The organism is Pantoea sp. SGAir0418 (assembly GCF_043529865.1).
In genome coordinates, this window is the sequence record NZ_CP027912.1 from 624666 (window position 1) to 682336 (window position 57671).

At 56.3% G+C, this 57671-nt stretch carries 52 protein-coding genes and 1 pseudogene (2 of these 53 cut by a window edge); 31 read left to right on the forward strand and 22 right to left on the reverse strand.

Features of this window, described 5'->3' with window-relative positions:
- From C1N84_RS22015 to C1N84_RS22035, 5 genes are all read right to left on the reverse strand, one after another.
- A protein-coding gene (locus tag C1N84_RS22015) for an ABC transporter substrate-binding protein (RefSeq protein WP_394541880.1) crosses the window boundary here: on the reverse strand, positions 1 to 440 show its 5' end (the start). It extends 832 nt beyond the left edge of the window; only the first 440 of its 1272 coding nucleotides appear in the window; it begins with the start codon at positions 438 to 440; the stop codon falls past the left edge of the window.
- Between the two features lie 21 nt (positions 441 to 461).
- Positions 462 to 1628 (reverse strand): PLP-dependent transferase, encoded by a 1167-nt coding sequence (locus tag C1N84_RS22020; protein ID WP_394541881.1) that lies wholly within the window; start codon positions 1626 to 1628, stop codon positions 462 to 464.
- A complete protein-coding gene (locus C1N84_RS22025; RefSeq protein WP_021509083.1) occupies positions 1615 to 2325 on the reverse strand; it encodes a FadR/GntR family transcriptional regulator in 711 nt (236 codons plus the stop codon). The genes C1N84_RS22020 and C1N84_RS22025 overlap by 14 nt, the downstream gene beginning before the upstream one ends.
- A gap of 334 nt (positions 2326 to 2659) precedes the next feature.
- Complete coding sequence (locus C1N84_RS22030) at positions 2660 to 3445, reverse strand: SDR family oxidoreductase (protein ID WP_264443934.1); 786 nt, start codon at positions 3443 to 3445, stop codon at positions 2660 to 2662.
- A gap of 52 nt (positions 3446 to 3497) precedes the next feature.
- The gene (locus C1N84_RS22035; protein WP_264443931.1) at positions 3498 to 4394 is read right to left on the reverse strand and encodes a GntR family transcriptional regulator; all 897 of its coding nucleotides are present in this window, start codon (positions 4392 to 4394) and stop codon (positions 3498 to 3500) included.
- A 250-nt stretch (positions 4395 to 4644) separates the two neighbouring features.
- Between C1N84_RS22035 and C1N84_RS22040 the strand changes: the two genes are divergently transcribed.
- Genes C1N84_RS22040 through C1N84_RS22070 form a run of 7 tightly spaced genes read left to right on the forward strand, consistent with a single transcriptional unit; the run spans position 4645 to position 11291 of the window.
- A complete protein-coding gene (locus C1N84_RS22040) occupies positions 4645 to 5397 on the forward strand; it encodes an ABC transporter substrate-binding protein (RefSeq protein ID WP_394541914.1) in 753 nt (250 codons plus the stop codon).
- Positions 5398 to 5417: 20 nt separating this feature from the next.
- Complete coding sequence (locus C1N84_RS22045) at positions 5418 to 6152, forward strand: amino acid ABC transporter permease (protein WP_058775911.1); 735 nt, start codon at positions 5418 to 5420, stop codon at positions 6150 to 6152.
- Positions 6149 to 6895, forward strand: a complete 747-nt coding sequence (locus C1N84_RS22050) for an amino acid ABC transporter ATP-binding protein (RefSeq protein ID WP_058775910.1) — start codon at positions 6149 to 6151, stop codon at positions 6893 to 6895. The genes C1N84_RS22045 and C1N84_RS22050 overlap by 4 nt, the downstream gene beginning before the upstream one ends.
- Positions 6896 to 6908: 13 nt before the next feature.
- Positions 6909 to 8084, forward strand: coding sequence for a M20 family metallopeptidase (locus C1N84_RS22055; RefSeq protein ID WP_264443925.1), 1176 nt, complete (start codon positions 6909 to 6911; stop codon positions 8082 to 8084).
- The gene (locus C1N84_RS22060) at positions 8081 to 9184 is read left to right on the forward strand and encodes a mandelate racemase/muconate lactonizing enzyme family protein (protein ID WP_264443923.1); all 1104 of its coding nucleotides are present in this window, start codon (positions 8081 to 8083) and stop codon (positions 9182 to 9184) included. The genes C1N84_RS22055 and C1N84_RS22060 overlap by 4 nt, the downstream gene beginning before the upstream one ends.
- Positions 9168 to 10337: a M24 family metallopeptidase gene (locus C1N84_RS22065; protein WP_264443921.1), complete on the forward strand. Its 1170-nt coding sequence runs from the start codon at positions 9168 to 9170 to the stop codon at positions 10335 to 10337. Before C1N84_RS22060 ends, C1N84_RS22065 begins: the two co-directional genes overlap by 17 nt.
- Positions 10338 to 10346: 9 nt before the next feature.
- Positions 10347 to 11291, forward strand: coding sequence for a dihydrodipicolinate synthase family protein (locus C1N84_RS22070; protein WP_104093320.1), 945 nt, complete (start codon positions 10347 to 10349; stop codon positions 11289 to 11291).
- Here the strand turns inward: C1N84_RS22070 and C1N84_RS22075 are convergent.
- Positions 11254 to 12315, reverse strand: coding sequence for a glutamine amidotransferase-related protein (locus C1N84_RS22075; protein WP_211724630.1), 1062 nt, complete (start codon positions 12313 to 12315; stop codon positions 11254 to 11256). The genes C1N84_RS22070 and C1N84_RS22075 overlap by 38 nt on opposite strands.
- A gap of 68 nt (positions 12316 to 12383) precedes the next feature.
- Here C1N84_RS22075 and C1N84_RS22080 point away from each other — a divergent pair, with 68 nt between their 5' ends.
- From C1N84_RS22080 to cdiI, 4 genes are all read left to right on the forward strand, one after another.
- On the forward strand, positions 12384 to 13592 hold the full coding sequence (locus C1N84_RS22080) for a pyridoxal phosphate-dependent aminotransferase (protein WP_264443916.1): 1209 nt from the start codon (positions 12384 to 12386) through the stop codon (positions 13590 to 13592).
- 432 nt (positions 13593 to 14024) lie between these two features.
- The gene (locus tag C1N84_RS22085) at positions 14025 to 15689 is read left to right on the forward strand and encodes a ShlB/FhaC/HecB family hemolysin secretion/activation protein (RefSeq protein ID WP_264251774.1); all 1665 of its coding nucleotides are present in this window, start codon (positions 14025 to 14027) and stop codon (positions 15687 to 15689) included.
- A gap of 12 nt (positions 15690 to 15701) precedes the next feature.
- A complete protein-coding gene (locus C1N84_RS22090; protein WP_264443912.1) occupies positions 15702 to 26339 on the forward strand; it encodes a hemagglutinin repeat-containing protein in 10638 nt (3545 codons plus the stop codon).
- The gene (gene cdiI / locus C1N84_RS22095) at positions 26339 to 26770 is read left to right on the forward strand and encodes a toxin-immunity protein system imunity protein CdiI (protein WP_264443909.1); all 432 of its coding nucleotides are present in this window, start codon (positions 26339 to 26341) and stop codon (positions 26768 to 26770) included. The genes C1N84_RS22090 and cdiI overlap by 1 nt, the downstream gene beginning before the upstream one ends.
- Positions 26771 to 26813: 43 nt before the next feature.
- Here the strand turns inward: cdiI and C1N84_RS22100 are convergent, their stop codons facing one another.
- Both C1N84_RS22100 and C1N84_RS22105 read right to left on the reverse strand, forming a co-directional pair.
- Positions 26814 to 27038: a SymE family type I addiction module toxin gene (locus tag C1N84_RS22100; protein ID WP_394541882.1), complete on the reverse strand. Its 225-nt coding sequence runs from the start codon at positions 27036 to 27038 to the stop codon at positions 26814 to 26816.
- Between the two features lie 101 nt (positions 27039 to 27139).
- The gene (locus C1N84_RS22105; protein ID WP_264443906.1) at positions 27140 to 27439 is read right to left on the reverse strand and encodes a helix-turn-helix transcriptional regulator; all 300 of its coding nucleotides are present in this window, start codon (positions 27437 to 27439) and stop codon (positions 27140 to 27142) included.
- A gap of 402 nt (positions 27440 to 27841) precedes the next feature.
- Between C1N84_RS22105 and imm45 the strand changes: the two genes are divergently transcribed.
- Entirely contained in the window at positions 27842 to 28000 is a 159-nt protein-coding gene (imm45, locus tag C1N84_RS22110) for an Imm45 family immunity protein (RefSeq protein ID WP_394541883.1), read from the forward strand.
- A 39-nt stretch (positions 28001 to 28039) separates the two neighbouring features.
- On the opposite strand, the gene C1N84_RS22115 is transcribed toward imm45, so the two are convergent.
- Complete coding sequence (locus C1N84_RS22115; RefSeq protein WP_166719154.1) at positions 28040 to 28267, reverse strand: SymE family type I addiction module toxin; 228 nt, start codon at positions 28265 to 28267, stop codon at positions 28040 to 28042.
- A gap of 276 nt (positions 28268 to 28543) precedes the next feature.
- Here C1N84_RS22115 and C1N84_RS22120 point away from each other — a divergent pair, with 276 nt between their 5' ends.
- The 4 genes from C1N84_RS22120 (at position 28544) to C1N84_RS22135 (ending at position 30767) form a co-directional block, all read left to right on the forward strand.
- Entirely contained in the window at positions 28544 to 29170 is a 627-nt protein-coding gene (locus tag C1N84_RS22120; RefSeq protein ID WP_264443902.1) for a VENN motif pre-toxin domain-containing protein, read from the forward strand.
- A gap of 275 nt (positions 29171 to 29445) precedes the next feature.
- Complete coding sequence (locus C1N84_RS22125) at positions 29446 to 29697, forward strand: MafI family immunity protein (protein WP_264443900.1); 252 nt, start codon at positions 29446 to 29448, stop codon at positions 29695 to 29697.
- A gap of 276 nt (positions 29698 to 29973) precedes the next feature.
- Positions 29974 to 30264, forward strand: a complete 291-nt coding sequence (locus C1N84_RS22130; protein WP_233210703.1) for a hypothetical protein — start codon at positions 29974 to 29976, stop codon at positions 30262 to 30264.
- Positions 30265 to 30566: 302 nt separating this feature from the next.
- Positions 30567 to 30767, forward strand: a complete 201-nt coding sequence (locus C1N84_RS22135; RefSeq protein ID WP_058777973.1) for a hypothetical protein — start codon at positions 30567 to 30569, stop codon at positions 30765 to 30767.
- 39 nt (positions 30768 to 30806) lie between these two features.
- On the opposite strand, the gene C1N84_RS22140 is transcribed toward C1N84_RS22135, so the two are convergent.
- Together C1N84_RS22140 and C1N84_RS22145 are read right to left on the reverse strand one after the other, a co-directional pair.
- Complete coding sequence (locus C1N84_RS22140) at positions 30807 to 31025, reverse strand: SymE family type I addiction module toxin (protein ID WP_058776388.1); 219 nt, start codon at positions 31023 to 31025, stop codon at positions 30807 to 30809.
- 81 nt (positions 31026 to 31106) lie between these two features.
- A complete protein-coding gene (locus C1N84_RS22145; RefSeq protein ID WP_058776387.1) occupies positions 31107 to 31319 on the reverse strand; it encodes a hypothetical protein in 213 nt (70 codons plus the stop codon).
- Between C1N84_RS22145 and C1N84_RS22150 the strand changes: the two genes are divergently transcribed.
- The 3 genes from C1N84_RS22150 (at position 31314) to C1N84_RS22160 (ending at position 32831) form a co-directional block, all read left to right on the forward strand.
- Entirely contained in the window at positions 31314 to 32108 is a 795-nt protein-coding gene (locus tag C1N84_RS22150) for a VENN motif pre-toxin domain-containing protein (RefSeq protein WP_264443896.1), read from the forward strand. The two genes, C1N84_RS22145 and C1N84_RS22150, sit on opposite strands and share 6 nt — an antisense overlap.
- Before the next feature lie 80 nt (positions 32109 to 32188).
- Positions 32189 to 32413, forward strand: a complete 225-nt coding sequence (locus C1N84_RS22155) for a TNT domain-containing protein (protein WP_394541915.1) — start codon at positions 32189 to 32191, stop codon at positions 32411 to 32413.
- A gap of 1 nt (position 32414) precedes the next feature.
- Positions 32415 to 32831 carry an Imm63 family immunity protein gene (locus C1N84_RS22160; RefSeq protein WP_072208604.1) on the forward strand — a complete coding sequence of 139 codons (417 nt, stop codon included), beginning with the start codon at positions 32415 to 32417 and terminating at the stop codon, positions 32829 to 32831.
- A gap of 57 nt (positions 32832 to 32888) precedes the next feature.
- Here the strand turns inward: C1N84_RS22160 and C1N84_RS22165 are convergent, their stop codons facing one another.
- Complete coding sequence (locus C1N84_RS22165; RefSeq protein WP_058776385.1) at positions 32889 to 33122, reverse strand: SymE family type I addiction module toxin; 234 nt, start codon at positions 33120 to 33122, stop codon at positions 32889 to 32891.
- A gap of 361 nt (positions 33123 to 33483) precedes the next feature.
- Between C1N84_RS22165 and C1N84_RS22170 the strand changes: the two are divergent.
- Both C1N84_RS22170 and C1N84_RS22175 read left to right on the forward strand, forming a co-directional pair.
- Positions 33484 to 34416, forward strand: a pseudogene (locus tag C1N84_RS22170) (VENN motif pre-toxin domain-containing protein); the annotation flags it as partial.
- 4 nt (positions 34417 to 34420) lie between these two features.
- Entirely contained in the window at positions 34421 to 34660 is a 240-nt protein-coding gene (locus C1N84_RS22175) for a hypothetical protein (protein WP_264443887.1), read from the forward strand.
- A 41-nt stretch (positions 34661 to 34701) separates the two neighbouring features.
- Here the strand turns inward: C1N84_RS22175 and C1N84_RS22180 are convergent, their stop codons facing one another.
- Entirely contained in the window at positions 34702 to 34788 is an 87-nt protein-coding gene (locus C1N84_RS22180; protein ID WP_315975550.1) for a SymE family type I addiction module toxin, read from the reverse strand.
- Between the two features lie 403 nt (positions 34789 to 35191).
- Between C1N84_RS22180 and C1N84_RS22185 the strand changes: the two genes are divergently transcribed.
- The 4 genes from C1N84_RS22185 (at position 35192) to C1N84_RS22200 (ending at position 41079) form a co-directional block, all read left to right on the forward strand.
- Positions 35192 to 35344, forward strand: a complete 153-nt coding sequence (locus C1N84_RS22185; protein WP_262264988.1) for a VENN motif pre-toxin domain-containing protein — start codon at positions 35192 to 35194, stop codon at positions 35342 to 35344.
- A 796-nt stretch (positions 35345 to 36140) separates the two neighbouring features.
- The gene (locus C1N84_RS22190; RefSeq protein ID WP_166719163.1) at positions 36141 to 36485 is read left to right on the forward strand and encodes a hypothetical protein; all 345 of its coding nucleotides are present in this window, start codon (positions 36141 to 36143) and stop codon (positions 36483 to 36485) included.
- Between the two features lie 410 nt (positions 36486 to 36895).
- Complete coding sequence (locus C1N84_RS22195) at positions 36896 to 38878, forward strand: autotransporter outer membrane beta-barrel domain-containing protein (RefSeq protein WP_394541884.1); 1983 nt, start codon at positions 36896 to 36898, stop codon at positions 38876 to 38878.
- Positions 38879 to 39219: 341 nt separating this feature from the next.
- Positions 39220 to 41079, forward strand: a complete 1860-nt coding sequence (locus tag C1N84_RS22200) for a hypothetical protein (RefSeq protein ID WP_394541885.1) — start codon at positions 39220 to 39222, stop codon at positions 41077 to 41079.
- A 40-nt stretch (positions 41080 to 41119) separates the two neighbouring features.
- On the opposite strand, the gene C1N84_RS22205 is transcribed toward C1N84_RS22200, so the two are convergent.
- Complete coding sequence (locus tag C1N84_RS22205) at positions 41120 to 42412, reverse strand: glycoside hydrolase family 10 protein (RefSeq protein ID WP_125310950.1); 1293 nt, start codon at positions 42410 to 42412, stop codon at positions 41120 to 41122.
- 172 nt (positions 42413 to 42584) lie between these two features.
- Between C1N84_RS22205 and C1N84_RS22210 the strand changes: the two genes are divergently transcribed.
- A complete protein-coding gene (locus tag C1N84_RS22210; RefSeq protein ID WP_058759124.1) occupies positions 42585 to 42905 on the forward strand; it encodes a hypothetical protein in 321 nt (106 codons plus the stop codon).
- 31 nt (positions 42906 to 42936) lie between these two features.
- Here the strand turns inward: C1N84_RS22210 and gabP are convergent, their stop codons facing one another.
- Both gabP and gabT read right to left on the reverse strand, forming a co-directional pair.
- The gene (gabP, locus tag C1N84_RS22215) at positions 42937 to 44334 is read right to left on the reverse strand and encodes a GABA permease (RefSeq protein WP_394541886.1); all 1398 of its coding nucleotides are present in this window, start codon (positions 44332 to 44334) and stop codon (positions 42937 to 42939) included.
- A 104-nt stretch (positions 44335 to 44438) separates the two neighbouring features.
- The gene (gabT, locus tag C1N84_RS22220; protein WP_088517268.1) at positions 44439 to 45692 is read right to left on the reverse strand and encodes a 4-aminobutyrate--2-oxoglutarate transaminase; all 1254 of its coding nucleotides are present in this window, start codon (positions 45690 to 45692) and stop codon (positions 44439 to 44441) included.
- A gap of 109 nt (positions 45693 to 45801) precedes the next feature.
- Here gabT and C1N84_RS22225 point away from each other — a divergent pair, with 109 nt between their 5' ends.
- Positions 45802 to 47295 (forward strand): MocR-like pyridoxine biosynthesis transcription factor PdxR, encoded by a 1494-nt coding sequence (locus C1N84_RS22225; RefSeq protein ID WP_185749284.1) that lies wholly within the window; start codon positions 45802 to 45804, stop codon positions 47293 to 47295.
- Positions 47296 to 47309: 14 nt separating this feature from the next.
- Here C1N84_RS22225 and C1N84_RS22230 read toward each other — a convergent pair whose 3' ends face one another.
- Entirely contained in the window at positions 47310 to 48173 is an 864-nt protein-coding gene (locus C1N84_RS22230) for an aldo/keto reductase family oxidoreductase (RefSeq protein ID WP_264443876.1), read from the reverse strand.
- A gap of 97 nt (positions 48174 to 48270) precedes the next feature.
- Between C1N84_RS22230 and C1N84_RS22235 the strand changes: the two genes are divergently transcribed.
- Positions 48271 to 49182, forward strand: coding sequence for a LysR substrate-binding domain-containing protein (locus C1N84_RS22235; RefSeq protein ID WP_021509092.1), 912 nt, complete (start codon positions 48271 to 48273; stop codon positions 49180 to 49182).
- On the opposite strand, the gene C1N84_RS22240 is transcribed toward C1N84_RS22235, so the two are convergent.
- Positions 49163 to 49765 carry a TetR/AcrR family transcriptional regulator gene (locus C1N84_RS22240; RefSeq protein ID WP_150360293.1) on the reverse strand — a complete coding sequence of 201 codons (603 nt, stop codon included), beginning with the start codon at positions 49763 to 49765 and terminating at the stop codon, positions 49163 to 49165. The genes C1N84_RS22235 and C1N84_RS22240 overlap by 20 nt on opposite strands.
- Positions 49766 to 49894: 129 nt before the next feature.
- On the opposite strand from C1N84_RS22240, the gene C1N84_RS22245 reads away from it, so the two are divergent.
- On the forward strand, positions 49895 to 50287 hold the full coding sequence (locus C1N84_RS22245; protein ID WP_150360292.1) for a RidA family protein: 393 nt from the start codon (positions 49895 to 49897) through the stop codon (positions 50285 to 50287).
- Positions 50288 to 50370: 83 nt separating this feature from the next.
- On the opposite strand, the gene C1N84_RS22250 is transcribed toward C1N84_RS22245, so the two are convergent.
- The 4 genes from C1N84_RS22250 to C1N84_RS22265 all read right to left on the reverse strand — a co-directional run bounded on the left by C1N84_RS22250 (position 50371) and on the right by C1N84_RS22265 (position 55167).
- Complete coding sequence (locus C1N84_RS22250; RefSeq protein WP_394541887.1) at positions 50371 to 51837, reverse strand: pyridoxal phosphate-dependent decarboxylase family protein; 1467 nt, start codon at positions 51835 to 51837, stop codon at positions 50371 to 50373.
- A 12-nt stretch (positions 51838 to 51849) separates the two neighbouring features.
- A complete protein-coding gene (locus C1N84_RS22255) occupies positions 51850 to 53232 on the reverse strand; it encodes a diaminobutyrate--2-oxoglutarate transaminase (RefSeq protein ID WP_021509096.1) in 1383 nt (460 codons plus the stop codon).
- A gap of 215 nt (positions 53233 to 53447) precedes the next feature.
- Complete coding sequence (locus tag C1N84_RS22260) at positions 53448 to 54212, reverse strand: prepilin peptidase (RefSeq protein ID WP_264443869.1); 765 nt, start codon at positions 54210 to 54212, stop codon at positions 53448 to 53450.
- Between the two features lie 739 nt (positions 54213 to 54951).
- Positions 54952 to 55167, reverse strand: coding sequence for a hypothetical protein (locus C1N84_RS22265; protein ID WP_227746467.1), 216 nt, complete (start codon positions 55165 to 55167; stop codon positions 54952 to 54954).
- Positions 55168 to 55623: 456 nt separating this feature from the next.
- On the opposite strand from C1N84_RS22265, the gene arnB reads away from it, so the two are divergent.
- Positions 55624 to 56760 carry a UDP-4-amino-4-deoxy-L-arabinose aminotransferase gene (gene arnB, locus C1N84_RS22270; protein ID WP_264443865.1) on the forward strand — a complete coding sequence of 379 codons (1137 nt, stop codon included), beginning with the start codon at positions 55624 to 55626 and terminating at the stop codon, positions 56758 to 56760.
- A gap of 1 nt (position 56761) precedes the next feature.
- Positions 56762 to 57671, forward strand: the 5' portion of a protein-coding gene (gene arnC, locus C1N84_RS22275; RefSeq protein WP_394541888.1) for an undecaprenyl-phosphate 4-deoxy-4-formamido-L-arabinose transferase. The gene runs 77 nt beyond the window's last position; 910 of the gene's 987 nt are visible here — the first part of the coding sequence; its start codon is at positions 56762 to 56764; its stop codon lies beyond the right edge, outside the window.

The window sequence follows — 57671 nt, forward strand, 5'->3', positions numbered from 1 at the left end:
TTCCAGAACAGCGCCCGCAGGTAAAAACCGTACGGCACCATGGTGGCTTTACCGTTTGCGGCCCGCGCCATTGCCAGCGTTTTGGCCGTCAGCTGGGCGCTTTCAGGCCAGCTTTTCAGGCGGGGTTCAAGATCCTCCAGCATATTGTTGCTGGCGTATAAGCCTTGCCAGGTATCGGGCATCTCCACCACATCCGGTACCTGTCCGCTCTGTAACATGGTGCCCAGTTTTTCAAATGCCTGACCCCATGGCAGCGATATCAGCTCAATCTCGGTACCAGGATGCTGCGTCTTGTATTCGTCGAGCATTTTTTGCAGAAGCGCGGTACGTGGCGGGCTGGTGATGACTTCCACCACGGTGAGTTTGGCGGCGAGGCTGCAAAAGGCGTTGCCTAAACCCACGGCGAGTATCAGGGCTTTCAGGGCGAAACGTGTTGTCATGGCTGGTTCTCCGGAGCGTGATTAACGGTGAGTGGCGGCAGCAAGTGCCTGAGTCAGATCGGTCCAAAGATCGTCGGTCTCTTCGAGGCCAACAGAGATACGGATCAGGCGCGGCGAGACACCAAAATCCTGGGCTGAATTAAATTCACTGGCCTGATTAATGACCGAAATCGCCGGCATCACCAGGCTCTCGAAACCTCCCCAGCTGACGCCCATGTGGAACAGTTGCAGGGCGTTGCAGAATTGCGGTATGTCGACCTGTTCGGTCACGGTAAAGGAAAACAGCCCGCTGTAACCGCGCAGCGTGGACCATGCAGGGGGATTGAGCCCGGGGTGGCAAACCGCGCTGACCTGCGGATGATCACACAGCTTTTCCGCCAGCTGCAGGGCGCTGTGCTGATGCTGCTTCATACGCAGCGGCAGCGTACGCAGGCCACGGATCAGCAAAGAGGCTTCGTTCGCAGAGAGTTTGCCGCCAAGGAACGGACTAATGTGACGGGCAATGTTGTTGATGTGCTGGTGGCTGGCAATCACCAGGCCGGCCACCACATCGCTGTGGCCGCTGATGTACTTCGAGGCGGAGTGCACCACGATGTCGATACCATACAGCAGCGGCTGCTGGAAAATGGGCGAAGCCCAGCTGTTATCAATCAACGTGACGACGCCCGCATCGCGCGCCAGCGTGGCCAGCTGCCGCAGGTTCTGTTCACTCATCACCCAGCTGGAGGGACTTTCCAGATAGAGCAGGCTGGCGCCGGGCAGCGCGGCGGCTATCGCCGCTTCATCGTCGCCATCAACAAACTGCGTCGTGATACCGAAACGCTGACAAAAGCCGCGCAAAAAGCGGTAAGTATCGGGATAGACATGATTAACGCAGACCACTTTCGCGCCTGGCTGAACCACACTCAGAATCGCGTTGCTGATGGCGGCCATGCCGCTGGCAAAGGCGAGGCAGGCATCACCGCCTTCCAGCGCGGCAACTTTATCCTGTAGCGCTTTAACCGTCGGATTATCAACGCGGGAATAGAGCGGCTGGTCGCTCTCACCGCGAAAGCGGGCGATCATGCTGTCGTAATCGCTGAAGGTAAACAGCGAAGACTGATAAATCGGTGGCGTTACGGCGCCCTGTTCGTGGCGCTGGTCGTGGGTCAGCAGTGTTTGTTGCGCAATAGGTTTAGCGTTTGGCATGGATCACGTCCTTCATGTCGCGTTCGGTGATATCAAGAATCTGGTGGCAAAGGGCGCGCGCGGCCTGGCTGTCGCGGGCGCGGATGGCGTTAAACAGTTCACGGTGCAGGGGAAACGAGTCTGAAAACAGCGCCTGCTCCGGCGGGGACTCGAAAAAGGCGTGCAGCGTGTCGTAGACGCCGTTAAGCATCTGCAACAGCAGCGGATTACCGGCGGCGCGGTAAATGCTGGTGTGGAAAGCCCAATCCTCCGGCCCGGCGGAACCGATAGCCAGGTGCACACGCTCCATCTCTTCCAGCCGCCGTTCGATTTCCAGCAGGTCGTCGGCGCTGGCGCGCTGCGCGGCCAGCACGCAGGATTCGGACTCAATGATGCGGCGCACTTCCAGCGCATGAAGCATGTTGGCGGAGTCGTTTTTAAAGCGCAGAGAGAGAAAGCTGTCATGCAGACCGACTTCCGCCTGCAGAAAGGTGCCGCTGCCTTTTTTGCGCACAATGATGCCGAGAGCTTCCCAGCGCTTGAGCGCCTCGCGCACCGTATTACGGCTGACGCCCAGTTTCTCCGCCAGCTCGCGCTCCGGCGGCAGGCGACTGCCCGGCTGCGCGCCGGCATGCGCCATGTAGCGCGTGAGCGCATCAAGAATCAGCGTATCGCTGCGCGTGGGAATGATGGGATGGAGTTCAGCCGGGTCATGCATCGCTATGCCTTAATTGGTCCAACATCTCTACCAAAGGCTTAGCAACCCGCATGCCAGAATCATTAAGCTTTGATTCAGCAGGAGATTTGATGCCGTAATAAGTGCAGATTATGAGATCTGCTGGTGCAAAAACCGCCAGGGTGCACCGTGGTGTGGCGGTGCGGTGGTCGTTTTTTGATTAACCGGGGTGTGAATTCAGCAGATGCAGTGGCACAGCGGCAACGCTCAGCCAGCAAAACCGTTAGCGATGACGTTAAGGTAAAAGAAGAGCATTGTGACCGGTTAAATGGGCAGCAGTCATTGCATGCCCATCTCTTAAAACCGCGATCAGCGGCTAAACGGCATCGATCAGGCCGCCGTCGACGCGGATCACGCTGCCGGTAATGTAGCTGGCAGGGTCACTGGCGAGAAAAGCGGCGGTGGCGCCATATTCATGTGGCGCGCCGTAGCGGCCCATCGGTATGCTGCGCCGGCTTTGGGCTGCGACGGCAGCCGCGGTACTGTTTTCGCGCTGCGCCTTCAGCGCATCAAGCTGACTGACGCGCTCAGTATCAATGCGTCCCGGCACCAGGACGTTAACCGTTACGCCATCCGCGGCTACCTCGCTTGCCAGCGTTTTCGACCAGCCCAGCAGGCTCATGCGCAGCGCATTGGACAGCGCCAGATTGGGGATAGGCGTGACCACGCCCGACGAGGTGGACGTGATAATGCGTCCCCAGCCGCGCTGGCGCATGGCCGGCAGCACCTTGTCGCTCAGTTGAATCAGCGCGTCCACCATCACCGCAAACTGCTGTCGCCAGAGTTCACTGCCGGTACCCGCGGCTTTCGCGGGTGGCGGCCCACCTGAATTATTCACCAGAATATCCACCGCGCCCCAGCGCTGGCGAATCGCCTCCAGCACGCTGTCAAAGGTGTCGGGTGCCGCCAGATCCAGCTGGAACGCCTGCGCCTCACCGCCGTCAGCGGTAATGCGCTCCACTGTTGCCTGCAACTTACTGCTGTTGCGCCCGGTCACCGCCACGCGCACGCCCTCCTGCGCCAGCGCCAGCGCTATCGCCTGACCCAGACCGCTGCCTGCACCACATACCAGCGCCACGCGCCCTTGTATTTGCAAATCCATCACTGCCTCCTGATTGTATTTTCAGGATCGTAATGTGCAAAAACAGTGCCGGTTATGCGCCTGGTTTACGCATCTGTACCTGATCGAAGGCGAATTGCAGATGCGTTTTCATCAGTTCGGCTGCCTGTTGCGGCCGGTTTTCACGCAGCGCGTCGATAATGGCCACGTGCTCTTCGCACCACTCTTTCACCCGCCGTTTGTTTTGGTAGCTGCCAAATTCCAGCAGGCGGCGCAGGCGGTTTTGCTGTTGAATCGCCTGCAGCACAAACAGATTGCCGCTGGCTTCGGCCAGCGATTCATGAAAAGCGGCATCCGTCTCAAAAATTTCGCGCGCCGGTACTTGCGTGAGGTCCGGATGGGTAATCAATCGCAGATGCTGTGCCCGCAGGCGCTTCAGCATGGCACGGTCCGCGCGTAATTGCGGGCTGAGCAGGGCGGCTGGCTCGATCATCAGACGAAATCCATAACTGTTGCGCAGCGCGACTTCCGAGTTAAGCGTTTGCTGAAAACGCCAGCCGTGTCCCGCATTGCGCGCGATTAACCCGTCCTCCGACAGCTTGACCAGCGTGCGTGTCAGAATGCCGCGATCAACGTCATAGCGCTGGCTGATTTCCGTCTGGGTGAACGATTCGGGCAGGGCACCGGCAATACGATCGCGTACCAGTAACTCGTACAACGTCTGGTCGCTGCTCTGCGGGGGTTCAATGTCCAGCTGCTGTAACTCATCTGCCCCTTTTAGCAGAAAAAATCCCTGATTGGGCCGCGCTTCCACCGCGCCCAGTCGGGTCAGTTCTTTAAGTCCTGCCCGCACCGGCGTGCGGGAAACGCCCAGCGCGTCTGCCAGAGGTTGTTCACGTAAGTGCTGACCTGGATCGAATCTTGCTTCATAGATCAGGTCAAGTAGCTGGCGTGCAATACGACGGCTGCTGGCGGAGGAGTCAGGCTGCATAGAACGGGATTTCCTGAAATGTATTATTGTCAACTAAAGGTACAATAACATGTTGAGGTAAATGCTGCGATATAAAGCAATACATGCACGATAAGCGTGCAGAGTGCACCAGGAGAAGACGTTTTTTTATCACCATGATTGTATTTTATGAATCATAAAAACCAATTTAAACGTTTACCAGGAGACACAGATGATCAGCAATTCATTTCGCTCTACCGGTCGGTTGCTGGCGCTTGCCACGCTGGCCCTGATGCCCATCATCAGCCAGGCGGCAAGCGACCGCGTTGCCCCAGGCAAACTGACCTACGGCACCGCAGCCACCTTTATGCCGTTCGAGTTTGTGAAAGACGGCAAGCTCACCGGTTTTGATATCGAGCTGATAACCGCGCTGAGTAAGACGCTCAATCTGCAACCCGCAGCCATGCCGATGGAGTTTAAAGGGCTGATCCCGGCACTGCAGGGCAAACGTCTCGACATCATTAACTCAGCGATGTACGTCAACCCGGCGCGTGCGGCGCAGGTGGATTTTGTTCCTTACCTCAAAATCGGCAGTCGCGTCGTGGTGCGTAAAGGCAATCCGGCCGGCATCACCGGGCGCGATCTGTCTTTGTGCGGCAAAAACGTGGCGGTCACGCTTGGCGGGATCGAAGAGAGCCAGGCGCGCGTGGATAACCAGAACTGCCTCGCCGCCAAAAAAGCCGCGATCAACGTTATGACGTTCCCGGCGGCAACGGACTCGGCAGTGGCTGTTGCGCAGGGGCGCGCCGATGCGGAATTTCTTTCTACGTCCGGTACCGTTGCGTTGTTTAGCGAGAAGCCCGGCGTGTTTGAAGCGGCAGGCGCTGAGTTTGAAGCCGATACCCACATCGCTTTTGCGGTCCGTAAAGGCGACAGCGCCACCAAAGCGCAACTGGAACAGGGACTGCAAAACCTGGTGAAAGACGGCACTTACAAGCAACTGATTGAGAAATGGAACTTCCCGGACTCCGTTGCCATTTTTTAATCCGCTGACCGGAGAAAGCTATGTCGATCGATTTAATGTGGCAGTACTTCCTCTCCCGCGAATTTCTGCAGGGCGCGTGGATGACGCTGCTGATTACTCTGTGCTCGCTGTTGTGCGGCGTAGTGCTGGGACTGGTGCTGGCGCTGCTACAGGAAGCGCCATTTCGTGCCGCGAAAGGGCTGGCGTTTTTTTATCTCTGGCTGTTTCGCGGTACGCCGGTGCTGTTCCAGATCATCTTTGTCTACAACGTGTTGCCTGGTTTCGGTCTGCGCTTCTCCGCGTTTACCTGTGCCGTGCTGGCGCTGTCGCTGAATGAGGGCGCCTACATGGCGGAGATATTACGTTCCGGCTTACAGGCGGTAAAAAGCGGCCAGCGCACCGCCGGTATGGCGCTGGGAATGACCCACGCCCAGATCATGCGCAAGATTGTCTTGCCGCAGGCCGCGCGCATCGTGCTGCCACCGATGGGTAATCAGATGATCAGCATGCTGAAGTCCAGCGCACTGGTCTCCGTGATTGCGGTGCAGGAGTTGTTGCTGGTGGCGAACCAGACCGCCAGCGCCAGCTTCCGCTATTTCGAGGCGCTTTGCGCGGCGGGGCTCTATTACCTGCTGCTGACCTCGCTGTTCATGCTGTTTCAGTCGTGGCTGGAGCGCACGCTCGACCCGAAACTGCGGCGTGGAAAATGGCAAAAGGCCCGGGCGCGCCACCGTCGGTTAACCAAAGCGGCGGATACCGCAGGAGATCTGTCATGAACGAGACAAAACCACCGCTGCTGGAGTTGATTGGCATCGACAAGAGCTTTGGCCGTCAGCCGGTATTGAAGAACTGTTCGCTTAGCGTTCAGCGTGGGGAAACGGTGGTGCTGATTGGGCCTTCCGGTTCCGGCAAATCTACGCTGCTGCGCTGCGTCAATCTGTTGTCACCTGCCGATAGCGGTGATGTGTTCTTCACCCGCCAGAATATCAGCCGGGGAGAAGTGCCGCCGCACCAGTTGCGCCAGCGTATTGGCATGGTGTTTCAGAACTACGAGCTGTTTTCCCATCTGACGGCGGCGGAAAACATCATGCTGGCACCGATGACGGTACTCGGCGTCAACCGCATCACGGCACGCAAACAGGCAGAAGCGCTGCTGGCGAAGGTGCGTATTCACGACCGGGCCGATCATTTCCCCGACGAATTATCTGGCGGTCAGCAGCAGCGCGTGGCCATTGCCCGGGCGCTGGCGATGAAGCCGGAACTGATGCTGTACGACGAACCCACATCAGCGCTCGATCCGGAGATGATCCGCGAAGTGCTTGATGTGATGGCGGAACTGAGCGCCGAAGGCATGACCAGCATGGTCGTCACCCATGAAATGGGATTCGCGCGCCGTGCCGCCAGTCAGATTCTGTTCATGGAAGAAGGCGAAATTCTGGAGCGCGCCAGCGCCAGCGACTTCTTCAACCGCCAGGTTAGCGAACGTGCCCAGCGTTTTCTCGATCAAATCCTACATTAACAGCGGAGCCATAATGACTATTCACCCGGTCGACAGCGTGCGCATGAAGCGCGACCTCGCCACGCTGGTTGCCATCAATACAGAAAATCCTCCCGGTCAGGAGCGCGAAGCGGCAGAGTGCGTGGCAGGCTGGCTGCGCGAGGCCGGTTTTGACCTGTCGTTCAGTGAATATGCGGCAGGGCGCACCAACGTCATCGCGGTTCTGCACAACGGTGCCGGACCCTGCTTCGCCTTCAATACCCATCTGGACACAGTGCCTGCCGGCAGCGGCTGGCGTAGCGATCCCTTTACCCTTACCGAGCGCGAGGGACGCCTGTACGGTCGTGGTGCCTGCGATGCCAAAGGACCGCTAGTGGCGATGGTTGAAGCGCTGCGCCTGCTGGCCGCCAGTCGCCACCGCTGGTCCGGTACGCTGATGGGGGTATTCACTGCCGATGAGGAGGTCGCCAGTGAAGGCGCGAAGTTTTATGTCCGGCAGGCACCGCCGGCCATCGATTTTGCGGTGATTGGCGAACCCACCGGCAACGCCACGTTTTCTGCCCATAAAGGCAGCCTGCGACCGCGCGTCAGGGTGAAGGGCGTAACGGCGCACTCGGGCACGCCTGAGCTGGGGATAAACGCCATCTATCAGTCCGCCAGGTTACTGGGCCTGATTGAGCAGTCGCATCAGCAGCAGGTGCGCTGTCGCTGCCACGCGCTGGTGGGCAATGCCAGCCTGACGGTGACGCGCATCCACGGGGGGCACGCTGATAACGTGGTGCCGGACAGCTGCGAGCTGCTCCTCGACCGCCGCATGGTGCCCGGTGAGGACGAGCAGGCGGTGAAGGCCGAACTGCAGCAGCTGCTTGACCACGCGAAAGCCACTGCTGGCGTGGAGGCGGACATCATCGCCTGGCAGGCCACCACGGGCGGGGCCACCGAGACCGACAGTAACGAAGCGATTGTGCAGCACAGCCTCGCCGCCTGTCGTCGTCACGGGCAGGCGGAACCGGGCCCGTTTGGTTTTCAGGGGGGATGCGATTTAGTGCATTTTCGCTCACTCGGGGCGAAAGGCGTGGTGATCGGACCCGGCAGCCTGGCGGTGGCTCACAAGCCAGATGAATTCGTGCCTGTCGAAGAATTTATTGCTGCCGCAGCCATCTACCTCGACGTGGCACTGGCGATGCTGCCGCAGGAGTCCGCAACGTGAAAGCAACGCTTTGGCGCGGTCAGCTGCGCTATGACGCAGTCACGCTGCACACCGCGTCCTCGGGCGCAATCAGCGCGCTGGATACGCTGTGGCTGCGGCTGGACGATGGCACGCGCTGCGGCACTGGCGAGGTGCGGCTCAACATTCAGTATCTGCACGGCTATAGCGCCGATCGGGTGCTGGAAAACATCACCCGCGCCCTGGCGGGCTGGAACTGGGCACTGGCGCCGCAGGCGATGCTGGAGCGTGTGCATGCGGATGGGGCGGGACTGCTGGCGCCGGCGCGCATGCTGTTCGACATGGCGCTGCATGATTTACTGGCGCAGCAGACCGGCGTGAGCCTTGCGCACTGGCTCGGTGCCGCTGCGGCCAGCCCCGGCTACCCCACCAACCAGACGCTGTTCTGGGGCAGTGAAGCGCAAATGCTGACGCAGGCTGAACAGTACGTTGCACGTGGCTTTACCCAGCTCAAACTGCGTACCGGCGTGGCGGATGTGGCGACCGATCTGGCGCGGTTGCACGCCCTGCGCGCCCGCTTTGGTGAGGCCATCACGCTGGCGATTGATGTCAACGGTCAGTGGTCACTGGCGCAGGCGCACGCCGCTTTTCCGGCGCTGCAGGCGCTGAATCTCAGCTATGTCGAACAGCCGCTGGCACCGGCTAACGATGCCGCACTGGCGCAACTGAGCGGTTATGGCGTGCCGATCATGCTGGACGAGAGCCTCAATAGCCCGGCAGCCATCGATCAACTGATGGCGGCGAACGGCGCGCTGTGGGGCCATCTCAAGCTGGTGAAGCTGGGCGGCATTGCGCCGACGCTCGCGGCGGCACGGCGCCTTCAGGCGGCCAGCATCCCTTTCATGATAGGTCAGATGAACGAAGGCCATGCGGCAACAGCGGCGGCGCTGCAGGTGTGTCGCGCCGTGCAACCGCGTTTCGCAGAACTGTACGGTGCCGATGGCCTGATAAACGATGCGGTGAGCGGCCTGCATTATCAGCAGGGCACTGTCGTCATCAATGATTTACCCGGCCTGGGCGTGCATTTTGATGCCGCGCGCGCCACTTTTCTCCAGGAGTCTGGTTATGCAACAGCTGAATAATGTTATCCAGGGCAGTGAATCCGCCTTTAGCGCACAGGAGTACGCACAACGCATCCAGCGCACCCGCGAACGTCTCAATGCGGCCGGCGTTGATGTGATGATTGTGACCGGACCAGAAAATATCTTCTGGTTAACCGGTCAGCAAACACCGGGCTATTACACCTTTCAGGCGCTGGTGCTGCCAACAGAAGGGGATCCGGTGTTTGTTATCCGCCAGCTCGAATACTTTAACTTTATCGCCAACACCTTTATCTCAGATGCCGCCATCTATCAGGATGGCGATAACCCGGTTGATTTTCTCGTTGCCCTGCTGCAGCAGCGCGGCTGGCTTAGTAAGCGTGTCGGGCTGGACAAACGCGGCTGGTTTTTGCCGGTAGCCGTGTATGAGGCGTTACAAAGTCGCATCGGCAGCCTCGCCGATACCGCCGGGGTGATTGAGCCGCTGCGCGCAGTGAAGTCAACGGCGGAAGTGGAAAAGATCGCCCAGGCGGCGCGCTATGTTGACGCCGGCATGCAGGCCGGTATGGCCGCAGTGCGTGCCGGGGCGGATGAAAATGCGCTGGTCGCGGCCATGATGGGAGCCGCCATTGCGGCCGGATCCGAATATGTCGGGATGGAGCCGCTGGTTTCCAGTGGCCCACGCAGCGGTGTGCCTCACGGAACCTGGCGTCGTCGCGTGTTGCAGGATAATGAGCCGGTCTTTCTGGAGATGGCCGCCGCGCACGATCGCTATCATGCCGCGCTGATGCGCTCGGCATGGCTGGGGCGGCCCCCTGCTATTGCTATGGAAATGGAGAAAGTGTGTCAGGAGGCGCTCCAGGCGGCACTGGATGCCATTCGGCCGGGCGCAACCTGTGCCGCACCGCACATAGCCTGCCAGCAGGTGATCGACCGCGCGGGCTTCACCGACAACTTTAAAAAACGCACCGGCTACTCCATCGGTGTCTCGTTCGCGCCGGACTGGGGCGAGGGCGGCATTCTCAGCCTGTACAGTGGCGTCAACACCGAACTGCAGCCAGGCATGACCTTCCATATCCCCCCGGCGCTGCGCATTTACGGCGAGTTTACGGTTGGCGTTAGCGAAACCGTGGTGGTAACGGAAACCGGCTATCGCCAGCTCGGTTCGCTGGCTCGCCCATTAACCTGCTTATAAGGAAACCCAATGAAAGACATCAGCGAATGCCGTGAACGCCTGCGCGGTATCTTTAACATTACCGTGACGCCTTTCAGCGCCAGCGGCGACATTGACTTCGGCGCCCTGCGCGAAAATATCGAACGCGTCATCGGTCTTGGCTACGACGGCCTGTTAATTGGCGGCACTTATGGCGAGTTTCCGGTGATGTCAGTGCCAGAACGCCGTGCGCTGTTTCACGCCGTGATGGACTGCGTGCAGGATCGCGTGGCGGTGATGCTGTGCAGCGCCAGCGCAGACCCGCGTGATGCCCGCGAGCTGACGCAGCTGGCTGGGGATCTGGGCGGTTTGCCGATGGTCACCGCGCCTTTTGTCAGCGAAATTACCGATGCGCAAATTCTTGCCTATTTTGCTGAGATGGCACCGCTGTCGAAAACCGGCATTCTGGTTTACAACGCGCCGGGCATTGGTATCACCCTGTCACCGGCACTACTGGAGCAACTGGCGGCGATACCGGGCGTGGTGGGCATCAAACAGGGCGATCTGAATCCAACCGCCATCGATCAGATTGCCAACCGGCTGCGCGGCAAACTACGTCTATTTTGTGCCTCCGATCTGGCCTTTGCCGGCCCGATGATGGCCGGATTCGATGGCATCAGTACCACCAACAGCGGCGCGCTGCCGGAGCTCATCCTTGCCTGCTATCGTGCGCTGGAACAGGGCGATGCCGCCACCGCGCGCGATCTGCATCAGCTGTGGTTTGACTATCGTACGCTGGCACGCCAGCACGGCCAGCCGCAGTTGGTGAAAGCGGCAATGGCGCTGCGCGGTTTCAATGGCGGCACGGTGCGCGCACCGCTGCAGCCGATCTCGCCAGACGCGCTGGTTGCGCTGACCAGCGTGATGCAACGGCTGGCCAGCGACGGACGCAGCGGGGTTACGCTGGCGTCACCAGCGCCTGCAGAAAGGCCGTAAACAGCGGGTGCGGTGCATCCGGGCGCGACTGTAGCTCCGGATGTCCCTGTACCCCCTGCCAGAAACGGTGATCGGCCAGCGCAATGCCTTCGATGATGTCACCAGTCTGGGCGGTGACCTGCACGCCGCTTGCCAGCAGCGGCGGCAGCAGTTGCGGATTAAAGCGATAGCGATGGTTGTAATGCATCAGGTTAAACGGCTCTGCGGCCGGGTATGGCAGCAGGCCACAGCGATGGCGACCATCGGCAAAAGCAATAAAGCTGTGCACCGCGGCCTGCGGTGCCACTTCTGCCAGCATGGCCTGACTGAGCTCTGGGTGACGTTGTAACGCAGCCGTGCACATGCTCTGCATGCCGAGGCACAGGCCCAGTGTGGGAATGTTGCGCTGCCGGCTGGCGTGCGCCACGGCGATTTGACCGCGCACCGCTGCCATCGAGGCACCTCCCGGTAGCAGAATGCCATGCACGTCGTCGAGTTCGGACACCTCGTTTGTCAGTGCGGCGGGAGCGAAAAAGTGAATTTCCACATCGAGCGCCAGCGCCCGGGCTGCGGCATAAAGCGCATCGAGAGTGGCCGGATAGCTGTCACGCTGATCGTGCTCGCGCGCTATCAGGGCAATACGCAGCGCGTGGCGGCCGGGGGGCGGTGAAGTCAGGGTATGTTGCAGCAGGGTGTCGCTGCCATCCTGCAGCCGCATAGTCCTCTCACAGGAAAGCGCCTTGAGGCGCTGGCCTGGCAAATGCGCAATGCGCGCTACATCCGCCTGCGCCACGACGATTACGGCTTCGTTCGCAGGCAGCAGGGCGACATCGCTGACTTCGTGCTGCAGTGTATCGCTCCGATACAGTCCGCTGGTGACGCAGTAACCTGCCGCCGCGACATGCTGATGGCTATCGGGGAAATCGCCGGTGAAATCCGGGCGCAGGCTCCATAACGGTAACGCCAGCTGATTAGCATACAGGCTGGCAAGCAGCCCAAAGCGCGCCGGAACGCGGGCATCATCAACAATGAAAATAGGTAACACGGCACTCTTCCTGCTGGGATGGGGTGATTAATTGTATTAGTTGATTCAGGATATACAAAAGAGGATTTATGAATAGTCAGCTACTGGCCCGTCGCATGCAGCGCGTCCGTCCATCTCCTACCGCCGCGATTTCCGATCGGGTGCGTGCGCTGGAAGCCGCCGGCAAGGCGATAATCAACCTCGGCGAGGGAGAACTCGATTTTGCCACGCCGGACAGCATCAGCTATGCCGGTATTGCCGCCATTGTGCAGCAGCAAACCAAATACACCGCCGTCTCCGGTACGCGCGAACTCAAAACAGCGATTGCCGCCAAGTTTGCCCGTGATAACCAACTGCATTTTACCGCTGAGCAGATCATTGCCGGCAGCGGCGCCAAGCAGCTGATTTTCAACGCACTGCTGGCTACGCTGGATGCTGGCCAGCAGGTGATCATTCCTGCCCCTTATTGGGTTTCCTATCCGGATATGGTGACGCTGGCGGAAGGCGAACCGGTGATCGTGGCCTGTCACGAACAGCACGACTGGAAGCTGCAGCCGCAACAACTGGCTGCCGCGCTGACGCCGGCAACGCGTTGGGTGATTCTGAACTCACCGGGTAACCCGACCGGTGCGGTTTACAGTACGCAGGAGTTACAGGCGCTGGCTGAGGTGCTGACTGATCACCCCCAGGTGTTAATCATGGCGGATGATATTTACGAGCCGTTACGCTACGACGCCACGCCATTCAGCACTTTTGCCGCGGCGGCCCCGCAGCTGGCTGACCGCACGCTGACAGTCAACGGTGTCTCAAAAAGCCATGCCATGACCGGCTGGCGGCTCGGCTATGCTGCCGGTCCGGCATGGTTGATTAACGCGATGCAGATTCTGCAGTCGCAGAGTACCTCTAATCCCAGCAGCATCTCGCAGGCAGCAGCGGTTGTCGCGTTGCAGCAACCGGCCGAATTTCTGGCAGGCTGGCTCGCTACGCTTGATCGGCGACGTCAGCAGGTGCTGACAATGATCGCCACCAGCAACGGCCTCAGCGCCCGGGCGCCGCAGGGAGCATTCTATATTTTTGCCAACTGCCAAAAGTTACTGGGATGCGTGACGCCACAGGGAGAACGACTGGAGGACGATAGCGCGCTAGCCAGCTGGCTGTTGCAGGACGCACAGGTTGCGGTGTTGCATGGATCGGCGTTTGGCATGCCGGGTTATTTACGCATTGCCTACGCGGTGGACGATGCATTGCTGGAACAGGCCTGCGCACGGCTGAAATCTTCGGTGGCAAAACTGCGCTGATGTCCGCCATGAGAGATTGATACGCGAGTGGATGCGGGCATGCATCCTCCCGATCGCCAGCAATGGCGATCGGGTGAGCCAGGTGCGTGGTTTCAGCAACAGTAAAAGTCCGCATGGCGCAACACTGCGGCGTCAGCGCAGATTGCCGTGGCGCTTATCAATATGGCACCGTTTCCTTACCGGGCAGGCCTCATCTCATTCAGCCCGCTTAATCTGGCGTCATGCCGCCATCGCGCGATATTAATGATTTAATGGCCGTTGCTGATTTTTCTGTTGCTTATTTGCGTTAGGTAAAGTTGTTTTTATCACTTAATTAAAACTGCGTCATGTTTATTGTTTTTTCTTATTAAGCGGAACTGTCTGATTGTTTAGGTGATATTCTGCGCACAGAAGCTTACAAAACCTTTACAATTAATTTTACTTAAGTCTTTGATGATGGCAAAAATAAGGATATTGCTGGCGCTGTCTATTATTATAGCGTCAGGCCAGATTATCGCTGCCCCTTTGACACCCGGCGACCGCGATTATCTGCAAAACCAACAACAGCAGCGACTGGAGCAGGATCAGCAGCAGCGCGATGCACTGTGGCATGCTGTGGCACCGCTGAATGCGCCGGACGCCTCCCCGGCGGGCCCCGGCCCCTGTTTTCCGATCCAGCATATCCGTCTGCAGCACGTCACGCTGATATCCGATCGTCAGCAACAGGCGCTGACGGCACCTTATATCAATCGCTGTCTGAATTTGAGTGAAATTAATGCGCTGGTACATGCGGTCTCTGACTGGTATATGCAACGTGGTTACATTACCAGCCGGGCGTTTTTAGCCGAACAGGATCTGTCGCATGGGCAGTTAATTATTCCGGTGCTGGAAGGAAAACTATTCGCTATTCGCCTCGACGGGGCGCAGCCGGCGATGTTAAAGATGGTTTTTCCTCATATTGAAGGAAAAATACTTAACCTGCGCGATATTGAGCAGGGTATGGAGCAAATTAATCGCCTGCGCCGCACCCCGGTACAGATTGAAATTCAGCCTGCGCCGCAGCCCGGTTATTCAGTGGTGAACCTGACGACAGCGGCAGAATTTCCGCTCAGCGCCGCGCTGGGATTTGATAATAGCGGACAAAAAAACACCGGTGTCGGTCAGTTAACCGCATCGCTGACCGGCAACAACCTGTTAGGGCTGGCGGATCGCTGGTTTATCAGCGGCGGTCGCAGCAGCGCATTCAGCGAGTGGCGTGACGCGCAGAATGTGCAGGCGGGTGTCAGCGTGCCGTATGGCTACGGCCTGCTCGACTACAGCTATAGCTGGAGCAGTTATCACAGTCACTTTGATAACAATGGTTTCACCTGGCTGAGTAACGGCGACAATATTGCGCATCGCCTGAATGGTTCATGGGTGCTGTTTCGCAACGGTGAAATCAAAACCAGTTTGCAGCTCGGCCTGAATCACTACACCAGTCACAACTATCTCAACAATACCCTGTTGCAGAGTAGCAGTCGCAAAATCACCAGTACCCAGATCGGATTCAACCATACGCAAAAGGTGTTCGGTGGCGTGGCAACGCTCAACCCAACCTTTAGCCGCGGTATGCCGTGGTTTGATGCGGAAAGTGATGCCGACAAAAGCGGGGACTTACCGCGGGCGCAGTTTCGCAAGTGGAGCCTGAGCGGCAGCTTTCAGCGACCGGTTTCGGACAAGTTATGGTGGCTCAGCAGCGTATATGGCCAGTGGTCACCGGATCGGTTATACGGCAGCGAACGCCTGACGCTCGGCGGCGAAAGCTCAGTCAGGGGTTTCAAAGAACAATACCTGTCAGGCGACGCGGGTGGCTATTTGCGTAATGAACTGGATTACACCCTGTTCACCTTGCCGTTGGTCGGTGACGTCAGTGCCCTGGCGGCGGTGGACGGCGGCTGGCTGAAGAGCGATGCGCAGAACCGCGAGTCTGTGGGCACGATATGGGGCAGCGCCGTGGGGATCAGCACCCGCAGCCGTTTCTTTTATACCCAATACACGGTCGGTTTTCCGCTCAGTTATCCCGGCTATCTGCAACCGGATCACGTTAGCATTTATGCCCGGGTCGGGCTGGTTTTTTAAGAGGCAATGATTATGGATGATCGTCAACCGGTTTCCCCGTTTCGTCGCGCGCTGAGCTACTTCATTTGTTATCTGGTGGCGGTACAGCCACTGCTGCCGGTTGTGGCCGCGGAAATTACCCCGGTTACGCCGGGCACGCGCATGGATGCCGCGGGTAACGGCGTGCCGGTGGTCAATATCGCCACGCCGAATCAGGCAGGTGTTTCCCATAACCAGTACCAGCAGTACAACGTCGGGCAGCAGGGGCTGATTCTCAATAATGCCAGCGGGCAACTTACCCAGACCCAACTGGGCGGACTGATCCAGAATAACCCTAACCTGCAAGCCGGGCACGAAGCCCGGGCGATTATCAATGAAGTAGTGGGAGCTAATCGTTCGCAGTTGCAGGGCTATACCGAAGTCGCGGGTAAAGCCGCGAATGTGATCGTGGCCAACCCTTACGGCATAACCTGTAACGGCTGTGGCTTTATTAATACGCCCAACGTGACGCTCACCACCGGAAAACCGCAGCTGGATGCCAGCGGCAATCTCGCCGCGCTGGAAGTCACCAAAGGCGACGTGACGGTTGAGGGCAAAGGGCTGGATGGCAGCCGCGCTGATGCGGTATCGCTCATTGCGCGCGCCACCAAAATTAATGCGGATATTCATGCCAGCGATCTCGCTATCACGGCGGGTGCCAACCGCGTTGCGCAGGACGGCTCGGTTACGCCAATCGCCGGAGAAGGGCCAGTGCCGACAGTGGCGGTCGATACCGGTGCGCTTGGCGGCATGTACGCTAACCGGATTCATCTGGTGTCGAGCGACAAAGGCGTCGGGGTCAACATCGGTAACCTGCTGGCCAATCAGGGTGATATCACGTTAAACGCGAATGGTACCCTGACTCTGGGGAATGCCAGTACCAGCGGCAAGCTGCTCGCGAATGCCCGCGATATGCAGCTGCAGGGGACGCAACAGGCGACCGGTGACGTAGCGCTGAACAGCCAGGGCAATGTGCAGCTCCGTAACAATAAACTGACCAGCGGCGGCAATCTGCGCCTGGCGGCAAGCGACGTCACGGCAGATCAAAACAGTACCGTTGCAGCTAACGGTGACATCAGTGTGACGGCGCAGACGCTGATGAATAACGGCCTGATTCAGGCGCAGAAAAACCAGACTATTACGGCAAATACCTTACGCAACCAGGGACGGTTACAGTCGGCAGGCGGGCAAACGCTTAACACCACATCGCTGGACAATCAGGGATTGATCGGGTCTTCGCGTGCGCTGCATATCAGTGCCTCGCAGCAGGCGCTGAATGGCGCAGCGGGGACGTTACTCGCCGGTGACGATCTGGATTTAGCGGGTGGCGATTTCACCCTGGGCGGTTCTGTAAGCGGTAAAAACGGCCTGACGCTGAGCAGCACCTCGTTGCAAACCGCTGCAGACGCCCGGCTTAGCAGCCAGCGCAACATCAATCTCAGCGCCCGTCAGCAAATGCTGCAAGGCGAGATTGCCAGCGGCGGTAGCCTGATGTTAAACGGCGATATCCTCACGCTTGGCAGCTCGGGCAGGCTGCACGGTGACGGCGACGTCTCACTGACGGCCAGCCAGCAGGCTGCGATCGGTGGTCAGCTGGACGGAGATAATGTTCAGCTGAGCGGCGGTGCCTTGCACCTGAGCAAAACCGGAATGCTCACGGCTCAGCAGGACCTTAGCCTGACCAGCGCACAGCAGCAGCTGGATGGACAAAGCCGTGCGGGTGGTAATGTCACTTTACGTGCAGACCGCCTCAACGCTCTCAGTGAGGGCAAGCTATCCGCCGGTAATGACATTGCATTACAGGTTAATAATCAAAGTCAGTGGGCTGGCACGCTGATTGCCGGACGCGAGCTGGCTTTCAGTGCAACTGACTTCGTCAATAGTGGTACGCTGGCGGCGAATGGTAATACGCACTTCAGTTTTGATCACCTGACCAACGCGGGTCTGCTGCAATCGCTCGGCCAGCAAACGCTGTCTGGCCGCGTATTAACAAATAACGGTACGGCACAATCTGGCTCCGGGCAGTTGCTGGATGTCGGCCAGCTGGATAACAACGGTCTGCTGGGCGCGCAGGGCGACTTAATGCTTAATGCGGATCAGTTTACCGCTGGCGATGGCAGTAACATCCTGACAGACGGCGCTCTGCGGGTGCACTCCAGCCAGGCTGACCTCGGTGGAACGCTGAGCGCGAAGCACAACCTCGATTTCCAGACTGAAAAACTGACGACCCGCGCGGGTTCGCTACAGACCAGTGCGCAAAACATTCAGCTCAATGGGCAAAATATTGAGCTGAACGGCACGCTTTCCGCCGACCAGGCGCTGACACTGAATTCGCAACAGTTAAGCAGTGGTGACAACGCGCGCACGCAGGGCAAAAGCGCCATCGCGCTCAACGTTGCCGCTCAGGCCGATCTGGCTGGCCAGTGGTTTACACCTGGCCAGCTGACTTTGCAGGCGGGTACGCTCAACAACCGGGCGCAGACCGGCGCGCAGGATCTGACCATTGCCGCAGACATTATCAATAACGCGGGCGCGCTGAGCGCGAATAATCGCCTGAATCTGACCGCTGACTCATTACAGCAGCAGGGCACTCTTAACGCGCTGGGCGCGATGGCGATCCGCAGCGATGCGTGGCGCAACCAGGGGCAAACCTCTGCGCGAACGCTGGATATCAGCGTGAAAAACACGCTCGATAACGCGCCTGCGGGCTCACTGCTGGCCTCAGATGCGTTGACGCTGAACACTTCCGCGCTGAGCAATGCAGGGAACCTCAGTGGACAAACCCTCGAACTTGATACCGAACAACTGACTAACAGTGGGCTGATGCAGGGCAATCAATCGGTCACGCTGCGCAGCGATGCGCTCAATAACCTGCAATCCGGGCAAATTCTGTCAGGCGGTGCGCTGAAAGTGGACGCTGAAAGCACACAAAATGCCGGACGTTTGCAGGGCAGCTCGCTGCAACTGCGCGGCAATACGCTGAATAACAGCGGTATCGCCCTCGCCAGCAAAGGGCTTGATGTTGCGTTGCAGCAGACGCTGGACAACGCAGGTAGCCTGCTGTCGGACAGCGCCGCTACGCTGCAAAGCCGCGAGCTTAATAACAGTGGCAAGCTGTTGAGTGGTGAACAACTTTCGCTGACAGGCTCGCAGTTGCGTAATCAGGGTCAGATGCAGGGCGATACGCTGGCGATTCAGGCGGACAGTGTAAGCAACAGCGGCAATCTGATCGGCTTGAAATCCTTGGTGTTGCAATTACAGCAGGATCTGACCGATGCCCAGTCGGGCCGGTTACTGACTCAGGGCGCGTTGAACGTGAATGCGCAACGTATTAACCAGCAGGGCAGCTGGCAGGCGAACAGCATTGATGCCCGTGCCAGCCAGATTGATGTCAACGGCAGCATCCAGTCCGCAGCGCGCACCAGCCTTACGGCGACCGGCAATCTGAACACGCTGGCGCAGGGTAATATCGTTTCCAGTGGTCTGGCGGCCATTCAGGCGGCGAGCCTGAACAATGAAGGCAAATGGTCGGCAAAAAATCTGCAGCTGCAGGGCAATTCGCTGCTTAATCAGGGAAGTGCTACAGCAACAGACGAGCTGACAGCCAACCTCAGCGGACAGTTGCAGCAGCTAAAAGGCGCTGCTTTGCTGAGCGCGGGAACCAGCACTCTGAAAGCGGGCTCGATTGATAGTGCCGGTGATATCGAAGCCAAAAATCTGGTGATAAACAGCGGCAACCTGACTAACCGTGGTCAGCTGTATGCCCAGCAGAACCTGAATGGCGACGTTGAACAGGCGATTGCGAATCAGGGCGGGGTTCTGCGCAGCCAGGGTGCTCTGCAACTCAACGCGCAATCTTTACTGAACCAGGGACAGATTCAGGGCGATGGCATTACGACGATAACGCTAAGCGACAGCCTGAATAACCCGGGAAGATTGCTTACCGGTGGTCCATTAACGCTGTCGGCACCGACGGTACTGAATAGCGGCCTGGTGCAGGCGCAGGGGCTGGCTTACAGTGGTAACAACCTGGTGAACAGCGGGACTTTTACCGGTCTGGGTGATAGCCAGGTGAATGCCAGCCAGATGACCAATCAGGGACAGCTGCAGGGCGATAATTTACAGGTGCGCGGCGGTGTGTTGCACAACAGCGGTAGCGTATTCGCCAGCCGTGCGCTGGCCCTGACCTTACAGAATGCTGATAACCAGGCAACCGGCAAACTCTATAGCGCAGGCGATCTGACCCTCAATACGCCGGTGCTGAATGCGGCTGGCAGCCTGCTGGCGCTGGGCAACATGACCCTGCAACTGGGATCGGGGTTCACGCAGAGCGGCACGCTGGCAGCGGGTAAAACGCTGAATCTCAGTACGCAAGGCGATCTCATCGTTCTGGGGACGCTGCAGGGCAACAGCCTGCAACTCAGCAGCAATAATTTCATCAATAATGGTCAGCTACGCAGCGGCAGCGGCGCGTTGAACGTCGATGCCAGCAACATGACGCTTAATGATAGCGGAAGCGTCCAGGCTGGCGGGGATATGCGTCTCACCAGTCGCGGCCAGTTAGTGAATTATGGCTTCGTCGGGACAGCAGGGAATTTGCTGATGACGGCAGGCAGCCGGATAGAAAACCGTGCGCTGCTGTATGCCGGAAATAATATGCAACTGCTGGCCAGCAGCATTCAAAATAATCGTGGCGATATCCTGGCGAATAATAACCTGTGGCTGCAGCGTGATGCGGCGGGTAACGCCAGCGATGAAGTGATCAATACCTCAGGCAACATTGAAACCTCGCTCGGAGATATCACCATCCGTACCGGGCATCTGCTGAATCAGCGTGAGGGGATGAATACCTCTGTAACTTCAGCGTCCGCTACGAATGCCCCCGCCGGATTGGGACAAGCCACCATGAAAGTGAAGCTTGGTCAGCTTGATGACGATGAGATCGGCGTTTATCACGGCATGCATGGTTATCAGACGGGGGGAAGTAATGGTAAAGGAAACGGCCACACCGAATACCGGCCTTACACCACGCTGGCACCGAAACTTAGTACGGCGGTTCGCAAGTTTCTCGTAAGTTCTACCACCGTCACGGCCAGCGCGACTGGCGGTGCAGGGCGAATCGCTGCTAACCGGAATCTGGTAGTGACAGCCGATGCCCTCGACAATCAAGCCAGTAATTTACTCGCCGGTCAGGATATCGTGCTCACCGGCAACAATCTGAATAATCAGTCCTGGGAAAACAGCATTCAAAGCCAGTATCTGGTCTACAAATATGGCAATCCTAATACGGGACGGATTGATACTAACCTCTACGGCGAAGAAGATACTGCACCTTCGATCATTGCTGATTTACGTAACGGGAATTCACATGGTGTGAAATACGAGAGTGGCCTGGGCTCCGAGGTGGTTTATACCCTGCAGGGCGCACCCGTTTATGAAACCAGCCAGACGGGGGAAGGTCTGCGTGCCGTGATTCAGGCTGGCGGCAACGTCAGCGCGCGTTTTACGAATAACCTGAGCAATACGGATACCGTGGCTAACGCTGGCAGCATGGTGCATGCTATTAGCAAACCGGGTATCGCAGGAACTGCGCCACTGCAATCCGTGGGTGGCGTGCAGAACCAGCAGCTTGCCGCCGTGCAAACTCTCGCCGTCGGGTCTCCGCAGTGGAAGGATGCGCTGACAGGCGCGCTACAGCAAATAGGTAATCAGGGCGCGGCGTTAACTGATTATCCACTGCCTGCCGGTAACAACGGCCTGTTTGTCGCCAGTAAAGATCCTGCCAGTCCCTACCTGATTACCACTAACCCACAGCTGGCAGAGGTCGGTAAAACCGACGGCAGCCTGTTTGATGGCCTCAATGCGTTTCTCAGGAACCCGACTTCCGGGGCAGTTCAACAATCGGCTCAGGCGGTAACGCAACCGGCGCTGAGCAGCAGCCCTCGAGTCGAAACGGCGGCAATCTATACCGACAAAGATAAATTCCTCGGTTCTGCCTATCTGCTGAATCGTCTGCAGCTTACACCCGATAAGGATTATAAATTCCTCGGTGATGCCGCGTTCGATACCCGCTACGTAAGTAACGCCATATTGAGCCAGACCGGGCATCGCTATGTGGGGGGTACCGGCTCCGATCTGCAGCAGATGCAATACCTGATGGACAGCGCGGCCCGGCAACAGGCGGGCCTGGGCCTGCAACTGGGGGTTAGCCTTTCGCCGGAACAGGTTGCGGCCCTGACCACGAGTATTGTGTGGTGGGAAAAAACCACGGTTAATGGTCAAACCGTGCTGGCTCCGAAACTCTATCTGGCGCCAGGCGACAGTGAGATCGCGGCAGGTAGCGTGATTGCTGGTCAGGCGGTGAAACTGGATGCCGGGCAGATCAATAACGACGGTAGTACTATCAAAGCCGAGACGCTGCTGTCAGCCAACAGCAATAGCACACTGAATAACCTGCACGCCGGTTTACTGGCTTCGGGCGGCGATCTGCAACTGAACGCGATTGGCGATATTAATAATATCGGTGCATCGATTTCGGCCGAAACCGTTTCGCTCGCATCGGCGGCGGGAAATATCAATAACGTTACGCAGGCTCAGCAGTGGAGCAGCCTGGCGCTTAACGGCATCAAAAATGCGCCCGCGTTAAGCTTCAGTGATACCCAGTTAGGGGATGTGGCCAGTATCTCAGCCAGCAAAAATGCCAGCCTCAGCGCGGGTGGCAACATCAATAACACGGGCGCGACGCTCGCTGCTGGCGGTGATTTACAGTTGGGTACGCGGGGCGATATCAATATCGCCGCCAATGCGCTCCATACCGATCGCCTTAATAAAAATGGCAGCGCTGTGGTGACCAGCAGCCAGGACGGTAGCGTAAGTGCGGGTGGCGATCTCACCGCGCGTGCCGGTCACGACCTGAATCTGAGCGGCAGCACACTGGTGTCAAAAGGCGATACGACGCTGGCCGCCGCAAATGATATCAATCTGAATACGCTGGATAACAGTAGCCATCAGACGCAGGGCAATAGCAAAAGCGACAGCATTAACGCTACGCGCAGTACCATCCAGAGCAGCGGAAATTTAGCGTTGAGCGCCGGTCGCGATATTAACTCGCAGGCAGCGCAGCTGATGGCCGATCTAAACGCTTCCCTGAGCGCAGGGCGCAATCTGAACCTGAATGCCCAGCAGAGTCGCGTATACAGCGAGAGCCGGGGCGGCAAAAAAGTGACGATCAACGAGCAGGTTCGTCAAACCGGCAGCGAAATCAGCAGTGGCGCTAATATCGCGCTGGCAGCAGGGAATGATATCAACAGCGCAGCCAGTGAGATTACGGCAAAACAGGATATCGCCGCGCGAGCCGGGCATGATATTAACCTCACTACGGCCACCGAAAGCGATTATAACCATCGCGAAGAGACGAAAACCAAAAAAGGTCTGTTCAGCAAGAAGACCACCCACACCATTCAGGAAGACAGCGCTACGCACGAAAAAGGCACGTTGCTCAGTGGCAACAATATCTCCGTGAGCGCGGGTCACGATCTGCTGGTAAAAGGATCGCAGGTCGCGGGTGATGATAACGTGGCGCTCAGCGCCGGTAACAATGTCGGGATCTCGGCCGCCACCAACACGGAGTCGAGCTGGCGTTTCTCCGAGACGAAAAAAAGCGGCCTGATGGGAACCGGTGGGCTGGGTATCAGTATCGGCAGCAGTAAGTCGCTGCACGATCTGAAGGAAAAAGGCACGACGCAAAGCCAGAGTGTCAGTACCGTTGGCAGCACCGGCGGGAACGTTTCAATCACCGCAGGCCAGCAGTTGCAGGTGCAGGGGGCGGATTTGATTGCTGGCGGCAACATGGCCCTGAAAGGTGACAGCGTAGCAATCACGCCCGGCCACGATGTACGTACGCGCGACGAACGTTTTGAGCAGCGCACCAGTGGACTGACGCTGGCGCTTTCAGGCGCAGTAGCCGAGGCGGTGAACAGTGCTGTCTCTGTCGCACAGTCCGCCAAAAAAGAGAGCAATGGCCGTCTGGCCGCATTACAGGCAACCAAAGCGGTGCTTTCCGGTGTTCAGGCGAACCAGGCCAGCCAGCTTGCGCAGGCCAATGGCGATCCTAACAATGGCGTTGGCATCAGTATTTCGCTGACCACTCAAAAATCAAAATCTCAGCAGCATCAGGAGTCCGACGCCGTCAGCGGTTCTACGCTGAATGCCGGTAAAAACCTCAGTATTGATGCCACCGGTAAAGGCAATAGTACCAGCAGCGGTGATTTGCTGATTGCCGGTAGCCAGCTCAAGGCTGGTGGTGATACGTCACTGCACGCAGCGAACGACATCAACCTGACGGGCGCGGCAAGTACGCAACAAACCAGCGGTAAAAACAGCAGCAGCGGTGGCGGTATCGGGCTAAGTTTCGGCGTGGGCAGTGGCAGCGCAGGACTGAGTATTTTCGCCAGCGTTAACGGGGCGAAAGGCCATGAAAAGGGAAATGGCACCGTCTGGAGCGAAACCACCCTCGACAGCGGCGGTGCTGTCGACATCCGTAGCGGTCGTGACACCACTTTGACTGGCGCGCTGGTTAACGGTAACAGCGTGACTGCTGACATTGGTCGCAACCTGTCTATTACCAGCCTGCAGGATAGTGATAACTATGATTCGAAGCAGATCAGTTTTGGTGCCGGCGGCAGTTTCACTTTTGGCTCGATGACCGGTTCCGGTTATATCAACGCCAGCCAGGATAAAATGCACAGCAATTACGACAGTGTGCTGGAGCAAAGCGGCATTTATGCCGGTCAGGGCGGGTTTGATATTACCGTTGGCAGTCACACCCAGCTCAATGGTGCGGTGATAGCCAGCCAGGCTGACGCGGATAAAAACCGTCTTGATACCGGCACGCTTGGCTTCACGGACCTGCATAATCAGGCAGATTATAAAACCCAGCACCAGGGGATTGGCCTCAGTTCGGCGGGCGACTTCAGCGGCCAGTTCAAAGGGAACATGGCCACCAGTATGCTGGCGGGCGCAGGCAGCAGTGGCCACGCAGAGGGAACCACGCAGTCAGCCGTTGCCCAGGGAACGATAGTGGTGCGCGACCAGGCAAATCAGCAGCAGGATGTTGCTGCACTTAGCCGCGACACCGAGCACGCTAATGACAGCATCAGCCCGATTTTCGACAAAGAGAAGGAGCAGAAACGCCTGCAGACGGCTCAGCTGATCGGTGAAATAGGCAGCCAGGTTGCTGATATCGCCCGGACGCAGGGGCAGATTGAGGCGACGGAAGCAGGTAAGAAGGAACTGGCAAAAATCAACATAAACCAGCCGGATGCCGACGCTCCTGCGGCTGAAAAGAAAGCGTATCAGGAAGCGCTGGAAAACAGCAGTGATTATAAGAAGGCCATGGCACTCTGGGGCACCGGCAGCGATATCCAGAAAGGGATTCAGGCGGCGACTGCGGCAATTCAGGGTTTGGCGGGTGGCAATCTGGCGCAGGCAGCCAGCGGCGCAGCGGCACCGTATCTGGCCGAGCAGATACACAAATATACCGCCGACAATCAGGCCGCAAAAGCGATGGCTCATGCAGTGGTAGGTGCGGTAACATCGTGGGCTGCAGGCAACAGCGCGGCAGCAGGCGCGACCGGTGCGGTCAGCGGAGAGCTGATGGGTCAGTTGATCATGCATTCGATGTATCCGGGTAAACAGGTCAGTGACCTGCAGGAGTCGGATAAGCAGATCATCAGTGCACTGAGTACACTGGCTGCAGGTCTGGCAGGCGGCGTGACCGGCGGCAGTAGCGCCAGTGCGCTGGCCGGCGCTCAGGCAGGGAAGAATGCGGTTGAGAATAACTCGCTGGGTGATATAGCGCAGGCGCAGTCTGAAGGTAAAACGCTTGAGCAGAAGGCCGGTGAGTATGTTGAGGCGGAAAACGAGCGCTATAAGAAGGAGAACTGTGCCGGATTAAGCGCGGAAGCCTGCTCGGTGAAGATGTACGACGAGCGGCGTGAATCGCTGAAAGAAACCTTTACCGCCGGTGCAGATTTTGTGCCGGTGGTGGGTGATATCAAGAGCTTTGCGGAAGCGCAGAGTGCGCTGGAATATCTTGCCGCAGCGGTAGGGTTGATGCCGGGCGCAGGGGATGTGGCAGGCAAGGCCATTAAAGCGGCTGAGACAGCGCTGAAGAAAGGGGAACTTGCTGAAGCCTCGAAGCTGATCAATAAGGCCAGTGATGAGATTCAGACAGTTAAGCCGTTAGATGTTGGTTCATATAAAGAGCTTAAAGATCGTGCTGTAGTGGGTGATGGTTTAGAGCATGATCATATTCCCTCTTTTGCTGCTCTGAGAACAGCAAAGGAAAATGAGTTAGGCAGGAAATTGACTCCAGCGGAAGAAAAGACTTTATATCAAAATGCTACTGCTGTAGAAGTCCCTAAAGATGTTCACCGGGCTGGGCCTACTTATGGTGGGAAAAACACGGCAGCTCAAGTTCAGCAAGATGCGTTAGATTTGTGCGGTGCCGTGTGTCGTGATACTGATGCCTTGAGAACCAATATGATAGAGCGCGGGTATGAGCCGGCTCTAGTTGATGATGCTGTAAAGAAAATTATTGACAGAAATCGGCAAACAGGGGTCATTAAATAATGTTGGCATGGAATAATCTTGTTGAAATGCTAGGGTGCTCGAAGGCGAGTAATGAGTTTATTTATCTTCCTCAAAAACTTAATGAATTACCTGTTTTTGGAGAAGGCGTATTAGGTGACCGAAGTTATTACTCATTTTTTAATTCGGGTGTTTTATTTTTATTAGAAGATGACGTGGTAAATCAAATTATTTTTTATATACAAGCCGATGAAGGATTCTCTGCCTATACAGGTGAACTGCCTTTACCTGTTAATAGTCGTGAGTCAGAGATTATTCAGATGTTGGGGACTCCTTCGGGATCTGGAGGTGGAAAAATGGATATGTTGTTGGGATATGTCAATCGTTGGATAAAATACAAAACAGAAAGTCATACATTGCATATTCAGTTTAATCAGAATGATCAACTATGTAGAGTGACACTAATGCAGTAAAGAAGATCCCGGCCCTTGCGCCGGGATCTTCTTTTTTTACCGGTTAGATCCTAATCTCCGCCTCAATCACCAGCCGCCTACGCTCGACGGTGACGATAACGGGCTGGCCGGTGTTAAAGCCGAGATCTTCCAGCCAGCGGCCCTTCACCGTGAGTTGCGGCGGCGGGTTGCCCTTCATGCCATTGGGGGTGTAGCTGACGGTGTAATGCCGTTGGGGTTCTTTTACTTCAGTTGCGCGGGGTTCTGACTTACAATCGCGTTTAGCCATAGTAACTACTCATAACTAGTTGTTGTGGTGAGCAGAGTTATCGGGTGCCAGCCCGGCAGCCCTGCGCTGATAAAAATCGTCTATTCTGTAGTAAATCCCTTCTACGACGTCAATAACTGCGTCATCTTCAAACGCTTAAGCAGGCTGTCCATCAGGACGATCAGCGCCTGCTGATCTTCATCCGATAACGAATCCATCTGTGTCACCAGCGCCTGTAAACGCGGGTTATGTATCTGCGGCGGCGTCATGGGTTCCAGTCCAAGCAGCGAATCAAGGCTGGTCTGTAATACCTGCGCAATCCTGACCACGGCGTCAAGCTGGGGAACCGATGCCCCCCGTTCCCAGCGGTTGTAAACCCGGCGGTCAACCTCCAGTAACTCGGCCAGCCGGGCCTGAGTCATTCGCCATCTCCGCCCCGTGCGGCCCCCGCCGGGGGCCTCCCTGCTTAACCCTCTGCATGCGACCCCTGCCGGTTCGCGCTCCGTCCAACCCGCGCCCGCCGCACAAGCAAGTTGTGCAGCGTTCACGGGTTATTGGTAAACCCCGGTTGGGAAATGAAAGGTGGTTAATAAAAACGGTAATGGCAGGGTTGCAGGTACAAACAATCCCTAATAGCATCGATAAGTCAGGCGGCCATGACTTGAAGGTGAAATGATGAAACTTATTGATTATAAAAATCAATCAAGAGGGGAACGGTCTTTAGGCTGCCTGCTGTTTGGCCATATGAAGAATGGGTTGATTTTATGGTCATAGATTTATTTTAAACTCACGGCTTAGTTGTATCTTCTGGTCACAAAGCTGGATTGATTTTAATATCTTTACCAGTCGAAAGTGCGTCAATCGAAGGTAGAGCATTAAGTACAGAATGGGTTATTACCAATTGGGCTAAATGGATATATCCAGAATGTAATATTGAAGATGTTTATATCCTTGGTGAATATGTAGCAACTCCTATTAAATAAACAACGAACCCGCCTTAACAGGCGGGATTTTTTTGCCTGTCACTCAGCCAGCGACCGTATTATCAGCTGCCCGTTCTCCACGGCGACCGTCACCGGCGCACCGGTCGTAAACCCCGCCTCTTCAATCCAATTACCCTTCAGGTTAAGGCTGGGCAGCAGGTCACTGCCGGTACGGCGGCACTCATGGCGGATACTGGTATATCCGACCTTAAGCTGCCGTAAAGCTCTGGAAATGCTTACTTCTGACTTAGTATCGTGCTCAGCCATGATTAACTACCTCGTATAGTTGGTTGTGGTTAGCGGGTTGGGGGGTTGGCGCTCCTCAGCTCCGCGCCTAATATCTACTCTTTTTAACCAATCCCATCGTCCAGCATCTCAGCCACAAACTACTGCTTCGTCATTAGCAGTTGCCTGATCGCATCGATCTGCCTTTCCAGCCGTGGCACCGTGCAGTGGTTAGAGTGATAAGCTCGCGGGTAGCAGGCAACAGCGCGGCAGCAGGCGCACCGGTGCGGTCAGCGGAGAGCTGATGGGCAGTTGATCATGCATTCGAAGTATCCGGGTAAACAGGTCAGTGACCTGCAGGGGTCGGATACGCAGATCATCAGTGCACTGAGTACCCTTGCTGCAGGTCTGGCAGGCGGCGTGACCGGCGGCAGTAGCGCCAGTGCGCTGGCCGGCGCTCAGGCAGGGAGGAATGCGGTTGAGAATAACTCGCTGAGTCTACCTAAGGGGCTGAATGATATTGGCTTATCTCAACAGTCACTTGCGGCCAATATGATCCAGAATGGCGCTTCGCCGGATGAACTTACGGCGGCGCTGGTTAAAAACTCACTGGGTCAAATACCTGAAGGGCAGGATGCCGTTAAAGGATTGCTGACAGGATGGGCAGAGTTCTTTGGGGTCCCGGTCAGTGCATTGGCGTCTGACGGAGAAATGACGCCACAACGGGCAGCAGAAATCTTGGCAAGTGGAGTACCTAAGAGTGAAGCCAAGCTGGTGCAGTATGTAGCTGCTAAAGCCTTTTTGTCTATTGCGAAAAGTTCAGATCTTGGACTAGCACCTTCAAACCAGAAATACGTTGATATCCTTTCACCAGAAGCCAAACAACATATTTTATATGGGATAGCCCTACGCAAGGGTGACATCTATATCCTGGAAATCCAGTAAAAACAGTCTTTCCTCAAAGTTGGTCAGCAGATAAGGTTGTCCATACTGTGGGAGACATTGCTACCTCCCGCGATACTTAATGGTTTGCTCAGACCGGAACTGGTGGGGCGTATACAAACGCAGAAAGACCGGCAAGGTGGGTTGCCTGGGAAGAACGAGATGGTGTCAGAGTTCGTGTGGTATACGAGCCCGCTAGTGGGAAAATTGTAATAGCGTTCCCGGATAATAATCTGACTCCTCCAACTTTAAAGCCTATTAAAAAATAGTGGGGGGAAATGGATATTAATGACAAAATTAGAGAATTTGGTGAAGGATTAAAAGATCGTCTGGAACCTTCGTTAGTTGACTTTGCCCTTGGTTATCTTGGGTTTTCAGAGAATGTAGTAGCATTCGAAACGCTATGTGATCATATTGCTGATCATGATGTTGTGATCAGTAAAGGTGAGTACACGCAAGTGCTTAAAATAATTAATGATCTTGGTCTGGAAATTGATAGTAGGTATACATATATAAATCCAGAAAAATAACCGCTAAAACGTACAAATGCTCCCAACCCAACGTCTGGAGCATTTTTAAAAATCCTTACAATGCGCCAGGTGCTCTTGGCCAGCGGTAGCATGTGAAGAAGAAAAAGGCGCGTCGGAGCTACAAGTTGTCGCGCCGGAAGTACGCCGGTAAAAACGATTCTAACTAACAGAAAGTAAAGGGAAAAATCGCCTTCGTCACCATACTCCACGCCAGAGAGTGTTGTTGTTGAGAATAATGCGCTGACTATCCCTGCGCCTCCAGTTCCTGTTCCGGGTGTGCCTGCTGATCCCGGCGACCAGGTTAAACAGGATGTAGATAAGAAAAAAGCTTCAGGTCTTGAAGGTACAATTAAAGATCTGGGTGATGCGCTGGACAAGGCAACGCAATGCTCCTTCGGACGAGCTTGTTCTTCGGAAAATGGCCAAGAGCAGAATCAAGCAAATATTGGCAAAGATTTGTCGGATGCTGATAAGCCGAATTGGGTGGAACGGGGTCCGGAACGCCTGGCGATTGGGAGCCACAGGATGAGGAAAATGCACGGAATAATGAGGCTCATAGTGCTGTAAATAGTAAAAATCTTAATGCCGAGTTAACGGGAAAAGAAATTGCCGATGGACATGCTTTCGAAAAACATGTTATTCAGTAAATTGAATTCGCTAATCTGGGAATAAAGACAAAAGAACAGTTTTCTCAACTCATTGAGAACGTTGTAAAATCCAACTTCTGTCAAAGAGCTAAGTGGCGGAGGGTCAGCTTATTGGGATCAATCGACAAACACCGTTGTTATACGAAACCCCAAACCTGGCGATGGTGGTACTGCATTCAGACCAGTGAACGGGAGAGCCTACTTTGATAGCTTGAGGTAAATATGGAACTATTATCTGTCACAATGAAAACTGCAGAAATTAATATAACAGAAGAAGAGTTGCTGATATTAAATTCAGCGTTGAATGAAATCTGTAATGGTATTGATATTGCTGAGTTTGAAACAAGAATAGGCTCTGATAGAAATGAGGTTGTAGCCTTGTTAAGTAAGATTGGAAACATATTAGATCAAATGGTCTCTTAATGACCAAATCCCGGCCATTAGGCCGGGATTTTTACATTATCACTCAGCTGCTGCCAGCCGGATAATCATCAGTCCCGGTTCAGTGATCACCTCGATCTTCTGCCCGGTCGTAAATCCCAGCTCAGCCATCCAGTGGCCGCGCAGGGTGATCGACGGTGAAGGCCGCTGCTTCAGGTGATCGCGGATATATCCCACGGTATAACGTCTTGATTTAGTCCTGGACGTGTTGGCCTCTGACTTATGATGCGTGCCAGCCATAACCAGCTCCTCGTTAATTGCTTGCGGTCAGCGGTCAGCGGTCAGCGGGCTGGGGGTTCGAGCACCACGGTTCCGCGCCTGTTAGCGGCTCCGTTTACCCATCACGTTATCCAGCATCTCAGAAATAAACTTCTGCTTCGCCATTAGCGTCTGTCGGATCGCATCGATCTGCCTTTCCGGCCGAGACACCCGTTCATTGGTTAGTGTGATAAGCTCGCGGGCGGCAGGGACCAGTGCGGCAGCAGGCGCGACCTGTGCGGTCAGCGGAGAGCTGATGGGCAGCTGATCATGCATTCGATGTATTCGGGTAAACAGGTTAGCGACCAGCAGGAGTCGGATAAGCAGATCATCAGTGCACTTAGTTCCCTGGCTGCAGGTCTGGCAGGCGGCGTGACCGGCGGCAGTAGCACCAGTGCGCTGGCCGGCGCTCAGGCAGGGAAGAATGCGGTTGAGAATAACTGGCTGAGGGTGCAGGAAGCCGACAGAAAGAAACAGCTGGAGACGAAGCGCGACTATCTAAAACAGGAACTGACACCGGCTGAAGCGAAAGAGCTGGCGACGATTAATCAGACAGATAAAGCGCGTGATGAAGCGATAAAAGCGGTCTGTACGGATGGTAATAAAGGTGGTTCAGCCTGTGGTGCGCTGATTGGCCCGGCTCAGGAAGCATTTAATAAATATGGTGAAAATGCGACCTACTCATTGTTGTACAGGGATTTATATCCACAGGATGTGAAAAACCTGGAAAGTGTTTTGCAGGGACTGGATGCAGGCAGTATCAGCCGCGACCAAGCCATAACAGCAATAGCACAGGCGTCCGGTATGAGCTGGGAAACAGCAGCAGGCCGTTATGATATAGCAATGCAGACTCAGGAACTGGCTGCCGCTCTGGCGGGTGCTTACGGGCTGAAGAGTGTAATTAAGGATCCGACAAAAAGAGTTCAGCAAAAAAACTATCTCAACCTTCAGCCGGAAGAACGGCAGAGCCAAATAGAGTTGCTGCTGATGAGGAAGCTTCAGGGTGGTCACAGTACGATAAATACCGTAATGAAAGCGGAGACTGGAACTGGCCTGCAAAATTAGGTTTTGCCGAAGAACCAGTTAAAACAACGCTTCCTGTAGGCACTCATTTAGATAGGTATGGCAAGACAAATGGTTCTTTCCTGGCACCACAAGGTACGCCCCAGGAACAGCGCGCTTTAGCCCCTGGCTCCTCAGCGGATAAGTACCATGAATACGTTGTCATAAAACCGTTGCCTGTTATGCAAGGGAAAATAGCCCCTGCTTTTGGTGAACATGGCGGAGGTATTCAGATTCCGCCTAATATGCAGGAACGAGTAAATGTACAATGGTTGTTAGACAACAAATATATTGATAGGGTTAATTGAAATGCTGTTGAGTATTAATGATCTTCAAAAAAAAATAGATACGCTGGTTTTGATATTAGGTTTTCCAGTTCACTCTGTTAACCTTTGCTCAGCACCTATTGATGATGGAACGCCTTATATTTCATTTGAAAATGGAAAGTATAATTATATCTGTACCGAGAGAGGATATGAGTTTTCTAGAAAGGTTACAGATTCAACAGATGAGTTACTTTATTGGATTGTGTATGATTTTATATATGATGTAGCAGTCGAGTACGAATTAAATAATCGGATTCCCGGTAAAGATAGTCGGCGTATTTATTTTCCAAAGATTATTGAGCTTATGAACAAAATCAACATCGACTGGGGAATAAAATCTCGAAAACATTTTGAAGAAATTCTTGCTGCCAGTCCTTACGATGATAGCCTCTACTTATAATCTTAACTCAATAAATCCCGGCCTTAGTGCCGGGATTTTAATCTACAGAACAGTTAATTACCCTTCATTCGCCAGCCGGATGAGCAGTTGCCCCGGCCCGGTGATCACCTCGATCTTCTGCCCGGTCGTGAAGCCCAGCTGCTCCAGCCAGCGGCCTTTAATGGTGAGCTGCGGCAGCGGGTTCGGCTGGCTCCGGTTAGGCCGGTAGCTGACCCTGTAATAATGCGCCTGTAGTCCGCAGGCAGCGGTTGTGGGTGTGCGGGTCTCTGACTCATGATGCGTGTCAGCCATGATCAACTACTTCTTAGTTGCTCATGGTCAGCGGGCTGGGGTGCTCCAACACCTCAGTGCCGCGTCTGTTAATTACTCCGTTTTACCAATCGCTGCCGTAACGCTCTGGAAATGCTCACTTCTGAATTAGTATCGTGCTCTGCCATGATTAACCCTCTCGTATAATTGGTTGTGGTTAGCGGGTTAGCGGGTTAGCGGGTTAGCGGGTTAGCGGGTTAGCAGGTTAGCGGGTTGGGGTGTTGGCGCACCTCAGCTCCGCGCCGGATATCTACTCTGTTTAACCAATCACATCGTCCAGCATCTCAGCCACAAACTTCTGCCTCGTCATTAGCAGTTGCCTGATCGCATCGATCTGCCTTTCCAGCTGCGGCACCGTGCAGTTGTTAGAATGATAAGATCGCGGGCGGCAGGCAACAGCGCGGCAGCAGGCGCGACCGGTGCGGTCAGCGGAGAGCTGATGGGTCAGTTGATCGTGCATTCGATGTATCCGGGTAAACAGGTCAGTGACCTGCAGGAGTCGGATAAACAGATCATCAGTGCACTGAGTACCCTGGCTGCAGGTCTGGCAGGCGGCGTGACCGGCGGCAGCAGCGCCAGTGCGCTGGCCGGCGCTCAGGCAGGGAAGAATGCGGTGGAGAATAATGCGCTGACTATCCCTGCGCCTCCAGTTCCTGTTCCGGGTGTGCCTGTTGGTCCCGGCGACCAGGTTAAACAGGATGCAGATAAGAAAATAGCTTCAGGTCTTGAAGGTACAATTAAAGATCTGGGTGATGCGCTGGACAAGGCAACGCAGTGCTCCTTCGGACGAGCTTGTTCTTCGGAAAATGGCGAAGAACAGAACCAACCAAATATTGGCAAAGATTTTTCGGATGCTGATAAAGCCGAATTGGGTGGAACGGGGTCCGGAACGCCTGGCGGTTGGGAGCCACAGGATGAGGAAAATGCGCGAGATAAGGAAAACGGTTCAAATAATAATTTTGACCGTTTCAAGAAAGATGATCTTATTTCGTCTGCGAACGAGCCAATTAACGAACAAGGTTTATCCGCTGCGGCCAGAGCATGGGAAAAATACGCAGGTAGACCTGGTGGTGTTTTTGAACCTTTAAAAGGCAATCCAACACAGAAAAGTGAAGCAGCGAATCAGTTTGTAAATGAAGTGCTGAATAATAAAAGTACTATAAAAACAGAACTTTCCAGAGGTGGCGTGGAATATAGGTTGCCTGATGGCAGAGGTGTGCGTTATAACTCAGATGGCTCATTTTCTGGTTTCTTAGATCCTAAAAAGCCGAGATAAATATATGAACAATTATTTTGAATTAACTTTATTCAGTGATTCTAAATATGAAGAAATTACAGCGGAGATCTCTTACAAAGATCAGATTCTTTGCCAACTAAACAAAGATAAAGGCCCTGACAATATAGAAATAGAGTTTTTCTCAGATGCCAGGATACTTGCTGAACAGAATGCAATGAAATTTAGTCTAAGCAGTTTTTTGCAAATCCTGGCGGAAGCAACGGAAGAACTGAAAATATCTTAATCAGATAAAATCCCGGCCACCGAGCCGGGATTTTTACATTATTAGTCAACCGCCGGGCGGATGATGATCTGTTTCGGCGTGGTTATCACCTCGATCTTCTGCCCGGTTTCAAATCCCAGCTCAGCCATCCAGTGGCATCGTGCGTGATCGACGGTGAAGGCCGGTGCTTCAGGTGATAGTGGATATATCCCACGGTATAACGTCTTGATTTAGTTGAGGGCGTGTCGGTTTCTGACTTATGATGGGTACCAGCCATAAGCAGCTCCTCGTTAATTGCTTGCGCTCAGCGGGCTGGGATATTCGAGCACCTCAGTTCCGCGCCTGTTAGCTAATCCGTTTACCCATCACGTTATCCAGCATCTAAGAAATAAACTTCTGCTTCGCCATTAGCGTCTGTCGGATCGCATCGATCTGCCTTTCCAGCCCTGGCATCCGTTCAATGGTTAGTGTGATACGATCGCGGGCGGCAGGAACCAGTGCGGCAGCAGGCGCGACCGGTACGGTCAGCGGAGAGCTGATGGGCAGCTGATCATGTATTCGATGTATTCGGGTAAACAGGTTAGCGACCTGCAGGAGTCGGATAAACAGGTCATCAGTGCACTGATTACCCTGGCTGCAGGTCTGGCAGGCGGCGTGACCGGCGGCAGTAGCGCCAGTGCGCTGCCGGCGCTCAGGCAGGGATGAATGCGGTTGAGAATAACTCGCTGAACGGGGATAAAGCACGTTAATCCGACTGACAAAGTGCGGAATACCTTAAAGACCAGGTCAGAAACAAGCTCGGTAACGGGACAACCTCTGCTATCGCCAACGCGATTATCAACGGCCTGGCCGATGCAGGCGACTCGGCACTGGGGGGCGTGGACTATGTTGCCGATGCGGCCATGGCGCTGGCAACCTGTGTAGCGGAAGACCGTTACTGTAACCAGGGCTGAATGATCTGTCCGGGAAAAATCAGGCAGTCGCGGACAACGTTAAAGCGCTGATGAAAAGCGATACCTGGTATGCGGTGAAAGATACTGTAGTTCAGGCATCAAAAGGGAATCAGCTTGCGCTGGAAGCGACGGATGGGATGCTGGCTGGGATAATACTGCCAGGTAAAAAGGTTCCGGGAATCACTGCGGCCAGACAATCGCCAATTCGGTAGTTGATGCGAAAATTTTGATTATCTTTTTGGTAGAGAAACCGGTAATAGTCATACATTGGATCGTACAAATCAACTTGCTCTGGAAATGAAACGATTAGGTATTACTGATGATATTAATGGCCATACAGTGCTGGCTGAACATTTTACTCAGGCGACAAAAGTCCCAAATAATGTTGTAAAAAAATATACGGATCAATAGGGTAGCTCTGAGATTAGAGAGTCTTTCTTCATTGGCCCTTCAGGAAAGGCTACTATGTTTAAAAGTACTTTCAAAGTTACGGGCGATGGTGTTCGTCAGTACATTACGACCATACCGAAAAATGGGGTAACTAAGTAATGTTTATAGAAAATAAGCCTGATGAAATTGAATTGCTCTCTTTCTTTGAAAGTGAACCAGTCTCGTTTGAGAGAGAGAATGTCAGCTTTTTATATACAGCAAAAGATCAATGCGGTCTTAGTATTGATTTTTCGTTTAGCGTTATTGAAGGTTGGGTTCAGTACGTAATAAAACTACATGATAAAGAAATTTCACATAGCGCTATTGATGGTGTGAGTTCATTTAGTATCAAAAGGGATAATTTAGGTGATTATATTTATATTGAAGTTGTTGCAGAGGGGACGATAAATGAAGTTGAGGTGCGTATAAGGCCAGATATAAAAATTAGCTCTGTTCTTAGATAACGAAAATCCCAGCCCCTGCGGCTGGGATTTTTATTGTGGAGAATAACTTCCTGAAGCTTTTTGCGGAAGGCTGTGCCATCGCTGCCCCGTGTCATAGCAAGGTTGCAGAGCAGTTACTGGGGATGCCAGGGGTCTGTTTATGATATCGGCTGCAGTTAACGCCGCCGCTTTGTCACTCTAAGCACCGTTCCTCACGCTGCGGTTACCAGCCCGCAATCCCTGACGTGCCGATCCACCCCGCAAATTTCCGCTCTCCACCTGGTAAAGGCGCGCCTGCCTGACTACACCTTAAGCATCCTTGTTATCACTGTCCTTTCCGCTGTTTAAGCGGTTTTCAGCCTGCGCGACGGCATCCTGCGGCGCCGGCACCTTTAGCGGTCAGACATGACCTCTGGCCTGATTCGGAGTGAATGATGAAGAGTCGCAACCTGGCGCGATCGGCGGTCGCGTTTGCCACAGTGAGTTGCCTGTGTGTGCCGTTTAACGCTCTGGCGTGGGATAACCTGACGGTTTTCGGCGATAGCCTGAGCGACGGCGGTAATGTCGGGCGTTTTACTTATGATGGCGCGCAACATCCACTGTATGACGAGATCCTTGCTGCACAGTTCGGGCAAACGCTGCAGCCGTCGTCGCGCGGTGGCAGCAACTATGCACAGGGCGGCGGCGTTACCGTTCCGGCGCTGGATGCCAGCCTCAATACGCAAGACCAGCTGGCTACTTATCTGCAATCCACCGGCGGCCGCGCGGATAGCAACGGACTGTACATTCACTGGGTGGGCGCTAACGATATCGCGGCGGCGGTGACCAATCCGCTCACCGCGCGCGAGACTATCAGCAACAGCGCCAGCGCGGCGGTGTCGCAAATCAAAACGCTGTTGGATGCCGGCGCGGGGGCGGTAATCGTGCCAAACGTGCCGCAGCTTGGCTCCACGCCTTTCATGATGCAGGCGGTGCTGAGTGTGCTGGGCCCGGCGGCGCAGTCGGCGATGGTCGCGGCGTTTGCCTCGCTGGACAGCCATGCCACGCCCGACGTGGCTGCGCGCCAGCAGGCGGTGCGCGACGCATTCGATCAGGCCGCCGCACAGGTATCGACCATCCCGGCGCTGCGTGCCGCGCTGGCGCAGCAGCTGTTTTCGGCCTGGCAGGTGCTCAGCGAGCAGGTGACGGCCCTCTCCGATGGCTATAACCAGCAGGAAGAGGCCGGGCTGGTGGCGCTGAATGGCAACATTGTGCGTGCCGACATCGCCGGCCTGTTCAACGAGGTAATTGCCGATCCGCAACGCTATGGCCTGAGCAATACGCTGGGGATGGCCTGTCCGGTCGGCACCTCCGCCGCCGAATGCACCTCGTCAACGCCCGGTTTCAGTAACGCGCAGGCCTATCTGTTTGCCGACCGGCTGCATCCCAGCCCGGCGGTACATGCCATGATTGCCGACTACATTCAATCGATCCTTGACGCACCCGCGCAGGTGGCGGCACTGGCACGGGCGCCGCTGATGCTGTCGCGGGATATGCAGAACACCCTCGACGGCCATTTACAGCAGCAGCGTCAGCAGCCGGCCAGCGCCGGTCAGGTCAGCGTGTTCGGCGGCTATGCCGGTCAGCATATTGATTATCGCGGCGATAGCCTGCTCAACGGTGACGCCAATACCGGCAGCCTGACGCTGGGATTAGGCTATCAGTTCACGGATAACTGGCAGGCAGGTCTGCTGTTGTCGAGCACCGCGCAGCACCAGCATCCTTCGGCGCACTATGATTACAAGCTGCGCGGCAATTTGCTGGCGCTGTATAGCCAGCTGACGCTGCTGGAGCAGGGCTGGATCAATGCGGATGTGCACTATGCCGATCTCGATTTTGACAGCATCGAACGTCGCATCAATATCGGCCCGGCAACGCGCACCGAACAGGGCAGCAGCAGCGGCAAAATGCTCGGGCTACGGGTGCAAACCGGCTGGGATCTGCCGTTGGGCGAACACCTTTCCACCGGCCCGGTTGCCAGCTACGCACTGGATTATGTGCGGGCAGGGGGCTACAGCGAAAACGGCGACAGCAGCACCGCCATGCGCTTTTCCGATCAAACCCTGCATTCGCAAATCGGCGCGCTTGGCTGGCGTATCGACAGCAAACAGTGGCCGGTGAATCCGTGGGCGCAGCTCAGTTATAACCACCAGTTTGGTGATACGCAGAACGCGGTGCGCGCCGGGCTGAAGTCAACGCAGACCGGCTTTGTACGCAGCGTCAGCGCCGGTGATAAAAACTGGCTGGATATGTCGCTGGGGGCCAGCGTGCCGCTGGGTGAAACGGTCAACGCCTTTGCCGGGGTTTCTGCGGTCGGTGGCAACAGCGCCTATCATCAGCTGAGCTGGAATATTGGTCTGAACGCGACATTTTGACGGCGACGCGCCAGTCGGAAAGTTTCACTGGCGCGTTATCTCGCGTAAAAAATTAAACTGATGATCGCGGGAAATATTTCGATAATTCAAGCCATTCTTCTTCGTAAGTCAAATTAATCAGAACGTTCGTACCGGCGATTACCACAATTATTCTGCGATAAATCTGTAAAAGGTAATTTTGTCGCTTCGCTTTCCTTCCGGAATCATATCGTTATTCTGTTCCGGCAAATCACCCCGCTGAAAAGCTCCCGTATAAACTGGCACAGGTCAATATATTAATTTTCAATCACTTATACTGCTGATGCTCTGTCGTATTACGTTAATAATTTATGGGGAACACCATGGCGAATACATCTGGCACCACCAGCACTATCACACCATCTGCCACCGGGACGGTGATTCAATTACATACCATTGACGATTTACGTAAACAGGAACCTGTTTCGATTGGCGAAATTGCGTCGGTGCTGGAATACAGCCGTGGCAGTCGGATGGGCGGCGGCGTGTTTGTCTACGATGCCACCGACAACAGTACGCCCGATGACGGCGGGCTGAATTTCGTGACGTCCGGTAAAAAGCGCTGGAAAAGAGTAGTCCTCGATTATAGCGCGGTCACGGTGGTGGATTTTGGCGCGATAGCCGATGGCACCACCGATTGTATTGATGCGGTGATCCGCATGTTTAAATGGTCGCAGCGTGTTTTACCCTCCGCGGGCATTCGCTTTACCGCCGGTGAGTTCAGCCTGTCCGGCTTTGATTTAGCGGAAGTGCTGGGCAGCGACAGAGAGATTAACCGCTTTAAAATTTCCGGCGCGCCGGTCAACTTCGGTTATTTCCCCACCACCACGCTGAAATTTAACTGGGGACCGAAACCGCGCAAAACTCATTTCTTTAGCGTGCGCGCACGCTATGTGGAGATCTCCGGCTTTGTGGTGAAAGGCATGAGTTCTGACAGCGGCGAAGACGGCGGCACGGCGTTTAATAATGTCGGCTTCTTTACCAACAGTATTATCGGTGGCCAGTTTCTGCGCGTCAGCAGTATGGAGTTTCGCTACCTCGGCGGGCGGGCACTGGAACTGATTGATACGCTGGACTGTAAAATCGATCAGTTTTATTCACGTGGCTGTCAGGGCAGTATTGTCTATGCGCGCTGGTCCGATCGGGAAAAAGGCGCCTGGGATCATTCGACCGCGATTGAACTCTCCAACTTTAATTTGCAGCGCAGCACCAAACAGCCGGTGTTCGATCTGCCGCGCTGCACGCAATCGTTTATTCGTAATGGCTGGATCGAGCACTCCGAATTTGCCGGCGATCTCACCAATGGTCAGTGGACCATTGAAGGGCTGGTGATTGAATCGACGCAAAATCCCATGAAGATGGGTTATTGCCGCGCGATGATTATCCAGAAAAGCGTGCACCGCGATAGCGCGGGCTTTGACTTCAGCAAAGAGGGTATTGAGCCATGGACGCTGCTGGCCGAGGGCGATCGTGGCGTGATGGAGATTTCCGATCTCGGCGCGATCATTCAGGGATCGCTGAGTTATGACTTCACCACCTCGCAGCATCACATGGATAACCGTGGCAAAGACGCAAAATGGTTTTACGTCGGCGAATTTAATTTTTCCGACGCCACCTCACAAATTCACGTGCGCATTGTCGGCAGCGCGCAGTATGTTTCCCAGTCGGAAACGCAAACCGATTACAGCTACCGGACACCGGAAGGCGTGGCGCATATTTATCTGCAGGCGCGCAACGACGATAACACCATTGGCAGCTGGTACAGCGAAGGTTCCTCGCCCGTAATTAAAGTGCATATCGAGGGCAAAGGCGCACACACCAAACTGTACGTTAAAATTCCGGCCTATACCGGCTTCTCAATTGCGCTGGTGGAAACCAACGGGCGCGATCGCTATCAGTCCGGTCAGTGTTTTATTTTCCGCAAAAGTTTTACCGCCTGCAGTGCGGAAGAAGCCACGGCGCTGGACAACCAGCCGGTCGTCGCCTTTGAACAGCACTGGGTGGGCAATAAAGATGTCGGCTTTGGCTACAACAATAATAAAGAACTGCTGCTGCGTGGGCCGTTTTTTGAACGGCAGGAGCAGGATGCCGCGGGGAAGTGGATCACCCGCCGTTTTCTGAAAGTCCGCGTGAACGGCGTGCCGCGCAGTATTGAATTACTCGATCCGGATAATCCGCGCTAACGCTTCAGGCCAGCAGTATTCCTCTGCTGGCCTGAATAATTCATTTTCCCCAGCGCTGACGTAAATAATCGACCGCCTGCTGCGTCTGCGGCTGATTAAGATAATCTTCGCGAAACAGAATGGTGCCGTCGATGTGCGGCAGCGATTCATTCAGATCGAGCTGTTTTTTCAGCTCGGGAACGCCGCCCTGAACCGTCCAGTCCGGCTCATTTTTTGAAGCTTCACCCACCTTATACAGCGCCACGCCGATGTACAGCCGGGTGCGCGTTGGCTGTACCACATTGGCCCACCAGCGCGCCAGGACGTCATAGCGCGCAGCCTGGCGGGCAAACGGCCAGTACAGCTGCGGCGCGATGTAATCCAGCAGGCCAAGCTGCACCCAGCGGCGCGTGTCGGCATAGGCTTCATCATAAGCCGCCGCACCGCGCGTATCGGAGCCGGCCGCATCGTGCGACAGATTGCGCCAGACACCCGCCGGGCTGACGCCGAACTCAACGCCCGGCTTAAGCTGTTTAATCGTGCGGGAAACCTGTTCGATCAGTAGCTGGGTATTGTGCCGCCGCCAGTCGGCTTTGCTGGCAAAGCCCGCGCCGTACTGGCGGAAGGTGGCGCTGTCATTGAGCGGCGACGCCGCGGTTTCGGTGTAGAAATAGTCATCGAACTGAACGCCATCAATGGCGTAGTTTGACACCACTTCCGCCACGATGCTGGTGATCCAGTCGCGCGCCGCCGGAATGCCCGGATCGAGCACGAAGCGGTCGCTGGCGGTGCGGATCCAGTCGCGATGCAGCACAAACACGCTGGCCGGCTGCAGCTGGAGCGTGTTGTTTAACGCCGTCACAGTCGCAGTTTTGGTATTGGTCGACACGCGATAAGGATTAAACCACGCATGCACCTTCATGCCGCGTTTGTGCGCCTCGTCGAGGATAAATTGCAGCGGATCGTAACCCGGATCCTGCCCGATATTGCCGGTCAGGGTATCGGACCATGGCAGGATACGCGAATGCCACAGCGCGGTGCCATCGGGCTTCACCTGGAAAAATACCGTGTTGATCCCCAGGCTATGCAGCTTATCCAGTTTGGCCGTCAGCGCCTGCTGCTGCTGGCGAATACGCAGCGCCGGGCTGGCTGTGACGGAGGATATCGGCGGCCAGTCGAGGCGCGACACCGTAGTGAGCCAGACGCCGCGCACTGGTTCAGTCTGCGCTGCGGGTTTAGCCGGAACAGGAGGTTTAGTCGGCGACGGAAACGGGGTGACCAGCGATTTTGGCGGCTCCGAGGCGCAGCTGGCCAGCAACAGCACGGCAGACAGCAGACGGGCGACGCGTTTAATGTGGGTAACAGAGAGGTAACGCGCTGAACAGGCTATGATAAACTCCGTTTCTTGTAGTCCGTTATTCGCAAGCGTTCATTCTCTGATCCTCAGACATAATGTCAAGACATTGGCTAAGATGAATGCCGCCGCGGCGCTGTCGCGCGTCCCGCATCTTACAGGAGTTCTCACTATGCAATACGAAGACCTTTATCGCCGCATTGGCCAGATCATTTTTAGCTGTGGCCCCGACGGCGCGCAGGTGCTGGTGGTGCAGGCGGAGCTGTTTGCCGATGAGGAGGGCGGGCAGTTTCAGTTTAACTACCTTGATGAAAACGGCGAACCGGACTGGTTCGAGCCGGACGCGCGCGCGATTGGCGATCTCAGTGCCGCGCTGAAAGACTTTCAGCAATACTTTATCGAACATGAGATGACTGAAGGGCAGCCGGTGTGGACGCACTGCACCGTGACGATTAACGTGGCGGATGAGTCGATCAGTATTGATGTGCAGTAACGGCGGGCTTCCGTGCCCGTCATGGCGAGCGTTACGAACGCAGCGCTACCATCTCCTCGCTGTTTTTACGCGCCGCGCGCTTGCGGTGCACAATCTGGCTGGCGACCAGCACCAGCAGCGTTAACAGGCCGGTGGCGATAATTTCGGAACGATGCTGCGCATTGAACAGCATTGACGTCAGTACGCCAACAATGAACACCATGGTGGCCCACGTCAGACCCGGGAACAGCCACATGCGATAGCTGAGCTGCTCGCCGCGCGCCTCGCGCTTTTTCCGCAGCACCAGATGCGAAGCGGCAATGACCAGATAAACCAGCAGCGCAATGGCGCCGGAGCTGGCCAGCAGGAACTCAAACACCGCGCTCGGCGCCAGATAGTTGGCGATCACCGCCAGAAATGCTGCGGCGGTAGACATCAGCACTGCGACCCATGGCGTGCCGCTGCGCGTGGTGCGCGAGGCCGCCGCTGGCGCATCCTGACGACGCGACAGGGAATAGAGCATGCGCGACGCGGTGTAAAGCGCAGAATTGAGACAGCTGCATACCGCGATCAGCACCACCACATCGACAATCTGCCGGGCATACGGCACGTTCATCATCTCCATCGCCGTCTGGTAAGACCCGGCTTTCATCAGCGACGGCGTATTCCACGGCACCAGCGCCATCACCAGAAAGATCGACAGCAGATAAAACAGCGCGATACGCCAGATCACCGAGTTGGTGGCGTGGGTGATTTGCTTGCGCGGTTCGTTAGATTCGGCGGCGGCAATGGTGACGATTTCCGTGCCCATGAAAGAGAACATGGTGGTAAGAATGGCGGCGAGCACGGCACTGATACCGTTAGGCATGAAGCCGTGAGTGTCGTACAGATGTGAAATACCCTGCGTGCTGCTGCCGGGCAACAGGCCAAACAGCGCCAGGCTGCCGGCACAAAGAAAGGCGACGATAGCCACCACTTTCAGCAGCGCGAACCAGAACTCAAACTCACCGTAGTTTTTCACGCTGAACAGGTTGCTGATGGTCAGAAAACTGGTGATCGCCAGCGTGTATTCCCACACCGCCACCTGCGGGAACCAGCCGTGCAGAATGGTGCCGGCGGCGTTGGCCTCCAGCGGGATCACCAGTACCCAGAACCACCAGTAAAGCCAGCCGATGGTAAACCCAGCCCAGCGGCCAAGAGACTTGTCGGCGTAAGTGGAGAAGGAACCGGAGTCCGGTGAGGCGACCGCCATCTCCGCCAGCATGCGCATAATCAGCACCACCAGCGCGCCGGCGGCGATATAGGCCAGCAGCACCGCCGGTCCGGCTTCGGCAATCGCATGGCCGGAACCGACGAACAGCCCGGCACCAATCACACCGGCAATCGACAGCATGCGCACGTGGCGGGGTTTCAGGCTTTGTGCCAGTACATCGGCATTCTGAGCAGTCATCAATATCTCTCCAGATCGTCTCTCAGGCGGGGCAGACCCCGCCTGTTATGCAGGTGAAACTTGCCTGCGCGCGGCAGGCAAGCGATCGGACAATGGGTGGAACGCTAAGGCTGGCTGAGCAGGCTGTCGAGAATATCCAGCGCCTGACGGAACTGGGCATCCGGAATGGTGAGCGGATAGAGGAAGCGGATCACGTTGCCCTGCGGGCCACAGGTCAGCAGCAGCAGACCGCGCGCCATCGCCTGTTGCTGCAGTGCCTGCGCCTGCTGCGCGCTGGCAAACTCCACGGCTACCATTGAGCCCAGCGCACGCACGTCGGTAATCGACGCGTTAGCGCGGCGCGCGCGGTGCAGCAGTTCGCTCAGCGTAGCGCCCAGGTCGCTGGCGCGCTGGCACAGCTGCTCTTCGTCGATGACATCCAGCACCGCATGCGCGGCGGCAATCGACAGCGGATTGCCGGCGTAAGTACCGCCCAGCCCGCCCGGACCGGGCGCATCCATGATGTCAGCGCGACCGCTCACCGCCGACAGCGGCATACCGCCCGCCAGGCTTTTCGCCATGGTGATGAGATCGGGCTGTACGCTGTAGTGTTCCATGGCGAACAGCTTGCCGGTGCGGCCAAATCCGCTCTGTACCTCATCGGCAATCAGCAGAATGCCGTGCTCATCGGCCAGCGCGCGCAGCTGCGTAAGAAACTCTGCCGGCGCGATGTGGAAACCGCCTTCGCCCTGCACCGGTTCCAGTACGATGGCGGCCACATCCTGCGGCGCGATGTCGTGGCTGAACAGATCGTGCAGGCTGGCGATAGCGTCCTCAACGCTGATGCCGGTCACTGCGTTAGGGTAGCGGGCGTGAAACACCGAGGCCGGCATCGGGCCAAAATCGCGCTTATAGGGGGCCACTTTGCCGGTCATCGCCATGGTCATGAAAGTGCGGCCGTGAAAGGCGTTACCGAAGGTGATGATGCCGTGACGACGGGTAGCGGCGCGCGCCACTTTAACCGCATTCTCTACCGCTTCAGCGCCGGTGGTGAAAAAAGCGGTTTTGGCTTTACCGGCAATTGGCACCCGCTGATTGATGCGTTCCGCCAGCGCCACATAGCTCTCATACGGTGTGACCTGGAATGCGGTATGGGTGAATTTTGCTAACTGATCGGCAATGGCCTGCACGATACGCGGATGACGGTGGCCGGTGTTAAGCACCGCGATGCCGCCGGCGAAATCAATCCAGCTATTGCCCTCAACATCACGCAGCGTGGCGTTTTCGGCCTGATCGACATACCACTGACAAAGATTACCGGTGCCGCGCGGCAGCGCGTCATCTTTGCGTTGTTGCAACTGGCTGTTTTTACCTTCCATAACCTTTCCTTAGCGATAAGCGTCTTTACAAATCACGACAAACACGCTTATTTATGCCTGCACTGAGCGCGGTTGCCAGAGCCAATTTCACTGAGAAGGATGGAGCCAATTGCGGAGTTTATACGCCGATCATGTATTGGAACGACTACAGTTTGTCGCGGAAGGCACGCTGCAGCAGCGCCTGCTGCACTGCATGCAGGCGGCGATTGTTGAAGGCATTTTCCCGCGCGGCTCACGTCTGCCAGCGACGCGTGATTTAGCGCGCGAGCTGGCGGTGTCGCGTAATACGGTGCTCAACGTCTATGAAAATCTGGTCGCGCAGGGATATGTCAGCGCGCGCACCGGCAGCGGCACCTGGATTGCAGAAAACCTGCCGGAAGGGTGCCTTAACAGCGCGCCGGCGCTGCCGCTCAGTGAACCCCTGATGAGTAAACCGGCGGCGATATCAAAACGCGGCGCCACGCTGCTCGGTCACGCCAATGCCTCGCCTTATCAGTGGGGCGCATTTGTGCCCGGCGCGCCGGATGTGCGTGAGTTTCCACATAAGTTGTTTAGCCAGATTCAGTCGCGCCTGAATCGCGAACCCGACATCGAGCGGCTGATTTACAGCAGTAACGGCGGCTGTCCGCAGCTGCGCCAGGCGCTGGCTGAGTATCTCAGCGTGGCGCGCTCGGTGCGTGCCGACGCCGATCAAATCATCATTACTGAAGGCATTCATCAGGCGGTGGATCTGGTGACGCGCGTGCTGTGCGACGCGGGCGATCCGGTGTGGATCGAGGAGCCAGGCTACTGGGGCACGCGCAACCTGTTACGCATTAACGGGCTAAAAATTCAGGCCAAAGCGGTGGATGAACAGGGCATTATCCCGGAGCTGGCACCGCGCAGCAAAGCGCCGAAGATGATTTTTGTGACACCGTCACACCAGTATCCGCTGGGTGTGCATCTCAGTCTGGAGCGGCGCAGACAGCTGCTCGACCTGGCGCGCAAACATAAAAGCTGGCTGGTGGAAGATGACTATGACAGCGAATTTCGCTTCGCCGGCCAGCCATTTCCCTCGCTGCAGGGCTTTGAGCCAGATGCGCCAGTGATCTACATGGGCACCTTCAGTAAAACGCTCTATCCCGCACTGCGTCTCGGCTATCTGGTGGTGCCGAAAGCGCTGGCGCAGCCGCTGCGCGTGGCGGCGGCCGAACTCTATCGCGGCGGCCATCTGCTGGTGCAGCGCGCGCTGGCGGAATTCATCCAGAAAGGCCACTACATGACGCACATCCGCCGCATGCGCAAACTCTACAGTCAGCGCCGGCGCTTTATGATGACGCTGATTGAACGCTACCTGGGCGCGGCATTCATGCCGGTGGTCAATCATGAAGCCGGGCTGCATCTGGTGCTGAATCTGCCCCCGGGCTGTGATGATGTGGCGATTGCCGCGCTGGCGCTGCGACGCGGCGTGAAGGTGCGGCCGCTGTCGCAATACTATATGCATCCGCAGGAGCGACGCGGTCTGCTGCTCGGTTACGCCTGCGTGGATGAGCGCCAGTGCCAGGATGCGTTTGGTGTGCTCAAAGCCTGCCTGATAGAAGCGGGCATCGCCGGGCGGGGATAGCCCCGGCGTGTGCCTTACGCCCGGCCAATGCTGTCCAGTTGTGCAATCACCTCCGGGCTAAGCGTCAGCGCCGCGCTGGCCAGATTTTGCTGCAGATGCTGCGGCGAGGAGGTGCCGGGAATCAGCAGAATATTATCTGAGCGCTGCAACAGCCAGGCGAGCGCCACCTGCAGCGTACTGGCGTTGAGCGTGCTGGCCACCGCGCTGAGCTGTTCCGACTGCAGCGGCGAAAAACCGCCGAGCGGAAAGAACGGCACGTAGGGAATGCCCTGCGCCGCCAGCTGATCGATCAGCGCCTCATCCTGACGATTGGCGAGATTATACAGATTCTGTACGCAGGCAATCGGCGTCATCTGCTGTGCCTGCACCACCTGACTGGCGGTCACGTTACTCAGGCCAATGTGCCGAATCAGGCCACGTTGTTGCAACTTAATCATCGCCTCGATTTGCGGCTCCAGCGATCCTTCTGCTGGCCCATGAACGCTCAGCATCGAGCGTAAATTGACTACCTCCAGCACGTCGAGCCCCAGATTACGCAGGTTATCTTCAACCGCCTGCGTCAGTTCCTCCGGCGTGCTGGCGGGCAGCCAGCCGCCTTTGGCATCACGACGGGCACCCACTTTGGTCACCAGCACCAGATCGTCGGGGTAAGGATAGAGCGCTTTTTTGATCAGCTGATTGGTGATGTGCGGGCCGTAAAAATCACTGGTGTCGATGTGATTGACACCGGCAGCCACGGCATCGCGCAGCACCTGTAGCGCGCGGGCTTCATCTTTCGGCGGGCCAAATACGCCGGGACCGGCCAGCTGCATGGCACCGTAGCCGAGACGGGCAACCTGACGGTCGCCCAGCGTATAAGTAGTTGTAGCCTGTGACATGTAAACCTCCTTCATCGGATAGTGTTTAAATTGTAATCACAACGGTGCTGTGCGACTATCCGTGTAAATCAGGACAGACTGTACGGAGTGACGCACAATGGCGCTGGATATGGCGTTGCTGCATGCGGTAGTGGCGGTGGCAAAAGCTGGCGGGTTTCGCGAGGCGGCACGCATGAGCGGCAGCAATCCGTCGCGTTTGAGTGATGCGGTGCGGCGCGCCGAACAGCAACTGGGCGTTCGGCTGTTTAATCGCACCACGCGAACGGTGGTGCTTACCGAAGCGGGCCGGGCTTTGATGTCACGGCTGCTGCCCGCCATGAACGAAGTGGATGCGGCGCTGGATGCCCTGAACACGTTCCGTGACACGCCGGGCGGCACGCTGCGGCTGAACGTGCCGGTCAGCGCGGCGCGGCTGGTATTACCGGCGATTGTGCCGGGATTTCTGCAGCGCTATCCGGACATCCGGCTGGAGATTGTGGCGGAGAGTAATGTGCAGGACATTTTTCGCGACAGCTGCGATGCCGGTATCCGTTACGACGATCATCTGGAACAGGATATGGTGGCGCTGCCGATTGGTCCGCGCGTGCAGCGCTTTGCCGCGGCCGCGGCGCCGGCCTATCTGGCGGCTTACGGTACGCCGCAGCATCCGCGCGACCTGATGCAGCATCGCTGTCTGTATGGTCGTTATGCCACCGGGGTGACGGCCGAATGGGAGTTCAGCCGCGGCGCGGAACGCATCACACTACAGCCGCAGGGGCCGCTGATTTGCAGCATCGGTGCGGCGATGGAGCTGACGGTGTCGACAGCCATCGCCGGTGCCGGCGTGGTCTACCTGTTTGAGGACTGGCTGAAGCCGGCGCTGGCCAACGGTAGTCTGCAACCGATTCTTGCCGACTGGTGGCTCAGCTTTCCCGGCCTGTGGCTGTATTACAACGATCGCCGGCTGATCCCGGCACCGCTGCAGGCGTTTCTCAGCTGGATACGCGAACTCAATGCGACGCCGGGTTGACCAGCAGCCCGGAAACCAGCAGCCGGAAGGCCTGCACCGCACGCGGTAGCGCCGCGACCGGCTCATCGGCAGTGGCAATCCACAGCGCGGCATTGAGCGCGGCGCCGTTGACCAGTTGCGCCGCCGCTTCGGTATCGACCGGTTTCACCGTACCTTCCTCAATCAGCTCCGCCAGCATGGCGGCGGTGGTGCGCAGACAGGCGGTCTGATTAGGCCAGCGCGACGGATCGCCCAGCACCGCCGGGCCATCCAGCAGCATGATGCGCTGGACTTCCGGCTCCAGCGACATCTCGATATAGGTAATGGCTTCCGCCAGAAACGCGTGCCAGCGAGTGTGATACTGCTGCCCGGCTGCGCGCATCTGCTCAAGAATCTCACCATCAATCTGGTCAATAACCGCCTGCAATAACCCTTTCTTGTCGCCGAAATTATGATACAGCGCACCGCGCGTCAGCCCGGCGGCTGCCGTGAGGTCATCCATTGACGCTTCGCTGTAACCTTTCTGCGCAAACGCGCGTCGTGCAGCGGCAATCAGTTTGCCGCGCGTCTCTTCCACCTGGTCTGCCCGTCGTCTGGCTGCCATCGCTGTTCCTTAAATTTTGCATTGACATACGCCGCGTATGTAAAACATAGTAATACATACGCGGCGTATGTTAAAGCGAAAGCGGGCATAGCTAACCCGCTTTCTTCTCTCATCTTCAGGAGTACGATTATGAACAAACGCGATGCTGTTTTTCCAGCGGGCCGTCAGGCGTTGTACAACATCAATAAATACTCTGCGGCGATTCGCTCCGGCGACCTGCTGTTTGTTTCCGGCCAGGTAGGCAGCCGGGATGATGGCACCGCCGAGCCGGATTTCACGCGTCAGGTTAATCAGGCATTTACCAATCTCGCGGCGGTGCTGAAGGCCGCCGGTTGCAGTTTCGATGACGTGGTTGATGTCACTACGTTTCATACCGATCCGGAAGCGCAGTTCACCACGGTGAACGAAGTCCGGCTGCGCTTTTTCGGCGATGAGCCTTATCCCAACTGGACGGCGGTGGGCGTCAACTGGCTGGCGGGCTATGATTTTGAAATCAAGGTGATTGCGCGCATTCCGCAGTGAGCCAGCGTGCGGCGATCAGTCTGTAACCCATAAAAAAAGCCGCTAACCGTTGCCGGTTAGCGGCTTTTTTACTTCACGCCTAATCAGGCGCTCAGCAGTTGATCAGCAGTTTTTTCTACCAGCGCCAGCAGCAGCTTGATGTCTTCCAGCGTGACGGTCGGGTTCAGCAGAGTCAGCTTCAGACAGGTCACGCCTGCATGCTCGGTCACACCGACGTTAGCGCGGCCAGACTCCAGCAGCGCATCGCCGATACGCTGGTTGAACAGGGCGATCTGCGCGCTGTCGCTCAGCTGTTCTGGACGATAGCGGAACAGTACGCTGGCCAGCTGTGGCTGCATTACCAGCTCCAGACGTGGCTCAGATTCAACGAACTGCGCAACGTCCTGTGCCAGGCTCACGCCGTGGTCGATAATCGCGGCGTACTGTTTCTGACCCAGCGCTTCCAGACCCATCCACAGTTTCAGCGCATCGAAACGACGCGTGGTCTGCAGGGATTTGGACACCAGGTTCGGCACGCCGGCTTCTTCATCGAACTCGGAGTTCAGGTAAGCTGCCTGATAACGCATCAGCTCATAGTGACGCGCGTCTTTCAGCAGGAACGCGCCGCAGCTGATGGTCTGGAAGTATTGTTTGTGGAAGTCGAGGGTGACGGAATCCACCAGCTCCAGACCATCCAGGTAATGACGATACTTTTCAGACAGCAGCAGCGCACCGCCCCAGGCCGCATCCACGTGCACCCAGATGTTGTGCTCAGCGGCGATGGCTGCGATTTCACGCAGCGGATCGATGGCGCCGGCATCGGTGGTGCCTGCTGTCGCGACGATCGCCAGGATCTGTTCGCCGTTGGCTTCAGCCTGAGCCAGTTTGGCTTTCAGGTCATTCACGTCCATACGGGCGAACTGATCCGATTTCACCTGCACCACAGACTGGTAGCCGTGGCCCAGCAGCGCCATGTTCTTCTGCACGGAGAAGTGGGCGTTTTCTGAGCACAGCACTTTAATCTTGCGCAGATCGCCAGTGATGCCGTGCTGCTGCACGGAATGGCCCTGACGCGCATAGAAAGCGTCACGTGCCAGCATCAGGCCCATCAGGTTGCTCTGCGTACCGCCGCTGGTGAACACGCCCGCATCACCGGCCGGATAGCCAACCTGCGCACGCAGCCACTCAATCAGTTTGATTTCAATAATGGTGGCAGAAGGGCTCTGATCCCACGAATCCATGCTCTGGTTAGTGGCGTTGATCAGCACTTCAGCCGCCTGGCTTACCACCAGGCTCGGACAGTGCAGGTGCGCAACGCACTGCGGATGGTGCACCGCCAGACTGTCTTTGAGGAAATATTCAATCGCACGTTCAATCGCGGCCTGGTTGCCCAGGCCGCTTGGATTGAAGTCGAGCGTGATACGCTCGCGCAGTTCGGCAACCGTTTTGCCCTGGTACATCTCAGGCTGTTGCAGCCACTGCACAACCGCGGCGCTGCTCTGGGCAATCGCCTGCTGGTACGCCTCAATGCTCGGGGCCGAGGCGGCCAGAATCGGGTTTACTTCAGACATTTACTCTTCCAGTCAAACAGGTTTGACGCCAGCGCCAAGCAGCGCCTGCTCAAATTTATCCAGGAACACGGCCAGCTCTTCGTTGCTGATCAGCAGTGATGGCAGCAGGCGCAGTACCGCACCGTGACGACCGCCACGCTCCAGAATCAGACCGGCTTCGAAGCATTTTTTCTGCAGCAGTGCAGAGAGTTCGCCGTCGGCCGGGAAACTGCCCATGTGGTCAGCTGGCTCGTGTGGCTTAACGATTTCGATACCGATCATCATCCCGAGGCCGCGTACATGACCAATAACCGGGAAGCGTTTCGCCATCGCGTTCAGCTGGGCTTTCAGCCATTCACCCTGTTCTGCCACTTTGCCGGCGATGTTCTGCTCGGTCAGGATCTTCAGCGTCGCCAGACCGGTTGCCATCGCCAGCTGGTTGCCGCGGAAGGTACCGGTGTGGTGGCCAGGTGACCAGGCGTCAAACTGCTTTTTGATACCCAGCACGGCCAGAGGCAGACCGCCGCCCACCGCTTTAGACATCACGATGATGTCTGGCTCAATGCCCGCGTGTTCGAAGGCAAAGAACTTACCGGTACGGGCAAAGCCAGCCTGGACTTCGTCGAGGATCAGCAGAATGCCGTGTTCCTGAGTCACTTTGCGGATGCGCTGCAGCCACTCAGCTGGCGCCGGGTTCACGCCGCCTTCACCCTGAACCGCTTCGAGGATCACGGCCGCAGGCTTACGCACGCCGCTTTCAACGTCGTTGATCAGGTTTTCGAAGTAGTAGGTCAGGGCTTTCACGCCAGCTTCGCCGCCGAGGCCCAGCGGGCAACGGTACAGGTGCGGGTAAGGCATGAACTGCACTTCTGGCATCATGCCGTCAACCGCTTCTTTCGGCGACAGGTTGCCGGTCACGGACAGCGCGCCGTGGGTCATCCCGTGGTAACCGCCAGAGAAGCTGATTACGCCGCTGCGGCCGGTAACTTTTTTCGCCAGCTTCAGCGCCGCTTCAACGGCATCAGCACCGGATGGACCGGTGAACTGCAGGCAGTACTCTTTACCCTGACCTGGCAGCAGCGAGAGCAGAGATTCGGAGAACTGATCTTTCAGAGGCGTCGTCAGATCAAGAGTATGTAACGGCAAGCCGCTGGTAATGACATTTTGGATGCTCTGCAGAACATCAGGATGGTTATGACCAAGTGCCAGCGTCCCTGCGCCAGCCAGACAGTCAAGATATTGTTTGTTTTCAACATCCGTAATCCACACGCCATTGGCTTTGGCAATCGCTAAAGGCAACTTGCGCGGGTAACTCCTGACGTTTGATTCAAACTCAGCCTGACGGGCTAAGAATGCGTCGTTGTTTCCGTTGAATGAGTTGGCACCAAAAGTATCAATACGGACTTTATCCGTCATCATATCTCTCCTTCAACCGGGGCTCGAACAGGCTGGCCGATTGACTAGTTGAACAAAAAAGTATCAGTGGCTCAAAAAACGCGGCCAATATAGAGCCTTTTGACGCACATCACAATGATTAATTTTGTTTAGAATTGTTTATTCTTTTCATATAGGAATCAGGACGTTGGACAGAAACTGGCCACTTATTTTAGCGCCGCGATATGAACAGGCGATTAAATAATCGTGTGAATAAAAAGACTTATGCCCGCCAGTGCCAGCCACGGACCAAAGGGCAGCACGTGATACAGCTCGCGTTGCCAGCCTAATCGGGCCAGCAGAACAAACAAAATTGCGCCTGTGCAAGCCAGTAACAGCACAAAGGGTAAAAGCGCCCAGCCGAGCCAGGCACCCAGCGCAGCCAGCAGTTTTGCGTCGCCGCCACCGAGGCCGGGGCGCTTTTTGATCAGCTGATAGAGTTCACCGATTAGCCACAGCCCGCTGTATCCCGCTACTGCGCCGAACACCGCGTCATGCAGCGTTCCGGGCAGCCAGTGCAGCGCTTTAAGCAACAGACCCAGCCACAGCAGCGAGAGGGTGAGGGCGTCCGGCAACAGCAGATGCTCAATGTCGATGAGTGTCAGCGCCAGCAGAATCCAGGCGAGCAGCAGGGCGGCAGGCAGGCGGCTATCGGGCGGCAGCAGCCAGGCCAGCGCCAGGCTGATCGCGGCGGTGAGCAGTTCCGTCAGCGGGTAGCGCAGGCTCACCGGGTGGTGGCAGTAGCGACAGCGTCCGCCTAATAGCAGCCAGCTGAGCAGCGGCAGCATGTCGCTCGCGCGCAGCGTGGTCTGGCAGTGTGGACAGTGCGAGCGCGGCAGCAGCAGGGGAATGGCGGGTTGCGGGTTCATTACCTGCTGCGGCAGGCGATAAATGACTACATTGAGAAAGCTACCGACGCACAGCGCCAGCAGTGTACCGATCAACCAGTAGGCGATTTCCATGAGGTTTTCTCCTGCTGTCCATGCAGCGTTGGGTTTTTCTGACGCCATTAATGGCGACCGTGCAGGTCATGGCACGGTTGCCGTGGGGGCGTATTTGTGCGTACCGGTGTGAACGGGGCGATTTTTTGCCCGGTTGCACGGCAGATTGCCATAAAGGTGCCGCATAACCTGTTTGCGCGATAAATCGCGCCGCTACCAGTTCTGTGCGGTTTGACGGCAGGTCACCTTAAATGGCGACCCTACAGGTTTCGCAGGGCGCGCATTGATGCGCACCGCTACCAGTTCTGTGCTCTTTGACGACAGGTCGCCATAAATGGCGACCCTACAGGTTTGGCAGGGTGCACATTGATGCGCACCGCGAAATCGCGCCGCTACCAGTTCTGTGCGGTTTGGCGACAGGTCACCATAAATGGCGACCCTACAGGTTTCGCAGGGTGCACATTGATGCGCACCGCGATCTGTCGCCAACCATGGCCGGTTTGCGAGAGGCACAATACGCCGGTGGAGACGGCGTGGCGAGCAGCAAAGCGGCGTTGCAGCGATTTGCAGCAGGATTTACGAGCGGGTTCCAGAGAACAGAAGAGATATAAGCAGGGATGCGTGAATTTCACGGGCAGGCAATGCCCTAATCGATGCTAAGACAGGCAAAAATCCTATTGATGCGCCAGCTGAGGCTGGCAACATTCTAACCAATACGCCAGTGGAGACAGATAATAATCCAATCAATGCGTCAGCGAGTTTACTGGCTCTGTTTGAACTGCTGCATGGCTTCCAGCACATTGCTGGTGGCGAGCGACATCACCCATTCGCTGTTGCGAAAGACGTCGTAATGGCCGGCGTTATAACGAAACACATACAGCTCACCGCGGAAACGCAATCCTTTTGTTTTCACGCCAATGTGATGCCGGCGTAGTGCTGCCTGTGAAAGTCTGTCAGTCGCGGTTCTCATCATCATTCTCCTGTCCAGCCTCTGGCGTCACTATCCCAGGGAAGAATAAGCAGCCAACCTTAGGATAACCTTAAGAACAGTATATCTCTTCGTTAATCCATTGAAAAATGGCGATTTTAATTGTCGTGGGTCGACAAGCCGACCCATGATGTCTGATCCGATGCTGATTTCCGGCCCCGGCGCGCAATCTTCTACCAATCTTCAACATCACGTAAAAAAGTCAGCGTGCCGCTTTGCCATTTAATGTTCAGTTAAGTTTTCCCCCGTATTTTGGTTTCTTATAGCGATAAAACAGACCTGCTTAAGTTTTATTGCGCGCAGATGACAGCAGCCCTGCGAACGCACTCGTTTAAGTAACGTTTAAACAATAGGTTACAGGGTGTTTCATCAGGTTGTCATGCGCAGCAATAACGCTTGTTTTATTTTTCAGCATGTTTTCAGGCACAACAGTAAGGTTATCTTATGAGTTTCCTTCCGTTTTCGCGCCCGGCATTGGGTGAGGAAGAACTGGCCGCGGTGCAGGCGGTATTTGCATCGGGCTGGATTACCACCGGACCGCAGAATGCTGCGCTGGAGCAGGCGTTTTGTCAGCTCACCGGCAACCAGCACGCTATTGCTGTCAGCTCCGCCACAGCAGGCATGCACGTCACGTTGATGGCGCTGGATATCCAGCCCGGTGACGAGGTGATCACCCCGTCGCTGACCTGGGTTTCCACGCTCAATATCATTACGCTGTTGGGCGCCACGCCGGTGATGATAGATGTGGACCGCGATAACCTGATGGTGAGCGCAGAACAGATCGAAGCGGCCATTACGCCGCGCACCCGCGCCATCGTGCCGGTTCACTATGCCGGTGCGCCGGCGGATATCGACGCCCTTCGCGCCGTCAGCGCGCGCCACAATATCCCGCTCATTGAAGATGCGGCCCACGCGGTAGGTTGCTATTACAAAGGCCGGCACGTCGGGCAGCAGGGCACCGCAATCTTCTCGCTGCACGCCATCAAAAACATCACCTGCGCCGAAGGCGGCATTGTGGTGACCGATGACGCGCAGCTGGCCGACCGCCTGCGCAGCCTGAAATTCCACGGCCTCGGCGTCGATGCCTACGATCGTCATACCCATGGCCGCAAACCGCAGGCCGAAGTGATCATGCCCGGTTTTAAATACAACCTGCCAGACATCAACGCCGCGATTGCGCTGGTGCAGCTGCAAAAGTTGCCGGCCATCAATGCACGTCGCCAGGCCATCTCCGCGCGCTATTTGCGTGAGCTGGCAGATACGCCGTTGCTGCCGCTGGTGCAGCCGGCGTGGCCGCATCAGCATGCGTGGCATCTGTTTATCATTCGCGTGGACGAAGCGCGCTGCGGTATCAGCCGCGATGCGCTGATGGAGCAGTTGAAAATCCATGACATCGGCACCGGCCTGCATTTCCGCGCCGCGCATACGCACAAGTATTACCGTGAACGCTATCCGCAGCTCTCGCTGCCGGCCACCGAATGGAACAGTGATCGTATCTGCTCGCTGCCCCTGTTCCCCGACATGCACGATGACGATGTAACGCGTGTGATTGCTGCCTTACGCCACCTTGCGGGAGCCTGAGATGCTGGAAGAAAAACCGATTCGCAAAGTCTCCGTGGTGATCCCGGTGTACAACGAAGAACAGAGCCTGCCGGAGCTGGTGCGCCGTACCGACGCTGCCTGCCGCACGCTCGGACTTGACTATGAAATCTTACTGGTGGATGACGGCAGCGCCGACCGCTCCGCGCAGATGATCGCCGATGCGGCGGATATGCCGGGCAGTCACGTGGTCGGCGTGCTGCTGAATCGCAACTACGGGCAACACTCGGCGATTATGGCCGGTTTCAGCCATGTTTCCGGTGATGTGATCATTACGCTGGATGCCGATCTGCAAAACCCGCCGGAGGAGATCCCCAACCTGGTCAAAGCCGCGCAGCAGGGCTACGACGTGGTCGGCACCGTGCGTCAGAACCGTCAGGACAGCTGGTTACGTCGCCGCGCTTCACGCACCATCAACCACCTGATTCAGCGTGTGACCGGCAAAGCGATGGGCGATTATGGCTGCATGCTGCGCGCCTATCGCCGTCACATTGTCGATGCGATGCTCAACTGCCACGAACGCAGCACCTTTATCCCGATTCTGGCGAACACTTTCGCGCGCCGCACCATTGAACTGCCGGTTACGCATGCCGAGCGTGAGTTTGGCGACTCCAAATACAGCTTCATGAAGCTGATCAACCTGATGTATGACCTGGTGACCTGCCTGACCACCACGCCGCTGCGTCTGCTGAGTATCGTCGGCAGCTTAATCGCGCTGGCCGGTTTCGCCTTTTCTCTGATCCTGATTGTGCTGCGCCTGTTCCTCGGTGCCAGCTGGGCCGGTGACGGTGTGTTCATGCTGTTTGCCGTGCTGTTTATTTTTGTCGGCGCGCAGTTTGTCGGCATGGGCCTGCTGGGCGAATACATCGGTCGTATTTATAACGACGTACGCG

Bases quoted from the DNA above. Each gene is read 5' to 3' on its own strand.
- C1N84_RS22020 (WP_394541881.1), bottom strand. From the start codon at position 1,628: ATGCCAAACGCTAAACCTATTGCGCAACAAACACTGCTGACCCACGAC.
- C1N84_RS22025 (WP_021509083.1), bottom strand. From the start codon at position 2,325: ATGCATGACCCGGCTGAACTCCATCCCATCATTCCCACGCGCAGCGAT.
- C1N84_RS22030 (WP_264443934.1), bottom strand. From the start codon at position 3,445: ATGGATTTGCAAATACAAGGGCGCGTGGCGCTGGTATGTGGTGCAGGC.
- C1N84_RS22035 (WP_264443931.1), bottom strand. From the start codon at position 4,394: ATGCAGCCTGACTCCTCCGCCAGCAGCCGTCGTATTGCACGCCAGCTA.
- C1N84_RS22040 (WP_394541914.1), top strand. From the start codon at position 4,645: ATGCCCATCATCAGCCAGGCGGCAAGCGACCGCGTTGCCCCAGGCAAA.
- C1N84_RS22045 (WP_058775911.1), top strand. From the start codon at position 5,418: ATGTCGATCGATTTAATGTGGCAGTACTTCCTCTCCCGCGAATTTCTG.
- C1N84_RS22050 (WP_058775910.1), top strand. From the start codon at position 6,149: ATGAACGAGACAAAACCACCGCTGCTGGAGTTGATTGGCATCGACAAG.
- C1N84_RS22055 (WP_264443925.1), top strand. From the start codon at position 6,909: ATGACTATTCACCCGGTCGACAGCGTGCGCATGAAGCGCGACCTCGCC.
- C1N84_RS22065 (WP_264443921.1), top strand. From the start codon at position 9,168: ATGCAACAGCTGAATAATGTTATCCAGGGCAGTGAATCCGCCTTTAGC.
- C1N84_RS22070 (WP_104093320.1), top strand. From the start codon at position 10,347: ATGAAAGACATCAGCGAATGCCGTGAACGCCTGCGCGGTATCTTTAAC.
- C1N84_RS22080 (WP_264443916.1), top strand. From the start codon at position 12,384: ATGAATAGTCAGCTACTGGCCCGTCGCATGCAGCGCGTCCGTCCATCT.
- C1N84_RS22085 (WP_264251774.1), top strand. From the start codon at position 14,025: ATGATGGCAAAAATAAGGATATTGCTGGCGCTGTCTATTATTATAGCG.
- C1N84_RS22090 (WP_264443912.1), top strand. From the start codon at position 15,702: ATGGATGATCGTCAACCGGTTTCCCCGTTTCGTCGCGCGCTGAGCTAC.
- cdiI (WP_264443909.1), top strand. From the start codon at position 26,339: ATGTTGGCATGGAATAATCTTGTTGAAATGCTAGGGTGCTCGAAGGCG.
- C1N84_RS22100 (WP_394541882.1), bottom strand. From the start codon at position 27,038: ATGGCTAAACGCGATTGTAAGTCAGAACCCCGCGCAACTGAAGTAAAA.
- C1N84_RS22105 (WP_264443906.1), bottom strand. From the start codon at position 27,439: ATGACTCAGGCCCGGCTGGCCGAGTTACTGGAGGTTGACCGCCGGGTT.
- C1N84_RS22115 (WP_166719154.1), bottom strand. From the start codon at position 28,267: ATGGCTGAGCACGATACTAAGTCAGAAGTAAGCATTTCCAGAGCTTTA.
- C1N84_RS22120 (WP_264443902.1), top strand. From the start codon at position 28,544: ATGCATTCGAAGTATCCGGGTAAACAGGTCAGTGACCTGCAGGGGTCG.
- C1N84_RS22125 (WP_264443900.1), top strand. From the start codon at position 29,446: ATGGATATTAATGACAAAATTAGAGAATTTGGTGAAGGATTAAAAGAT.
- C1N84_RS22135 (WP_058777973.1), top strand. From the start codon at position 30,567: ATGGAACTATTATCTGTCACAATGAAAACTGCAGAAATTAATATAACA.
- C1N84_RS22140 (WP_058776388.1), bottom strand. From the start codon at position 31,025: ATGGCTGGCACGCATCATAAGTCAGAGGCCAACACGTCCAGGACTAAA.
- C1N84_RS22150 (WP_264443896.1), top strand. From the start codon at position 31,314: ATGCATTCGATGTATTCGGGTAAACAGGTTAGCGACCAGCAGGAGTCG.
- C1N84_RS22145 (WP_058776387.1), bottom strand. From the start codon at position 31,319: ATGCATGATCAGCTGCCCATCAGCTCTCCGCTGACCGCACAGGTCGCG.
- C1N84_RS22160 (WP_072208604.1), top strand. From the start codon at position 32,415: ATGCTGTTGAGTATTAATGATCTTCAAAAAAAAATAGATACGCTGGTT.
- C1N84_RS22165 (WP_058776385.1), bottom strand. From the start codon at position 33,122: ATGGCTGACACGCATCATGAGTCAGAGACCCGCACACCCACAACCGCT.
- C1N84_RS22175 (WP_264443887.1), top strand. From the start codon at position 34,421: ATGAACAATTATTTTGAATTAACTTTATTCAGTGATTCTAAATATGAA.
- C1N84_RS22180 (WP_315975550.1), bottom strand. From the start codon at position 34,788: ATGGCTGAGCTGGGATTTGAAACCGGGCAGAAGATCGAGGTGATAACC.
- C1N84_RS22185 (WP_262264988.1), top strand. From the start codon at position 35,192: ATGTATTCGATGTATTCGGGTAAACAGGTTAGCGACCTGCAGGAGTCG.
- C1N84_RS22190 (WP_166719163.1), top strand. From the start codon at position 36,141: ATGTTTATAGAAAATAAGCCTGATGAAATTGAATTGCTCTCTTTCTTT.
- C1N84_RS22195 (WP_394541884.1), top strand. From the start codon at position 36,896: ATGATGAAGAGTCGCAACCTGGCGCGATCGGCGGTCGCGTTTGCCACA.
- C1N84_RS22200 (WP_394541885.1), top strand. From the start codon at position 39,220: ATGGCGAATACATCTGGCACCACCAGCACTATCACACCATCTGCCACC.
- C1N84_RS22210 (WP_058759124.1), top strand. From the start codon at position 42,585: ATGCAATACGAAGACCTTTATCGCCGCATTGGCCAGATCATTTTTAGC.
- gabP (WP_394541886.1), bottom strand. From the start codon at position 44,334: ATGACTGCTCAGAATGCCGATGTACTGGCACAAAGCCTGAAACCCCGC.
- gabT (WP_088517268.1), bottom strand. From the start codon at position 45,692: ATGGAAGGTAAAAACAGCCAGTTGCAACAACGCAAAGATGACGCGCTG.
- C1N84_RS22230 (WP_264443876.1), bottom strand. From the start codon at position 48,173: ATGTCACAGGCTACAACTACTTATACGCTGGGCGACCGTCAGGTTGCC.
- C1N84_RS22235 (WP_021509092.1), top strand. From the start codon at position 48,271: ATGGCGCTGGATATGGCGTTGCTGCATGCGGTAGTGGCGGTGGCAAAA.
- C1N84_RS22240 (WP_150360293.1), bottom strand. From the start codon at position 49,765: ATGGCAGCCAGACGACGGGCAGACCAGGTGGAAGAGACGCGCGGCAAA.
- C1N84_RS22245 (WP_150360292.1), top strand. From the start codon at position 49,895: ATGAACAAACGCGATGCTGTTTTTCCAGCGGGCCGTCAGGCGTTGTAC.
- C1N84_RS22250 (WP_394541887.1), bottom strand. From the start codon at position 51,837: ATGTCTGAAGTAAACCCGATTCTGGCCGCCTCGGCCCCGAGCATTGAG.
- C1N84_RS22255 (WP_021509096.1), bottom strand. From the start codon at position 53,232: ATGACGGATAAAGTCCGTATTGATACTTTTGGTGCCAACTCATTCAAC.
- C1N84_RS22260 (WP_264443869.1), bottom strand. From the start codon at position 54,212: ATGGAAATCGCCTACTGGTTGATCGGTACACTGCTGGCGCTGTGCGTC.
- C1N84_RS22265 (WP_227746467.1), bottom strand. From the start codon at position 55,167: ATGATGATGAGAACCGCGACTGACAGACTTTCACAGGCAGCACTACGC.
- arnB (WP_264443865.1), top strand. From the start codon at position 55,624: ATGAGTTTCCTTCCGTTTTCGCGCCCGGCATTGGGTGAGGAAGAACTG.